The 57,671-nt window shown below is 71.8% G+C and carries 50 protein-coding genes and 1 rRNA gene (1 of these 51 running past the window's edge); 32 read left to right on the forward strand and 19 right to left on the reverse strand.

The annotated features are described in order from the left end of the window. Window positions 1–88 (forward strand): 5S ribosomal RNA (rrf, locus tag AB0M95_RS29835); the annotation flags it as partial. Between the two features lie 448 nt (window positions 89–536). Here rrf and AB0M95_RS29840 read toward each other — a convergent pair. Further along, window positions 537–1,163, reverse strand: coding sequence for a hypothetical protein (locus AB0M95_RS29840; protein ID WP_363771545.1), 627 nt, complete (start codon window positions 1,161–1,163; stop codon window positions 537–539). A 696-nt stretch (window positions 1,164–1,859) separates the two neighbouring features. Then, window positions 1,860–2,120 carry a hypothetical protein gene (locus tag AB0M95_RS29845; RefSeq protein ID WP_363771548.1) on the reverse strand — a complete coding sequence of 87 codons (261 nt, stop codon included), beginning with the start codon at window positions 2,118–2,120 and terminating at the stop codon, window positions 1,860–1,862. 21 nt (window positions 2,121–2,141) lie between these two features. Here AB0M95_RS29845 and AB0M95_RS29850 point away from each other — a divergent pair, with 21 nt between their 5' ends. Next, complete coding sequence (locus tag AB0M95_RS29850) at window positions 2,142–3,200, forward strand: hypothetical protein (RefSeq protein WP_363771551.1); 1,059 nt, start codon at window positions 2,142–2,144, stop codon at window positions 3,198–3,200. Between the two features lie 148 nt (window positions 3,201–3,348). Here AB0M95_RS29850 and AB0M95_RS29855 read toward each other — a convergent pair whose 3' ends face one another. Further along, window positions 3,349–4,287, reverse strand: coding sequence for an MBL fold metallo-hydrolase (locus AB0M95_RS29855; protein ID WP_363771553.1), 939 nt, complete (start codon window positions 4,285–4,287; stop codon window positions 3,349–3,351). Between the two features lie 360 nt (window positions 4,288–4,647). Between AB0M95_RS29855 and AB0M95_RS29860 the strand changes: the two genes are divergently transcribed. Further along, the gene (locus AB0M95_RS29860) at window positions 4,648–4,992 is read left to right on the forward strand and encodes a single-stranded DNA-binding protein (protein WP_358522001.1); all 345 of its coding nucleotides are present in this window, start codon (window positions 4,648–4,650) and stop codon (window positions 4,990–4,992) included. Between the two features lie 330 nt (window positions 4,993–5,322). Here the strand turns inward: AB0M95_RS29860 and AB0M95_RS29865 are convergent, their stop codons facing one another. Continuing rightward, the gene (locus tag AB0M95_RS29865; protein WP_363771556.1) at window positions 5,323–6,585 is read right to left on the reverse strand and encodes a DUF1015 domain-containing protein; all 1,263 of its coding nucleotides are present in this window, start codon (window positions 6,583–6,585) and stop codon (window positions 5,323–5,325) included. A gap of 115 nt (window positions 6,586–6,700) precedes the next feature. Between AB0M95_RS29865 and AB0M95_RS29870 the strand changes: the two genes are divergently transcribed. Both AB0M95_RS29870 and AB0M95_RS29875 read left to right on the forward strand, forming a co-directional pair. After that, a complete protein-coding gene (locus AB0M95_RS29870) occupies window positions 6,701–7,129 on the forward strand; it encodes a tetratricopeptide repeat protein (protein ID WP_358521995.1) in 429 nt (142 codons plus the stop codon). Window positions 7,130–7,241: 112 nt separating this feature from the next. Continuing rightward, window positions 7,242–8,237, forward strand: coding sequence for an HAD-IIA family hydrolase (locus AB0M95_RS29875; protein WP_363771558.1), 996 nt, complete (start codon window positions 7,242–7,244; stop codon window positions 8,235–8,237). 49 nt (window positions 8,238–8,286) lie between these two features. Here AB0M95_RS29875 and AB0M95_RS29880 read toward each other — a convergent pair whose 3' ends face one another. Beyond that, complete coding sequence (locus tag AB0M95_RS29880; RefSeq protein WP_358521991.1) at window positions 8,287–8,634, reverse strand: SCP2 sterol-binding domain-containing protein; 348 nt, start codon at window positions 8,632–8,634, stop codon at window positions 8,287–8,289. 378 nt (window positions 8,635–9,012) lie between these two features. Here AB0M95_RS29880 and AB0M95_RS29885 point away from each other — a divergent pair, with 378 nt between their 5' ends. From AB0M95_RS29885 to pssA, 12 genes are all read left to right on the forward strand, one after another. After that, a complete protein-coding gene (locus AB0M95_RS29885) occupies window positions 9,013–9,213 on the forward strand; it encodes a hypothetical protein (RefSeq protein ID WP_363771560.1) in 201 nt (66 codons plus the stop codon). An 82-nt stretch (window positions 9,214–9,295) separates the two neighbouring features. After that, the gene (locus tag AB0M95_RS29890) at window positions 9,296–10,114 is read left to right on the forward strand and encodes a TlyA family RNA methyltransferase (protein WP_363771563.1); all 819 of its coding nucleotides are present in this window, start codon (window positions 9,296–9,298) and stop codon (window positions 10,112–10,114) included. 35 nt (window positions 10,115–10,149) lie between these two features. Continuing rightward, window positions 10,150–11,058, forward strand: coding sequence for an NAD kinase (locus AB0M95_RS29895; protein WP_358521983.1), 909 nt, complete (start codon window positions 10,150–10,152; stop codon window positions 11,056–11,058). Between the two features lie 222 nt (window positions 11,059–11,280). Further along, window positions 11,281–12,999: a DNA repair protein RecN gene (gene recN / locus AB0M95_RS29900; protein ID WP_363771566.1), complete on the forward strand. Its 1,719-nt coding sequence runs from the start codon at window positions 11,281–11,283 to the stop codon at window positions 12,997–12,999. A gap of 166 nt (window positions 13,000–13,165) precedes the next feature. Next, window positions 13,166–14,362 carry a putative cytokinetic ring protein SteA gene (steA, locus tag AB0M95_RS29905; protein WP_363771668.1) on the forward strand — a complete coding sequence of 399 codons (1,197 nt, stop codon included), beginning with the start codon at window positions 13,166–13,168 and terminating at the stop codon, window positions 14,360–14,362. Next, a complete protein-coding gene (locus tag AB0M95_RS29910; RefSeq protein ID WP_363771569.1) occupies window positions 14,359–15,339 on the forward strand; it encodes a copper transporter in 981 nt (326 codons plus the stop codon). The genes steA and AB0M95_RS29910 overlap by 4 nt, the downstream gene beginning before the upstream one ends. 62 nt (window positions 15,340–15,401) lie before the next feature. Beyond that, a complete protein-coding gene (locus AB0M95_RS29915) occupies window positions 15,402–16,268 on the forward strand; it encodes a hypothetical protein (protein ID WP_363771572.1) in 867 nt (288 codons plus the stop codon). Continuing rightward, a complete protein-coding gene (locus AB0M95_RS29920) occupies window positions 16,265–18,100 on the forward strand; it encodes a lipid II flippase MurJ (protein ID WP_363771575.1) in 1,836 nt (611 codons plus the stop codon). The genes AB0M95_RS29915 and AB0M95_RS29920 overlap by 4 nt, the downstream gene beginning before the upstream one ends. A gap of 41 nt (window positions 18,101–18,141) precedes the next feature. Further along, the gene (locus tag AB0M95_RS29925) at window positions 18,142–19,233 is read left to right on the forward strand and encodes a glycosyltransferase family 4 protein (protein WP_363771578.1); all 1,092 of its coding nucleotides are present in this window, start codon (window positions 18,142–18,144) and stop codon (window positions 19,231–19,233) included. A 400-nt stretch (window positions 19,234–19,633) separates the two neighbouring features. Beyond that, window positions 19,634–20,620, forward strand: a complete 987-nt coding sequence (locus tag AB0M95_RS29930) for a TerC family protein (protein ID WP_363771580.1) — start codon at window positions 19,634–19,636, stop codon at window positions 20,618–20,620. Window positions 20,621–20,741: 121 nt separating this feature from the next. Next, window positions 20,742–21,389 carry a phosphatidylserine decarboxylase gene (locus AB0M95_RS29935; protein ID WP_363771583.1) on the forward strand — a complete coding sequence of 216 codons (648 nt, stop codon included), beginning with the start codon at window positions 20,742–20,744 and terminating at the stop codon, window positions 21,387–21,389. Beyond that, entirely contained in the window at window positions 21,382–22,215 is an 834-nt protein-coding gene (gene pssA / locus AB0M95_RS29940) for a CDP-diacylglycerol--serine O-phosphatidyltransferase (protein WP_358522051.1), read from the forward strand. Before AB0M95_RS29935 ends, pssA begins: the two co-directional genes overlap by 8 nt. Window positions 22,216–22,305: 90 nt before the next feature. Here the strand turns inward: pssA and AB0M95_RS29945 are convergent, their stop codons facing one another. Beyond that, on the reverse strand, window positions 22,306–22,950 hold the full coding sequence (locus tag AB0M95_RS29945) for an MBL fold metallo-hydrolase (RefSeq protein ID WP_363771586.1): 645 nt from the start codon (window positions 22,948–22,950) through the stop codon (window positions 22,306–22,308). Further along, complete coding sequence (locus tag AB0M95_RS29950; protein WP_363771589.1) at window positions 22,947–23,720, reverse strand: maleylpyruvate isomerase family mycothiol-dependent enzyme; 774 nt, start codon at window positions 23,718–23,720, stop codon at window positions 22,947–22,949. The genes AB0M95_RS29945 and AB0M95_RS29950 overlap by 4 nt, the downstream gene beginning before the upstream one ends. A 179-nt stretch (window positions 23,721–23,899) precedes the next feature. Between AB0M95_RS29950 and uvrA the strand changes: the two genes are divergently transcribed. From uvrA to AB0M95_RS30010, 12 genes are all read left to right on the forward strand, one after another. Next, window positions 23,900–26,740, forward strand: a complete 2,841-nt coding sequence (gene uvrA, locus AB0M95_RS29955; RefSeq protein ID WP_363771592.1) for an excinuclease ABC subunit UvrA — start codon at window positions 23,900–23,902, stop codon at window positions 26,738–26,740. A gap of 114 nt (window positions 26,741–26,854) precedes the next feature. Then, window positions 26,855–27,259, forward strand: a complete 405-nt coding sequence (locus AB0M95_RS29960) for a glutathione S-transferase C-terminal domain-containing protein (RefSeq protein ID WP_363771671.1) — start codon at window positions 26,855–26,857, stop codon at window positions 27,257–27,259. Window positions 27,260–27,431: 172 nt separating this feature from the next. Further along, window positions 27,432–27,908, forward strand: a complete 477-nt coding sequence (locus tag AB0M95_RS29965) for a Rieske (2Fe-2S) protein (RefSeq protein WP_363771595.1) — start codon at window positions 27,432–27,434, stop codon at window positions 27,906–27,908. Between the two features lie 422 nt (window positions 27,909–28,330). Next, window positions 28,331–30,223, forward strand: a complete 1,893-nt coding sequence (gene uvrC, locus AB0M95_RS29970; protein ID WP_363771674.1) for an excinuclease ABC subunit UvrC — start codon at window positions 28,331–28,333, stop codon at window positions 30,221–30,223. Between the two features lie 260 nt (window positions 30,224–30,483). Next, window positions 30,484–31,326 carry an RNase adapter RapZ gene (rapZ, locus tag AB0M95_RS29975; protein WP_363771677.1) on the forward strand — a complete coding sequence of 281 codons (843 nt, stop codon included), beginning with the start codon at window positions 30,484–30,486 and terminating at the stop codon, window positions 31,324–31,326. A gap of 557 nt (window positions 31,327–31,883) precedes the next feature. Beyond that, the gene (yvcK, locus tag AB0M95_RS29980; protein ID WP_363771598.1) at window positions 31,884–32,819 is read left to right on the forward strand and encodes a uridine diphosphate-N-acetylglucosamine-binding protein YvcK; all 936 of its coding nucleotides are present in this window, start codon (window positions 31,884–31,886) and stop codon (window positions 32,817–32,819) included. A gap of 138 nt (window positions 32,820–32,957) precedes the next feature. After that, a complete protein-coding gene (gene whiA, locus AB0M95_RS29985) occupies window positions 32,958–33,938 on the forward strand; it encodes a DNA-binding protein WhiA (RefSeq protein ID WP_114030119.1) in 981 nt (326 codons plus the stop codon). A 390-nt stretch (window positions 33,939–34,328) separates the two neighbouring features. Beyond that, entirely contained in the window at window positions 34,329–35,333 is a 1,005-nt protein-coding gene (gene gap / locus AB0M95_RS29990) for a type I glyceraldehyde-3-phosphate dehydrogenase (protein WP_358521954.1), read from the forward strand. Continuing rightward, window positions 35,333–36,520, forward strand: a complete 1,188-nt coding sequence (locus tag AB0M95_RS29995; RefSeq protein ID WP_363771603.1) for a phosphoglycerate kinase — start codon at window positions 35,333–35,335, stop codon at window positions 36,518–36,520. Before gap ends, AB0M95_RS29995 begins: the two co-directional genes overlap by 1 nt. A gap of 7 nt (window positions 36,521–36,527) precedes the next feature. Beyond that, window positions 36,528–37,313, forward strand: coding sequence for a triose-phosphate isomerase (gene tpiA / locus AB0M95_RS30000; RefSeq protein WP_363771606.1), 786 nt, complete (start codon window positions 36,528–36,530; stop codon window positions 37,311–37,313). A gap of 129 nt (window positions 37,314–37,442) precedes the next feature. After that, entirely contained in the window at window positions 37,443–37,673 is a 231-nt protein-coding gene (gene secG, locus AB0M95_RS30005) for a preprotein translocase subunit SecG (RefSeq protein WP_363771609.1), read from the forward strand. Window positions 37,674–37,752: 79 nt separating this feature from the next. After that, window positions 37,753–38,100 carry an RNA polymerase-binding protein RbpA gene (locus AB0M95_RS30010; RefSeq protein WP_363771610.1) on the forward strand — a complete coding sequence of 116 codons (348 nt, stop codon included), beginning with the start codon at window positions 37,753–37,755 and terminating at the stop codon, window positions 38,098–38,100. A gap of 94 nt (window positions 38,101–38,194) precedes the next feature. On the opposite strand, the gene AB0M95_RS30015 is transcribed toward AB0M95_RS30010, so the two are convergent. Beyond that, entirely contained in the window at window positions 38,195–39,838 is a 1,644-nt protein-coding gene (locus AB0M95_RS30015; RefSeq protein ID WP_363771612.1) for an amidohydrolase, read from the reverse strand. Between the two features lie 266 nt (window positions 39,839–40,104). On the opposite strand from AB0M95_RS30015, the gene AB0M95_RS30020 reads away from it, so the two are divergent. Continuing rightward, window positions 40,105–41,151: a GNAT family N-acetyltransferase gene (locus tag AB0M95_RS30020; protein ID WP_363771614.1), complete on the forward strand. Its 1,047-nt coding sequence runs from the start codon at window positions 40,105–40,107 to the stop codon at window positions 41,149–41,151. Between the two features lie 13 nt (window positions 41,152–41,164). Here AB0M95_RS30020 and AB0M95_RS30025 read toward each other — a convergent pair whose 3' ends face one another. The 5 genes from AB0M95_RS30025 to AB0M95_RS30045 all read right to left on the reverse strand — a co-directional run bounded on the left by AB0M95_RS30025 (window position 41,165) and on the right by AB0M95_RS30045 (window position 50,171). Next, a complete protein-coding gene (locus tag AB0M95_RS30025; protein WP_363771617.1) occupies window positions 41,165–42,328 on the reverse strand; it encodes a hypothetical protein in 1,164 nt (387 codons plus the stop codon). Further along, complete coding sequence (locus tag AB0M95_RS30030; protein WP_363771620.1) at window positions 42,328–45,558, reverse strand: hypothetical protein; 3,231 nt, start codon at window positions 45,556–45,558, stop codon at window positions 42,328–42,330. The genes AB0M95_RS30025 and AB0M95_RS30030 overlap by 1 nt, the downstream gene beginning before the upstream one ends. Continuing rightward, window positions 45,551–47,998 carry a dynamin family protein gene (locus AB0M95_RS30035; protein WP_363771623.1) on the reverse strand — a complete coding sequence of 816 codons (2,448 nt, stop codon included), beginning with the start codon at window positions 47,996–47,998 and terminating at the stop codon, window positions 45,551–45,553. Before AB0M95_RS30035 ends, AB0M95_RS30030 begins: the two co-directional genes overlap by 8 nt. Before the next feature lie 351 nt (window positions 47,999–48,349). After that, a complete protein-coding gene (locus AB0M95_RS30040; RefSeq protein WP_363771626.1) occupies window positions 48,350–49,030 on the reverse strand; it encodes a hypothetical protein in 681 nt (226 codons plus the stop codon). Window positions 49,031–49,496: 466 nt separating this feature from the next. Next, window positions 49,497–50,171 (reverse strand): helix-turn-helix domain-containing protein, encoded by a 675-nt coding sequence (locus AB0M95_RS30045; protein WP_363771629.1) that lies wholly within the window; start codon window positions 50,169–50,171, stop codon window positions 49,497–49,499. 101 nt (window positions 50,172–50,272) lie between these two features. Here AB0M95_RS30045 and AB0M95_RS30050 point away from each other — a divergent pair, with 101 nt between their 5' ends. After that, entirely contained in the window at window positions 50,273–51,241 is a 969-nt protein-coding gene (locus AB0M95_RS30050) for an NAD(P)-dependent alcohol dehydrogenase (protein ID WP_363771632.1), read from the forward strand. A gap of 328 nt (window positions 51,242–51,569) precedes the next feature. On the opposite strand, the gene AB0M95_RS30055 is transcribed toward AB0M95_RS30050, so the two are convergent. Continuing rightward, window positions 51,570–52,229, reverse strand: coding sequence for a hypothetical protein (locus AB0M95_RS30055; RefSeq protein WP_363771635.1), 660 nt, complete (start codon window positions 52,227–52,229; stop codon window positions 51,570–51,572). Window positions 52,230–52,334: 105 nt separating this feature from the next. Beyond that, window positions 52,335–52,913 carry a CGNR zinc finger domain-containing protein gene (locus AB0M95_RS30060; RefSeq protein WP_363771638.1) on the reverse strand — a complete coding sequence of 193 codons (579 nt, stop codon included), beginning with the start codon at window positions 52,911–52,913 and terminating at the stop codon, window positions 52,335–52,337. A gap of 72 nt (window positions 52,914–52,985) precedes the next feature. Here AB0M95_RS30060 and AB0M95_RS30065 point away from each other — a divergent pair, with 72 nt between their 5' ends. Beyond that, window positions 52,986–53,765, forward strand: a complete 780-nt coding sequence (locus tag AB0M95_RS30065; RefSeq protein WP_363771641.1) for a class I SAM-dependent methyltransferase — start codon at window positions 52,986–52,988, stop codon at window positions 53,763–53,765. Window positions 53,766–53,834: 69 nt separating this feature from the next. On the opposite strand, the gene pgl is transcribed toward AB0M95_RS30065, so the two are convergent. From pgl to AB0M95_RS30085, 4 genes are all read right to left on the reverse strand, one after another. Beyond that, the gene (pgl, locus tag AB0M95_RS30070) at window positions 53,835–54,608 is read right to left on the reverse strand and encodes a 6-phosphogluconolactonase (RefSeq protein ID WP_358521914.1); all 774 of its coding nucleotides are present in this window, start codon (window positions 54,606–54,608) and stop codon (window positions 53,835–53,837) included. A gap of 134 nt (window positions 54,609–54,742) precedes the next feature. Continuing rightward, window positions 54,743–55,654 (reverse strand): glucose-6-phosphate dehydrogenase assembly protein OpcA, encoded by a 912-nt coding sequence (locus tag AB0M95_RS30075; RefSeq protein ID WP_363771644.1) that lies wholly within the window; start codon window positions 55,652–55,654, stop codon window positions 54,743–54,745. A 46-nt stretch (window positions 55,655–55,700) separates the two neighbouring features. Next, window positions 55,701–57,428, reverse strand: coding sequence for a glucose-6-phosphate dehydrogenase (gene zwf, locus AB0M95_RS30080; protein ID WP_363771647.1), 1,728 nt, complete (start codon window positions 57,426–57,428; stop codon window positions 55,701–55,703). Further along, window positions 57,428–57,671, reverse strand: the 3' end of a protein-coding gene (locus AB0M95_RS30085) for a glucose-6-phosphate isomerase (protein WP_363771649.1). Its footprint extends 1,391 nt past the window's final position; the window shows 244 of its 1,635 coding nt (coding positions 1,392–1,635); its start codon lies beyond the right edge, outside the window; its stop codon occupies window positions 57,428–57,430. Before AB0M95_RS30085 ends, zwf begins: the two co-directional genes overlap by 1 nt.

A 57,671-nucleotide genomic window follows, 5' to 3' on the forward strand; every position in this document is an offset into this window, starting at 1 on the left:
CGGTTACATTCCGAACCCGGAAGTTAAGCTTTCCAGCGCCGATGGTACTGCACCGGGGACGGTGTGGGAGAGTAGGACACCGCCGGACAATTTTTGATTGATGTAGGAGGGCCACCCGAGGCTTCGGGTGGCCCTCCTGCGTTATAGGCGCCTTTCGTATGCGGGTCTTTCGTCTCCTGTACCGAGTCGTGGGCTGCGTTTTCAGGGTGTCGTCGGCCGCCTGGAGCAGCCCGGGTTTCTGTGTGGCACGAACCTTCAGCGGCGGACGGGGTTCTCGGGGACGTGGCGGGCCGCAGGGAAAGGACAGGCGCGTAGAGAGAACTTTGCGCGGCGGACCGGTGGGCTTGGGTGGCTTGCTAGGCTGGTGGTGCTGGCCACCCCATGGGCGGGTGGCCATCGTCGCGTAAGGCGCCGAGGGCGAGCAGCGACAGAGCGCGAACGGGCCTGTGGCTCGCGGCCGGACGGACCGTCCCCTCTCCACACGGTCGGCGGCGCGATGGACGAACGCGATCATGATGCACGTGGTCTGCGAATGACTAAGGACAGAAGTGAACAGAGACAACGGACGTGAGGACTCGGGCCGTCCCGACGACGGCGGATCCCGCTCGGGCGAGCGCTCTGGCGGGTTCCGTGGCGACCGCTCCGAGCGAGGCAGGGACGGCCGCTCGTTCGAGCGTGACCGCGGTGGACCGCGCCGGGAAGGACGTCCAGGGGACGGTCCGCGCTACGGTGAGCGCCGCGAGGGGCGTCCGGCCGGCTCCTACGGGTCCCGCGACCGTGACTCTCGGGGAGGTCGCCCGTTCCAGCGCGAGGGGGGCGGCGATCGGCCGTTCGACCGTGAGGGCCGCGGAGGCCGGGGGTTCGGCCGAGACAGCGGTGGGGACCGTCCCGGCCGTTTCTCTGATCGCGACGGCCGTCCCTCCGAGCGCGGCGAGCGCGGTGGTTACGGCGGCGAACGTCCCTATAACCGTGATGACCGTGATCGCGGCTCCGGCCGTGGTTCGTACGGCTCGCGGGAGGACCGTCCCTATCGTGAAGGAGGCCGTCCCGAGTCGCGTTACGGGGACCGGCGTGAAGGCGGCCAGGGGGACGGCTACGGGCGGCCCCAACGTGACGACCGTGGCGGGCGGCCCAACCGCTCCGATGACCGCGGTGGTTACCACCGTTCTGATGATCGCGGCGGCAGGCCCTACCAGTCCGACCGGGGTGAGCGCGGCGGCAGGCCCTTCCAGAGAGACGACCGCAGAGGCGCCTCGGGCCCGCGCCCGTTCAGCCGTGAAGGACGCGGCGAGGGCGAGGGTCGGCGTCCGTACAACCGCGATGAACGTGGTGACCGTGACAGCCGTCCGTCGTACCGCGATGACCGCGGGGCTTCCGGTGAGCGCCGCTACGGCCGCGACGACCGTGGTTTCGCCGGTGGCGGCCGCCCGTCGGGCAGAGACGATCGGTACGGCCGTGAGAGCCGTTCGTTCGACCGAGGGAGCCAGGGCGGTGGAGGAGATCGCTTCTCCGGCCGTGGCGACCGGGGTCCTCGTTCGTTCGACCGCGATGATCGTCCGGGACGCGGCGGCCGCTCTTTCGAGCGCGACGATCGCCGGGGCGGGGAATCGCGTCCCCCCTTCAACCGTGAAGGCCGTGAAGGCCGGCCGGATCGTGACGACCGGGGCGGCTTCGGCGAGCGTCCCCCGTACCGGCGTGACGATCGGCCGTACGGCCGGGACGATCGCGATGGGCGTTCGTTCGGGCGGGACGATCGGCGTGGCGCGGGACCGCGTCCGTTCAGCCGTGAGGGCCGTGAGGCTCGGGACGACCGTGGGCCGCGCGGCGGGCGGACGTTCGAGGGAGATCGCGGGCGGTCGTCAGGGTACCGGGACAGGGATGAGCGGGGCTCCGGTGAGTTCCGTGCCGGGCCCGGGCAGGCCGAGGGTGGCGGCACCCGTGCGCGGTACGGCCGTGAGCGTGGCCGGCCCTTCGATCGTGAGACCCCGCGTGCGGCGCGGGAGGAGCAGGCCCCCATTCCCGAGCTCGCGCCCGACATCACGCCTGACGAGCTGGACAAGGAGATCCGGGACGAGCTGCGCGCTCTCCCGAACGACCTCGCGGACAAGATCGCCAGTCACCTGGTGGCCGCGGAGCGCGCGTTGGGTGACGATGATCCGGAACTGGCCTACGAGCACGCGAAGGTCGCGCGCAGATTCGCGGCCCGCATCGGGGTCGTGCGTGAGGCGGTCGGCCTGGCGGCATACCGCGCCGGCCAGTACGCGGAGGCCCTCAGCGATCTACGGGCGGCGCGTCGGCTGACCGGCTCAGACGAGTTCCTGCCCATCATGGCCGACTGCGAGCGCGGCCTCGGCCGTCCGGAGCGTGCCCTCGACCTGGTGCGTTCTCCCGAGGCTGAGCGTCTCGACCGGGCCGGGCGCATCGAGCTCGCGATCGTCGAGTCCGGGGCCCGGCGTGACCTCGGGCAGCACGACGCCGCCGTGATCACGCTGCAGCGCCTGCCGGAGCTGCGTGTCCAGGAGCCTCGCCCGTGGTCGGCGCGCCTGACGTTCGCCTACGCGGACGCGCTCGCGCAGGCGGGTCACGTGGAGGCCGCCACCGACTGGTTCGAGCGCGCGATGGCGTTCGACGAGGACGGTGAGACGGACGCCGCCGAGCGCTACGCGGAGCTGACCGGCGCGGTGATCGAGGACGTCGAGGAACTCGAGGACGACGAGTCGTTCGATGACTTCGACGACGCGGAAGGCGATGTCGACGACGAGGCCGGGGAGGACCTGGACGACGTCATCGACGCCGATGACGACCTCGATGACGATGAGGACGACCGTGCCGGCGGGGCGATCCTGGTCGAAGACGCCGCCGATGACGACGCCGAGGACATCGACGAGAACGCGAACGCCACCGCCGCGGCGACGCGGGAGCCTGTCGCCGAGCGCGGAGCGCCCGGGGAAGAACCCGCTGCCGCCGGAGCCTCGTCCGAGGGCGCGGCCGTCGCCGAGGACGTCGATGACGAGGACGACGACATCGAGGGTGACATCTTGGGGCCCACCGGCGGGCGCGTGCGGCTGGAGCCGGGGATGGCTCCGGCGTTCATCGAGCCCGACTTCGGCGACGTGAACGCCGCACACTCGGGCGACGACCTCGATGACCATGACGAACCCATGGAGAAGCCGGACAAGTCCGACAAGCGCAAGGCCTAGGCGCGCGAGGGGGAGTTGGTGGGCGCCGCCTAGCGTGAAGGCGCGCGGCGCCCGCCAGACATGGTTCCCACCCCGCATCGTTCCTATGCATGCTCATGGAAATTCGAGCCCGGCCTCCGCGTTTAAGCGGTGGCCGGGCTGGACGGGCTCAGGTGGACTCCGGCTTGGCGAGATCGAGCCAGTGCATGATGCCCGCCACATTCGAGGGCGCGCCGCTGAGCAACTCGAAATGCTCCGCCGTCTCCTCATCGCCTGAGGTCAGGGCGGCATAGCGTTCGCGCGTCCTGTCCCAGACCATCGCGACCGCGTGATCGAGGTCCATGCCCGCCGTGTGCGCCTGCTTGGTCAGATCCACCCATATGTGCAGTTCCTCGGCCGACCGCTCCAACGTGGCGGCGACGTCGGTCACCGGTCCGTAATGGCTGAACAGCAGCCGCTGGGGGCGCAGATCGCCGAACAGCGCGACGGAGCGGAGCGCGGTCTCGAGGTCGAAGTCGGGCGGCGGGGTGGCGGGGCGCAGGTCGCCGGTCTCGGGAAGGTAGACGCCCGCCGCGTCGCCGACGTAGAGGTCGCCGGTGGCGGAGTCGAGCAGGCCCACATGGTGCTTGGCGTGGCCCGGGGAGTAGTGGCCCCCCAGGACGCGGCCGCCGCCGAGGTCGATGGAGCCGGTGTCGCCGAGGGTCCTGATGCGTGTGGCGTCGGTCGGGGCGAGCGAGCCGAAGAGCCTGTCCACCTGGTCGCCCCACACCATGCGGGCGCTGGCCATGAGACGTGACGGGTCCGTCAGGTGCCGCGCTCCCTTCTCGTGGACGACGATCTCGGCGGACGGGTAGTACCCGGCGATGTCGCCGACGCCTCCGGCGTGGTCCAGGTGGATGTGGGTGACCACGACCGTGGCGAGATCGTCCGGGCCCACACCGAGAGAAGTGAGGGCGTCGCGGACCACCGGCGCCGATGTGGAGGTTCCCGTCTCCACCAGGCAGGGGCGGTCGCCGAGGATCAGGTAGCCGGCCGTGATCCCGGCGTATCCCGCCATCCGCGTGTCGATCTCGTAGACGTCACCGCCGAGCGGTGTCACGTTGTCCACAGATCACTCCCTTGCAGGCCGGCGGGTCGGTGCGGGTTCGCTGACGAGCGTAGGGCACATCCGGGACGCGATGTGACCCTGGTTCGCCCCGCTTGCCCGCCGCCTGGGGGAAATAACGGGCCTTTTCGTAGCCGCCTATCCGCGTCATACCCGAGAGCGCTAATCGGTATATCCGTCATGGCAGTGCCCGGATCGGTGCGCTGCCGGTCTCGCCGCCGCTTCCTTCGACCTCGGCCGGCGCGGGGGCCGTGTCTGGCGCGCGCGAAGTTATCCACAGAATGACGCTCGGCCCTCATTCCGCCGTCCCCGACCCCAAGAATGGGCCCCGATCGAGCGATTCGAGTGATCGAGGGGGATCCGATGGAAGAGCACGTGGTGCACCGCAACGAGGTCATGCTGGTCGGGCGCGTGTCCAGGGCGCCCGTCTGCAAGGAACTGCCCAGCGGCGACCGGGTGACGAGCTGGGGTCTCGCCGTCCGGCGTCCGCCCGGTCATCCCAGCAACAAGAAGTCCGACGGCATCGCCTGCGTGGCCTTCGGATCCGAGGTGGCGGCCGTCGTGACGCAGTTCGGCGTGGACGACGTGGTCAGCGTCGAGGGAGCCCTCCACCACCGGTTCTGGAACCAGCCCGAGGGTGGGTCGAGCACCTACGAGGTCGAGGTGCACCGAGTACGAAGGCTTTCTGATTCGATTAGCGAATCGTAGTCATGTCGTGGCATGCCGTTACCGGCACGCCGGCGCCCAGGCGACGTCGGGCACCCTCCCCGGTCGGGCTGTGCACGCCTGGCCGGTCGGCGTCCGGAGGGGCGTGCTCGACGGGCCGGCGGCTTCGGTTGCCGGCACCAGGGCGCGAAGACGATCGGTGAATACCGGGCAGCTCGTTGTGCCTTGATTCTGTGTAACGCACAGGATCGCTAAGCCAATCAGAGACGCTCACGCTTCAGAGGCCGTCTTCCCACACGCCGCCACGGCTGCTCCGTAGAGGAAGCCCGTGGCGGCATGGGAGAGCGTGCGGGCCGGTCGCCGAACCGGCCGTCAGCCGGTGGCGAAGGTGCGGAGGATCAACCCGGTGCGGGGCTTGGGGCCGAACGAGGTGGACTTCCGCGGTACGCGTTCGCCCCCCGCCGCGATGGCGTACACGTCCTCCACGGACAGGGACGGCACGATCACGGCGGTGCCCGACTCGCGGCGAGCCATCCGGACGGCGAGCAGGGGGTCGTGGTGGACGATGCGCACGGTCCGCTCGTCGTCGCGCAGTCCCCAGACCTTCGGCAGGAGGAACTCCGACAAGATCGAGGTGGTGAGCGACTTCCATCGGGCCGTCCGCGACCCCGGCATCGCGTGGTCGATCTGGACCGGGTCCGGGTCGGTGAGCAGATGGCTCGGACCGTTGCCCGCCAGGACGAAGGCCGGTCCCTGGGCCGCGGCGAGTGCGGCGAGGGCGTCCTCCACGTGGGCGTGCTCGTGCACCTGCCAGGCCCCCTTGGCGCGCGCCGCCGCCTCGGCCAGGGGAAGCCCGGGGATGACGCGGTGGATGGCCTTGAGGTGCGGGGGGTAGGCCGTCGAGTCGACCAGAAGCGCGAGGCCGTAGTCCCAGGGCCCGGGACCGCGCCCTTCGGCGTGGTACTCGCGCTGGAGCGCCAGGTATGTGGCGTACCGATGGTGGCCGTCGGCGATCAGAGCCTGGTGGTCGTGCAGCCCGGCCGCCACGGTGTCCAGTTCGGCCGGGTCGGTCAGGGCCCACAGGCGATGGACGATGTCGTCGTCGGTGCGGACGTCGACCAGAGGCGGCCGGGTGGAGGCCACGTCGTCGATGAGCGGCGCGAGGGCGCCCTTGCCGTCGTAGAGGAGGAAGATGGGTTCGAGATTGCTCTCGGTCGTCCGCATGAGCGCGAGCCGGTCCGCGACCGTGCCGGGCATGACGTTCTCGTGCGGGAGGACGATGCCGTCCTCCGGGGCCGAGAGGGCGAGGTCGCCGATGAGGCCCCGCACCACGAGACCGGGGGCGCTCTGTTCGTACACGTAGAGGGCGGGGAGGTCGTCCGCGGCCAGGACGCCGGATTCCAGCCACGCGTGCAAGGTGTCGCGGGCCTCGCCGTAACGCCGCTGGTCGGTGCCGGGAAGGATCAGCCGCACGACATTGTTGGAGTGGACGTCAAGAAGGGGCTGCACGTCTTCCCGCGGGATGAGGTCGTACGGTGGGGAGGTGACTGCGGCCAAATCGTCGACGGCGAATCGCACGCCGCGAAATGGGCGTAGTACCAGTCCGTCCGGTGACGGCAGTTCAGGAATCGCCATACCGGGCATGGTGCCATAAGGCCCTCGGCCACTCAGAGACAGCCCCGACATCGTTGCGTTGACCGGCTCGTCGGAAAGCCGGAATCACAGGTCACCTGAAGGAGGCTTCGAGGAAATGACGCAGGGACGAGGCCAGCCTGAATCCCCCGACTACGAGCCGAGTGCTCCTGCGGGTGATGTCTACGAGTGGTTTCAGCGCGGAGTAAAGCTGTTGAAGGACGGCAGCCCGGCCGCGGCGGCGGCCATCCTGGCCCGGGCGGCCGATGCCGAGCCCGATTCCCGCAGCATCAGGGAGGCGCTCGCCCGGGCGCAATTCAATTCGCGGCGCTACGAAGACGCCGCCGACAGTTTCCGCTGGATCGTCTCGGCCAACCCCACCGAGGACTACGCGTACTTCGGCCTGGGCATGGCTTTGTGGCGCACCGGCGACATGGAGGCGGCACAGGAACCCCTGGCCATCGCGGTGGCCATGCGCCCTGATTCCCGCGACTACGTGTCGGCCCTCAAACAGGTAAGGGCCACCCTCCGAGCGAGAGAGACCTGACACGTCTGCGGCGCGGTGCCGTAGCCGGAGGGGGGCGGTGGGGGGCGGAGGCCGGGGATCGGTTCAGTGGGGAGTGGGTCTTGGGGATTCTTGGATCGGACATAGTAGGGGCATGGACTCCGTGTTGATCGACTCTTACGACACCCTGTTGCTCGATCTCGACGGGGTCGTGTATCTGGGACGACAGGCTGTGCCGGGTGCGCCGGAGGCGCTCGTCCAGGCTCGTGACGCCGGGGTGCGGTTGGCCTATGTCACCAACAACGCCTCGCGCACTCCGGCCGCCATCGCCGAACACCTGGCTCATCTGGGCGCGCCCGCCACCCCCGACGACGTGGTGACCTCGGCGCAGGCGGCCGCGCGGCTGATCGCGGAGCGGGTGCCCCCGGGCTCGCCGGTGCTGGTGGTCGGGGGGATGGGGCTGCGCTCGGCCGTACGGGCGCGGGGGCTTCGCCCGGTGACGACGGCCGCCGAGGAGCCGGTGGCGGTCGCCCAGGGCATCTCACCCGATCTTTCCTATGGTCTGCTCTGTGAGGGCACGCTGGCCGTACGGCAGGGGGCGTGGTTCGTCGCGGCCAACGCGGACACGACCATGCCCACCAACCGGGGGGTGCTGCCGGGCAACGGGGCGATGACCCGTGTGATCGCCACCGCGACCGGCGTCGCGCCCGTGGTGGCGGGCAAGCCCGAGCCGCCCCTGCATCGGGAGTCGATGCTGCGTACCGGCGCGGAGCGCCCGTTGATCGTGGGGGACCGGCTGGACACCGACATCGAGGCCGCCACGCGCGCGGGCGTCGACAGCCTGCTCGTGCTGACGGGCGTGACCGGTCCGATGGACCTGCTGACGGCACCGCCCGAGCACCGCCCCACGCACATCGCGGCCGACCTGTCCGCCCTCCACCTACCGCCCGCGCCGGTCGCCCAGGAGGGGGACGCGTGGACCCGCGCGGGCTGGACGGCCGGTTGGGAGGGAGATCGCCTGCGGCTGACAGGGGTGGGTGATCCGGTGGACGGCCTTCGTGCGGCGTGTGCCGCCGCCTGGGCCCGCGCGACCGGCGGGCCAGTGGAGGAGGACGGTCTCAAACAGGTTGTCGAGGCCCTGGACCTCTAGCCGGCCGACAAGAGGGCCCGGGGCGTCAACGGGGTTCAGTCCCCGGGGGTTAGAGGAGTTTTCGGAGGCGGAGGAGGTCGCCGAGGCTGGCGTCGATCTTCACGCGTCCCCCGAACAGGGCCCGCCCCATGTCGAGCTCGCCGTTCACCAGCGAGAGCAGGTCGTCGCTGGAGATGCGGATGCGCACCTCGGCGGGCCGCCCGTCCGGCGGGGGCACGTCGGTGAACGGTTCGAGCCCGTCCTGGTGGATCCTGCCGTAGAAGGTCACGTCCAGGTCGGTGATGCGGCAGCTCAGACTCCTGTTGACGACGTGCTTGGTACGGGTCTCGTCGTCCAGCTCGCCGAACTGCTCGGTGAGCTTGTCCAGCGCCGCCCGGCACTCATCGACGGTCGCCATGCGTCCTACCCCTTCTCATGCGCCGAAGCTCCTGACCTACGGAAGGTAGCGTTTCACTTGAGTACTACGCGAAATTCGGCTCGCGGGAGCGGCCTGGGAAGAGAAGTGCATCGCACGAGTCGTGGCTTCCGATACGGTCAGGGTCTGACGGCGGTGACACAGGCGGTCGTCCGCCTGCGAGTTGAGCACACCATCATGGACCGGAATCCGCGCCGCGACCAAGAGCGACACCGGGAATGGAGGGTGTCCGGCAGTGGGATTTGCCCGGGGTTCGCGTGACAGGGCGCGGGCGCGGCGCCCGCGCCCGCGGGCCGCGAGGACGGCGGCAGGGCGCGGTGCCGGGCGGTGGGACGATGATGCGGGTGGGTGGAAAGACGGATGACGGAGACCGGCGAGTCCCGGACGGGCAGCGGCGAGGCGCGGGTGGCGGCCGCCCTGACCAGGCTGGGCGCCCTCGGCGATCTTCCCGTGGGGGAGCACGTCGCGGTGTTCGAGGAAGTGCTCGGGGGGCTGGAGGCGATCCTGGCCTCGGTGGACGAGGCGTCCGCCGTACCTGGGAACGGGAACGGGCATCAGTGAGGGCGGCGGCACCGGCCGGTCCCACCATGTACGACATGAACCACATGAACCACAGGGCCGCGTGGCGGCACGGGCGTGCGCGGTGAGCCGTCGCACCCGGCTGGACAGCGAGCTCGTACGCCGGGGCCTGGCCCGTTCCCGCGAGCACGCCGCCGATCTGATCACCGGGGGCCGGGTGACCGTGGGCGGCCGTACGGCGGCCAAGCCCGCCACACAGGTCGACACCGCCTCGGCGATCGTGGTGGCCGAGGCGGCGCAGGGCGCCGACTACGTTTCGCGGGGCGCCCACAAGCTGCTCGGCGCCCTGGAGGTGTTCGGCCCGGCGGGGCTGGCCGTTGTCGGCCGCCGCTGCCTGGACGCGGGCGCCTCGACCGGTGGTTTCACGGACGTGCTGCTCCGTTCGGGCGTGGCGCACGTGCTGGCGGTCGACGTCGGGTACGGTCAGCTCGCATGGTCGCTGCGCACGGACGATCGCGTCACGGTGATGGAGCGGGTCAACGTCCGCGATCTCACGCCCGAGATGGTGGGCGAGGCGCCGTCCCTGGTGGTAGGCGATTTGTCGTTCATCTCGCTGCGCCTGGTGCTGCCGGCCCTGGCCGCCTGCGCGGCGCCCGAGGCCGACTTCGTCATGCTGGTGAAGCCGCAGTTCGAGGTGGGCAAAGAACGTGTGGGGGCGGGTGGTGTCGTGCGCGATCCGGTGCTGCGGGCGGGCGCCGTGCGCGATGTCGCGGCGGCGGCGTCCACGCTGTCCCTTGAGGTGCGCGGCGTGACGGCCAGCCCGCTGCCCGGTCCGTCGGGCAACGTCGAGTACCTCATCTGGCTCGGGAGAGGTCCCGGGCCCGCGCCGGTGGCCGATCTCGACGCCGAGATCGAGCGCGCCGTCGCGGAAGGTCCCCAGTAGTGCGCGGAGTGCCCGCCGGACGAGCGGAGTCGAGCATGGATGCCGTCAAGCGTACGGTGCTGATCACGGCCCACACCGGGCGCGAGCCGGCGGTCGAGAGCGCGCGGCGGGTGATCCAGCGCTTCCTGGAGGCGGGCTTCACGGTCCGCGTCATGGAGCCGGAGGCCGAGGAGATCGCCGCCCCCGGGGTGGACGTCGTGCCCGCGCGTCCCACGGCGGCCGAGGACGCCGAGGTGCTGATGGTGCTGGGCGGGGACGGAACCCTGCTGCGTGCGGCCGAGCTGGCCCGCCCCGCCGGTACGCCTCTGCTGGGCGTCAACCTCGGCCACGTCGGATTCCTGGCCGAAGCCGAGATGGCCGACCTCGCCGAGGCGGTGGACCGCGTCGTGGCGCGCCGCTACACGGTCGAGGAGCGGATGACCGTCGAGGTCAACGTCCGGGCCAACGGCGAGGTGCTGGCCTCGACGTGGGCGCTGAACGAGGCGAGCGTCGAGAAGCGCGACCGCATGCTGGAGGTGGTGGCCGAGATCGACGGACACCCGTTGTCGCGCTGGGGCTGCGACGGGGTGATATGCGCCACTCCCACGGGTTCGACGGCCTATGCCTTCTCGGCCGGAGGCCCGGTGGTCTGGCCGGAGGTCGAGGCCCTGCTGCTGGTGCCCAACAGCGCCCATGCCCTGTTCGCCCGCCCGCTGGTGGTCTCGCCCAATTCGGTCATCGCGCTGGAGATCCTTCCGGGGACGACGGGCGCGGTGTTGTGGTGCGACGGCCGCCGCCGGTTCGACCTGCCGCCGGGCGTGCGGGTGGAGGTGCGGCGGGCCGGGCTGCCCGTCCGGCTGGCGCGGCTGCACGACGTGGACACCACCGGGGCGCCGTTCACCGACAGGCTGGTGGCCAAGTTCGACCTGCCCGTACAGGGCTGGCGGGGCCGGGTCCGCCCGTAGTACCCGGGCGGCGCCGCGACACTCCAGGACGCGCGAGCCCGGCTCCCGGTCCGTGTGGGGTTTACGCCCTGGTCGCGCCCATGTGCGGGGGTAGTCATCGAAAACCTTGGCGATTTCCGCGTAGGATCGGCTCCGCACGGAGAGGTGACCGAGCCATGCCCGACACGGTCCGGCGAGGTGCCCGATCGGGAGGCGGCGCGGCGATACGGCGGGAGGGACCCAGTGCGGCCACGGGTCGATGAGGTCCGGATCAAAGGGCTCGGCGTGATCGATGAGGCTGTCCTGAAGCTCTCGTCGGGTCTCACCGTCGTCACGGGCGAGACGGGCGCGGGAAAGACGATGGTCGTGACCGGGCTCGGGCTGCTGTTCGGCGGCAGGGCCGATCCGGCGCGCGTCCGGCCGGGCGCCGACCGCGCGTCGGTGGAGGGCACGCTGGTCGTCGAGTCCGGCGGCCGGGTGGCCCAGCAGGTCGAGGACCTGGGCGGCACGGTCGAGGACGGCGAGCTGATCATCGCGCGTACGGTCTCGACGGAGGGCCGTTCGCGGGCGTGGCTGGGCGGCCGTTCGGTGCCGGTCGGCACGCTGACCTACCTCGCCGAGGATCTCGTGGCCGTCCACGGCCAGATGGACCAGCAGCGGCTGCTCCAGCCGGGCCGCCAGCGCGCGGCCCTGGACCGCTACGCGGGCGAGGAGCTGGTCAAGCCGCTGCGTGCCTACACCCAGGCGTACAAACGGCACAAAGACGTCACTGGGGTCCTCGACGAGCTGACCACCCGCGCCCGCGAGCGCGAGCAGGAGGCCGACCGGCTGCGCTTCGGCCTGGAGGAGATCGAGAAGGTCGATCCCAAGGCCGGCGAGGAGGTCGAGTTCAAGCAGGAGGAAGAGCGGCTGGCGCACGCCGACTCGCTGAAGAGCGCGGCCGTCACCGCCCACACCGCCCTGCTCGGCGACCCCATGGCGAGCACCCAGGGCGCCCAGGACGCCATCTCGCTGCTCGGGCACGCCCGCGCGGCGGTGGAGGCCGTGCGCGGGTTCGACACCGCGCTGGCGGGTATCGGCGACCGGCTGGCCGAGGCCGGCTATCTGGTCTCGGACGTCGCCACCGAGCTCGCCGCCTACGCCGAATCGGTCGACGCCGACCCGGCCAGGCTGGCGGCCGTGCAGGAGCGCCGCGCGCTGCTGACGGGCCTGCTGCGGAAGTACGGCGAGGACACCGCCGCCGTCCTGGCGTGGGCCGCGAACGCCGCCGCCCGGGTCTCCGAGCTGGAGGGCGACGACGACCGCATCGCCGAGCTCACCCGCGAGCGCGAGGAGCTCACCGCCCGCCTTACTGAGCTGGCGGGCGACCTGACCCGCATCCGCACCGCGGCGGCCGAGCGCTTCGGCGCGGCCGTCACCGCCGAGCTGGCCGCGCTCGCCATGCCGCACGCCCGTGTGGTCGTGGTGGTCACGCCGAGCGGCCAGTTCGGCACCGAGGGCGCCGACGAGATCGAGCTGCGCATGATGTCCCATCCGGGGGCTCCTGCGCTGCCGCTCAACAAGGGGGCCTCCGGCGGTGAGCTCAGCCGGGTGATGCTGGCCATCGAGGTCGTGTTCGCCGGCGCCGATCCGGTGCCGACCTTCGTGTTCGACGAGGTCGACGCCGGGGTGGGCGGCAAGGCGGCCGTAGAGATCGGCCGCCGCCTGGCCCGCCTGGCCCGCACGGCTCAGGTGATCGTGGTGACCCACCTTCCGCAGGTCGCGGCGTTCGCCGACCAGCATCTGGTCGTCGAGAAGGCCGGGGACGGCCGTGTCGTGCGCAGCGGCGTGACGGCGCTGGACCACGAGGCCCGCGCGCGCGAGCTGTCGCGCATGCTGGCCGGCCTGGAGGACTCCGAGCTGGGTCGCGCGCACGCCGAGGAACTGCTGTCGATCGCCGCCGCCGACAAGGTGGCGGACTGACGAAGACGGCCGGACCCGCCCGTTTCGCCGGGTATGCGATGACTCACCGCGGGCAGGGAGATCGGGTGATCGCGGGGCGGATGTCCGCGATTCGGGGGCAGTGACAAATCTGACACGCCGTGAAGCGAGCCCATCTTGGTCTCAAGCTCTGGCAGGATGGTTCGTGATGAAGGTGCCGACCTTGAGGGTTCAGGGCCTCCGCCGCAGGAAGGCGTCAGACCTTCCCGGGGTGACGGCAGTGGCGAGGATCGATCGGCGGACCAAGACACTGACCAAGCGTCTGCGGCCCGGGGAGATCGCGATTGTCGATCACGTCGACGTCGACCGGGTGAGCGCGGAGGCTCTTGTCGCGTGCGGAGCTTCGGTGGTGGTGAACGTCGCCGCCAGCATCAGCGGGCGCTATCCGAACCTCGGACCGCAGATCCTGCTCAACGCCGGGGTCGCGCTGATCGACAACGCCACGCCCGACCTGTTCGACCGGGTGCGCGACGGCGACGTCGTGCGTGTCCATGAGGGCGAGGTCTACCTGGAGGACGAGCTCGTCGGCAAGGGCGAGCCGGTCACCGCCGAGAGCGTGAGCGCGGCGATGACCGAGGCGCGGGCGGGCCTGTCGATCCAGATCGAAGACTTCGCCATGAACACCATGGAGTACATCCGCCGCGAGCGGGACCTTCTCATCGACGGCGTGGGCGTCCCCGACATCCGCACCACCATGGAGGGCCGTCACGTCCTGGTCGTGGTGCGCGGGTACCACTACAAGGAGGACATCGCCACCCTCCGCCCCTACATCCGCGAGTACCGCCCCGTCCTGATCGGTGTGGACGGCGGGGCCGACGCCCTGATCGAGGCCGGCTACCTGCCCGACCTCATCGTGGGCGACTTCGACTCGGTGTCCGAGCGCGCGCTGTGCTGCGGCGCCGAGCTGGTCGTGCACGCCTACCGCGACGGGCGCGCGCCCGGGCTGGAGCGGGTGCAGCAGCTCGGCCAGCAGGCCGTCGTCTTCCCCGCGACCGGCACGAGCGAGGACATCGCGATGCTCCTCGCCGACGACAAGGGCGCCAGCCTGATCGTCGCGGTCGGCACGCACGGTACCCTGATCGAGTTCCTGGACAAGGGCCGGTCCGGCATGGCCAGCACTTTTCTCACCCGGTTGCGCGTCGGGGGCAAGCTGGTGGAGGCCAAGGGCGTCAGCAGGCTCTACCGCAGCCGCATCTCGATCGGCTCGCTGCTGCTGCTGGTGGCCACCGCCGTCGTCACCATGAGCGTGGTGCTGTGGTTCTCTCCGATGGGCAAGGTCTGGCTGAACGGGCTTCGTGACGCCTGGAACGGTTTCGTCTTCTGGTTGGTCGGGCTCTTCTCGTGATCGATTTCCGCTATCACATCGTCTCCATCGTCGCGATCTTCCTCGCGCTGGCCATCGGCATCGTGCTGGGCAGCACCGTGCTGAACGCGCCGCTCGTCGCCTCGACGGAGAAGGTCACCGCGCAGCTCCGCGGCACCAACGCCGAGCTGTACGACCAGATCGCCCAGGCGCAGACGCGCGGCGGCGCCAGCGACGCCTTCATCGCCGAGCGGCTGCCCCAGCTCGTGCAGGGCACGCTCGCCGGCGAGCGCGTCGTGATCGTCGAGGCCCCGGGCGCCGACTCCAAGCTGCGCGAGCCGGTCCAGCAGGTGCTCACCGCGGCCGGCGCCGTGGTCAGCGGCCGGGTCACGATCACCGAGAAGTACCTCACCGCCGACCCGTCGCCCGCCGTCGACCAGCTCGTCACGGCCAGTCCCACCCCGCTGACGTTCTCCGCCGACGCCACCCCCTACGACAAGGCCGCGGCGGTGCTGGCGAGCGCCGTCGTGACGTCGGACAAGACGCTGGCGGGCAAGGACGACCCCACGGCCACGAGCGTGCTCGACGGCTTCGAGAAGGGCGGCATGCTTGCGCTGGACGGCGACCCGGGCAAGCGGGCCACGCTCGCGCTGGTCATGGCGCCCGCCGCCCCGTACGAGGGCAAGGACGCCGAAGCGCAGACCGCCGCCATCGTCGCCCTGGCCACCGGGCTGGACCAGGCGAGCGAGGGCGTGGTCGTGGCCGGGGTGGTCCCGGTCTCCACGGCCGCCGGCGTCGTGGCCGCCGTGCGCGCGGACGGGGACGCCTCCGGGAAGGTCTCCACGGTCGACAACGCCGATATGGCCTTCGGCCGGGCCGCGGTGGTCTACGCTCTGCGGGAGCAGGTGGCCGGGGACGCCGGGCAGTACGGCCTGGGTTCGGACGCCGTGGCGGCCGACCCGTCCCCAGCGGCCCCCCTGACCCCCACGCCCACCTCCTCGGAGGGCGCGGGCGGCTGATCTGCCCTGACGACCACGCGTCCCGGCGCGCGCCGGGTGCTCCTGACGAAGAGGGATCCGCTGTGGCCCAACGCTCCTGGCTCGGTGCCCTGGCCGGTGCCGCCCTCGGCGCCGTCGCCGCCCGCGCCGCCTACACCGCGTTCACCCGCCGCCCGCCGATCGGCGACGAGAAGACCTGGACGCGCACCAACCACCGCGGCGAGCCGATCACGCTGCTCGAAGGCCCGGCGTTCGTGGCGGGCGCGGGGGCCGCGGCCGCCCTGGTCCCGGGCCTGCCCGGGCGGGTCCGCGCCGCCGCCGTCCTCGCCGGGGCGGGCGCCGGGGGGCTCGGCGCCTACGACGACCTGCGCGGGTCGGGCGCGTCCAAGGGCTTCAAGGGGCACCTGACCGCGCTGGCCCGGGGGGAGGTGACCAGCGGGGCGGTGAAGATCCTCGGCATCGGCGCCGCCGGCCTCGCCGCCGCCGCCCTGCTGCCGCGTGCTCCCAAGGGGGCGGGGGCGCGGCTCGCCGACACGCTGATCGACGGCGCGCTCATCGCCGGGGCCGCCAACCTCGCCAACCTGTTCGACCTGCGCCCCGGCCGCGCCATCAAGGTGGGGCTGCTGGCCGGAGGCCCGCTGGTCGCGGCGTCGCTGGCCAAGGACGCCCCGGCGGGTGCCGCGCTGGCCGCCGTGCCGCTCGGCGCGGGCATCGCCCTGCTTCCCGAGGACCTCGGCGAGCGCGCCATGCTCGGCGACGCGGGCGCGAACGCCCTCGGCGCGCTGCTCGGCGTCGCCGCCGCCTCCTCGCTCGGCCGTCCCGCTCGGCTGGCGGCGCTCGGCGTGGTGGCCGGGCTGACCGCGGCCTCCGAGAAGGTCAGCTTCACCAAGGTGATCGCCGGGAACCCCGTGCTGAACCGCCTCGACATGCTGGGCCGCCGTCCCAGATGATCAAACGGGCAGGCCAGGGGGTCGTGGCGGCCGCGGTGGTGATCGGGGTCGTCACGATCCTGGCGCGCGTGGTCGGCTTCGGCAAGCAGCTCGTCCTGGCCCGCACCGTCGGCACCAACTGCCTGAGCACGGCCTACTTCACGGCCAACCAGGTGCCGAACATCGTCTTCGAGATCGTCGTGGGCGGCGCGCTCGCCGGCATGGTCGTCCCCGTGATCGCCGGCACGTCGTCCGGCGGCGGCCACGGCGCGGAGCGGACGCCCGAGGCGCGTGCCGAGGCGGGGCGGATCACCTCCGCCCTGCTGACGTGGGTGCTGCTGCTCCTGGTGCCGCTGGCCGTGCTCACGGCGCTGACCGCGGGTCCACTCATGGGGCTTTTAGCCGGAAATGTCCCCGACTGTGACGACCCAGCCGCCCTCACGGCCGTCGCCACCCGCATGCTCGTGGTGTTCGCGCCGCAGATCCCGCTGTACGGCATCGCGGTCGTTCTGTACGGGGTACTCCAGGCCCACCGCCGCTTCGTCGGGCCGGCCGTGGCGCCGCTGGTGTCCAGCCTGGTGGTCGTCGCCGCCTACCTCGCGTACATTCCGTTGGCCGGGACCGTCGACGACCCGTTGGACGTGCCCCTGCCCGCCGAGCTGGCCCTGTCCGCCGGCACGACCCTCGGCGTCCTGGCCCTGGTGGTCGCCGTGATCGGGCCGGTGTCCCAGCTCGGCCTGCCGCTGCGGCCCACGCTGCGCTTCCCCGAGGGCGTCGCGGCCCAGGTGCGCCGCCTGGCCCTCGCGGGACTCAGCGCCCTGGTCGCCCAGCAGGTCGCCATGGCGATGGTGGTCTGGCTGGCCAACCGCCAGGTCGGCGGCGGAGGGCTTCCGGGCTACAACTACGCCTGGGCCATCTACCAGGTGCCGTACGCCGTGCTGGCCGTGCCCATCGCCACCAGCGCGTTCCCCGCCCTGTCCGCGCGCGCCGCGGATCCGGAGGGCTTCGCCGCGCTGTCCGCGCGCACCACGCGTGCCGTGCTCCTGGTGTCGGGGCTCGCGGCGGGCGCGCTGGCGGCGGTGGCCGCGCCGGTGGCCTCGGTGTTCGTGGAGGGCATGGGCGGCAAGATCGCCCCCGTCGAGCTCGCCAGGGCCATCGCGCTGTTCGCCCCCGGCCTCGTCGGGTACGGACTGCTCGCCCATCTCAGCCGCGTGCTGTACGCGTCCGGCAGGGGCAGGGCCGCCGCCGGGGGGACGGTGGCCGGATGGGTGGTCGTCATGGCGGCGCAGACCGTCTTCGTGTTCGCGTTCCCCCGTGAGTGGAAGCTCGGCGGGCTGGCGCTCGGCAGCGCGGTCGGGATGACGGCCGGGGGCGCTCTGCTGCTCGCGGCCGTCGCCCGCGCCCGGGGCGGCGGGGCGCTGGCGGGTGTGCCGCGCGCGGCGCTGGCGGCCGTGCTGGGCGGGGGAGCCGGTTTCGTCGCGGGTCAGCGGGTCGCCGCGGGCGTCGCCGTTCACGGGCCGGCCGCGAACGCGGGCGTGGCCGTGCTGGCCGGTGCCGTCGCGGTGGCGGTGGCCCTGGCGGTCGCGGCCGTGATCGACCGGCGCGACCTCGCCTCGCTGCTCGCGCGACGCCGGGGTCCTGGGGACGGAGCGCCGCCGGCGGCGCCGGACGGGCCGCCGCGAGACCCGGGCCCGGCACGGGCGGTGGACGAGGTCGTGGACACCGGCACGAGCGCGGACACGGGCGTCGACACGGATGGGGGCTCGCCGTCGCGGGCCGTCCGGCAAGGTGCGGACGCGGACGCGGGCGCGGCCGGTGGCCGTGGGCATGAGAGGGGCGATGGGCATGGCTGACGGGCGTGGTGTCGCGCGTGGTGTCGAGCAGGGTGTCGGGCATGGGTGAGGCGGCGCCGCGCGTGCTGCTGGTGCTCGGGACGAGCGCGGGCGGGGTCGGGCGGCACGTGCGCATGCTCGCCGAAGGGCTGCGCGCCGAGGGGGACCAGGTCGTCGTGGCCGGTCCCGCGAGCACCGACCGGGCGTTCGGTTTCTCCGGACTCGCCCGGTTCGCCGAGGTGCCGATCTCCGATCGGCCGCGTCCCGCGAGTGACCTGCGCGCCGTCTGGCGGCTGCGGGCGCTGGTGGCGGGGGCGGACGTCGTGCACGCCCACGGGCTGCGCGCCGGAGCCCTGGCGGCGCTGGCGCCGGCCGGGCGGCGTGCGGGGCTGGTGGTCACCCTGCACAACGCGCTGACCGCTTCGGGAATGATCGGCGCGATGTACGGCGTGCTGGAGCGCGTCGTCGCCAGACGGGCGGATGAGGTGCTGGTCGTCTCGCCCGACCTGGGGGAGCGCATGGCCGCCCTCGGCGCGAGGAGCGTCGCGCCCGCCGTGGTCCCGGCGCCGCCCCTCGGCCCGCCGGTCCGGACGCCCGCCGAGGTCCGCGCCGAGCTCGGCGCGGGGGAGCACCCGATCCTGCTCACCATCGCCCGCCTGGCCCAGCAGAAGGGGCTGGAGACCCTGCTGGACGCCGCCCGCGGTCCGTACGCCGGGCCGGTCCCGCTGTTCGCGGTCGCCGGGGAGGGGCCTCTGCGGGGGGTGCTCCAGGCGCGGATCGACGCCGAAGGTCTGCCGGTACGGCTGCTCGGCGACCGCGCCGACGTCGCCGACCTGCTGCGGGCGGCGGACGCGCTGGTCCTGCCGAGCAGATGGGAGGGGCAGCCGCTGAATGTGCAGGAGGCCCTGCGGGCCGGGCGGCCGATCATCGCGACGGCGGTCGGGGGGGTGCCCGGCATGGTCGGGGACGCCGCCCTGCTGGTGCCGTCGGGTGACGCGGCCGCGCTGCGGCGGGCCGCCGAGGCGTTGCTCGCCGATCCGGGGCTGGCCGCGCGCCTGTCGGCCGCCGCGGCGGCGCGTCCGCTGCCTGACCGGGACGCCGCCGTCCGCGCCGTCCGGGAGAGGTACGGGGCGCTGCGGGGCGGGCGGGGATGATCGGGGCCGCACGGGCGGTTCCCGGCGACTTCACTCAATACGGGTGAAGTACTGATTCTGTGAGATCCATCTCCGGGGGCGCCGCGGAGGGCGTAGGGGCGCGTTCTCGGGGCGCGAGCCTGTGACCTGCGTCATCACGGCCGCGGGAGTGGCCCTGTGCGTGATCAGGCGCCGTCGGGGCGCCGACGCCGTGCCCATGATCGCGCGGCGCGCTCATGGGCTGATTAGGTAGGGCTTATGTGCTCGCCTATACTCCTCGGCGAGGGGGGGAGTATCCCTTCGCGACAGCCTCGTCATCACGGTGTGCCCCCATGGGCCGACCCGGGGCTGCCGGTCCGAGGCGTCGGCGCCACGGGCGGGAGAGACCTCCGGCACTTTGACGCGGGCCGGAGGTTTTGTGTTGGACGTTTCCGTGTGGGCGTGGGCCGCCGTCATCGGCGGGCTCTTGGTGGTTCTCGCCATCGACCTCTGGATCGTGGACCGCGGCGAGCCGCGGGAATTCTCCCTGCGCCAGGCGGGTTTCTGGGTCGGTTTCTATGTCGGCCTGGCGGTGTTGTTCGGCATCGGGCTGTTCGTCGTGGAAGGCGCGGACAAGGCCGGTGAATTCTTCGCCGGCTACATCACCGAGTACAGCCTGAGCGTGGACAATCTGTTCGTCTTCTACATCATCATGGGCCGTTTCGCCGTGCCGCGGATCTACCAGCACAAGGTGCTGCTGGTCGGCGTGCTGCTGGCCCTGGTGATGCGCGGGTTCTTCATCCTCATCGGCGCCGCCGCGCTCGAGCGCTTCAGCTGGCTCTTCTACGTGTTCGGCGCCTTCCTCATCTACACGGCGGTCAACCTGCTGCGCGGCCACGACGAGGAGGAGTTCAAGGAGAACCTCCTGCTGCGCTGGGTGCGCCGTATCTTCCCGACCACCGACGGCTTCGTGGGGTCCAAGGCCATCACCAAGGTGGACGGCCGCCGCATGGTGACGCCCATGCTGATCGTCATGGTGGCCATCGGCACCACCGACCTGCTCTTCGCGCTGGACTCGATTCCGGCCATCTTCGGCCTCACCACGGACGCCTTCATCGTCTTCACCGCCAACGCGTTCGCGCTGATGGGACTGCGTCAGCTCTACTTCCTGCTGGGCGGTCTTCTCCAGCGGTTGGTGTACATCAGCTACGGTCTGTCGTTCATTCTGGGCTTCATCGGGGTTAAGCTCATCCTCGAGGCATTGCACGCCGGTGGCGTCGACTGGGCGCCCGAGGTCCCGATCTGGGTCTCCCTCTCGGTGATCGGCGGCACGATGGTCATCACCACCGTGGCAAGCCTGATCAAGGCCCGGCGGGACAGGAAGCGGTCCGGCGAGTCGACGGCGCCCGCGAAGGTGTCTCAAGGGTAGCGAAACGGTGCATGACCCGATTTGCTTGTCCCATATCGCTATGCGGGAGCCGCGAGCTGGGTAGCATTCGGCGATAAAGTCACAATCCGGTCTCTGGCCGCAATCATCACAAAGGTTCCCTGTGTCCAACGATTCGCCCAACCACGGCCGTCGCCGCGTGCGGCTGGCCCGTGGCGTTTCCCCCTGGCTGGCCCCCACCGCCACGGCCGCCGTCGTGTCGGCGGCGCTGGCCCGGCGGTCCCGCCCGTGGGTGCTCGCGGCGGCTCTGCTGGCCGCCCTGACGGGCGCCATGCTGTGGTTCTTCCGCGATCCCGAGCGCGACCTCGGTCCCGGACTGGTGCTGAGCCCCGCCGACGGTGTGGTGCAGAGCGTCGACCCTCAGCCGGACGGCCGTACCCGCGTGGCGATCTTCATGAGCCCGCTGAACGTCCACGTGAACCGCGCGCCGCTCGACGGCACGGTGACCTCCGTCCAGCACGTGGCGGGCGGGTTCCGCCCGGCCTTCAACAAGGACAGCGACCAGAACGAGCGGGTCGTCTGGCACTTCGCCACGGCCCTCGGTGACATCGAGCTGTGGCAGATCGCCGGAGCCGTGGCCCGCCGCATCGTGCCGTACGTCGGCATGGGCGCCAAGGTCTCGCGCGGCGAGCGGATCGGCCTGATCCGCTTCGGGTCGCGGGTGGACATCTACCTTCCTGAAGGGATTGCCCCCGCGGTCAGCGTGGGGCAGCGGACGACGGCGGGAGTGACTCGCATTGACCATGGCTGACGCCGGATGGTCCATGGACGACCTGGGCGAGGACGAAGAGCCGCGAGGGCCGGTCGGGAAGGCGTTCCGGCTGTCCGCCGCCGACTCGCTGTCCATCGGCAACGCGGTCTGCGGGTTCCTGGCGGTCTGCGTGCTGGCGTGGTCGGCGATCACCCAGCTCCAGCAGTCGAAGGGCGAGTTCCACCCCGATCCGCGCTATTTCGCCACGGCGGTGGTGCTGCTGCTGATCGGCGCCACCTGTGACCTGTTCGACGGGCTCGTCGCACGGCGGTTCCGCGCCTCGGCCATGGGCGCCGAGCTGGACAACCTCGCCGACGTGATCAGCTTCGGGTTCGCCCCCGCCTTCATGGTGGTGGCCTGGGCGGGTTTCTCCCACAAGCTTCCGCTGTGGCTGGTGCTGTGCGCCGCGGTGTCCGTGCTGGTCGCGGGCGTCGTCCGGCTGGCGCGGTTCGCCTGCGTGAAGACCAAGAGCGGCGACTTCATGGGCCTGCCCATCCCGATGGGGGCCATGACCGTGGTATCCATCGTGCTGCTCTTCCAGCCGTCCTACCCGACGGTTATCGGCGTCTTCGCCGTGGCCTGGCTCATGGTCAGCCGCATCGAGTACCCCAAGCCCAAGGGCAACCTGGCGGCGGTCGTGCTGGCGTGGATCATGGTCAACGTCACCTGCCTGATCATCTGGGCGGCCGACCTCGCCGGCGGTGACATCTTGATCCAGATCGGCGCCTGCATGCAGATAGCGCTGGTGTCGGCGATCCCGCTGCGCGTCTTGATGTTCAAGCGCGAGCAGCGCAAGGAGCGCAAGGTCGCCGCGGGCGTGCGCTAGTCCCTCCGTACTCTGGCCGATCAAGGCCTCGAACGGCCCGGCGCCTTCCTTCACGGGTGCCGGGCCGTTCGCGTCTCAGGGGCGGGAGGGCTACCAGCCCCGGGCGCGCCACTCGGGCAGCGCGGGCCGCTCGGTCCCGAGCGTGGTGTCCTTGCCGTGACCCGGGTACACCCAGGTCGCATCGGGCAACCGGTCGAAGACGCGCTCCACCACGTCGGTGTAAAGCTGGTCGAACCGGGTGGGGTCCCCCTGGGTGTTGCCGACCCCGCCGGGGAACAACGAGTCGCCCGTGAACAGATGCCCGTCCTGGTAGAGCAGGGCGATCGAGCCGGGCGTGTGCCCGCGCAGGTGGATCACCTCGATGGTCACCACGCCCACGCTGACGCGGGCGCCGTGCTCCACCGGGCGGGTCACCGGCACCGGCAGCTCGGGGGCGTCCAGCGGGTGGGCGACGATCTCGGCGCCGGTCTCCTTGGCGACCTCGGCCAGGGCCATCCAGTGGTCCTGGTGCCGATGGGTGGTGATGATCTTGCTGATCGGACGGTCGCCGATGAGCTCGAGCAGGCGGGGCGCGTCGTTGGCGGCGTCGATCAGCACGCCGTCGCCGGTCTCGCGGCACCGCAGCAGGTACGCGTTGTTACCGAAGTCCCCGACCTCGATCTTGCTGATCGTCAGGCCGGGGAGGTCACGCACGTCGGCGGGGCCGCCGGCCGTCACGTCACCGGTGTACGTCATGGATACTCCTCAGGAGGCGTCGGCGGGAGGCCGGGCGGCGCGGACTTCGTCAGCCACTTCGGCGCCGCCGGCGGGCTCTCCGCCAGCCTAAGCCCCGTGAAATCCAGGCCCGCCGCCCGAGGGCCGCCGTCCAGGCGTCCCGTCGCCCAGGCCAGGACGATCGGGGCGTCCCCGCGCAGCTCCGGACCCTCGCCGAGGCCGGTCCAGCTGCGCCCGCCCGCGTGGATCGCGCTGATCGGGCTCTCGGCGCGCGGCCACGTCGCCACCGTGTCGTGCAGCTCCCGCAGGACGAACGCGGGCGGCAGATCGGCCCAGGTGTAGCCGGCGCCGAGGTCGACGTGGTGGAGCTCAACCTCCCGGAGCCTGCGGACCAGCGCGTACCAGGCGGGGTGGCCGTCGCCGGTCATGCCGGTCACGGTCGCGCGCCAGGCCTGCGGGGGCGTGTCCCGGACGGCCACGTCCAGCCGGGCCGCGCTCGCGGCCAGGTCGGCGTGCTGCTCGGCGGCGGCCCTTCCGGCGCCTTCGGCGATCTGGGCCTCCCGGGCCTCCAGCGTTGGGTACTGTGGGGTGAACACGCCCGTCTTGGCCCAGGTCAGCAAGTTGACATGGCTGTCCGCGTTGCGCGCGACGTGGGTGAGCACGTGGCCGCGCGTCCAGCCCGGAAGCAGGGAGGGGGCCGTGACGTCCCGATCGGGCATCGCGGCCGCGGTCGCGAGCAACCACTTCGTGGCGGCGTCGAGTTCGGTCGCAAGGTCGTCCAGAACGGTCATGAACACCATCATCGCGTCAGACCCTCACGGCCGCGCGTACGCCGGGGTCACGCCTCCTCGCGGGGGCGTTTCCGGACCGGAAGAAAACTGTCGGACCCCGTCGTTAGAGTGGCGGCGACTAGTCAGAGGTGGCCCTAGCTCGGCTGCCGTGGATCATGAACGGACATGAGAGATCTGCTGTGGCCGACCGCTTGATCGTTCGTGGCGCCCGCGAACACAACCTTAAAGACGTCTCGCTCGACCTTCCGCGAGACGCTCTGATCGTCTTCACCGGGCTGTCCGGCTCGGGTAAGTCCAGCCTGGCCTTCGACACCATCTTCGCCGAGGGCCAGCGCCGGTACGTCGAGTCGCTCTCGGCGTACGCCAGGCAGTTCCTCGGGCAGATGGACAAGCCCGACGTCGACTTCATCGAGGGCCTGTCGCCGGCCGTCTCGATCGACCAGAAGTCCACCTCGCGCAACCCGCGGTCCACCGTCGGCACGATCACCGAGGTCTACGACTACCTGCGCCTTCTGTGGGCGCGCATCGGCAAGCCCCACTGCCCGGCGTGCGGCCGTCCCATCGCCCGGCAGACCCCGCAGCAGATCGTCGACCGCGTCCTTGAGCTGCCCGAGGGCACCCGCTTCCAGGTCATGGCCCCGGTGATCCGCGGACGCAAGGGCGAGTACGCCGAGCTGTTCCGCGAGCTCCAGACCAAGGGCTTCGCGCGGGCCAGGGTCGACGGCACCGTCGTCAGGCTCGAAGAGCCGCCCACTCTGAAAAAGTACGAAAAGCACGACATCGAGGTCATCGTCGACCGTCTCTCGGTGAAAGAGAGCGCTCGCCGCCGGCTCACCGACTCGGTCGAGACCGCGCTCCAGCTCTCCGGCGGCACGATCACCCTCGACTTCGTCGACCTCGCCGAGGACGACCCCGGCCGCGAGCGCTTCTACTCCGAGCACCTCTACTGCCCCTACGACGACCTGTCGTTCGAGGAGCTCGAGCCCCGGTCCTTCTCCTTCAACTCGCCGTTCGGCGCCTGCCCCGACTGCACGGGCCTCGGCACCCGCATGGAGGTCGATCCCGAGCTCGTCGTCCCCGACCCCGAGAAGTCCCTCGGCGACGGCGCCATCTCCCCGTGGGCCGGCGGCCACACCAGCGACTACTTCATCCGCCTGGTCGAGGCGCTCGGGCACGCACTGGGCTTCGACCTCGACACGCCGTGGGAGCGGCTGTCCAAGCAGGCACAGAAGGCGCTGCTGCGTGGCCACGACGAGCAGGTCCACGTCCGCTACAGCAACCGGTACGGTCGGCAGCGCTCCTACTACACGACGTTCGAGGGCGTCATCCCGTGGGTGCAGCGGCGGCACGCCGAGGCCGAGAGCGACTCCAGCCGTGAGCGCTTCGAGGGCTTCATGCGGGAGATCCCCTGTCCCACCTGCAGGGGAGCCCGACTCAAGCCGGTCTCGCTGGCGGTGACGGTCAGCGACCGCTCGATCGCCGAGGTGTCGTCCCTGTCGATCGGCGAGTGCGCGAAGTTCCTCGGCGACCTCACGCTGTCCGAGCGCGACATGCACATCGCCGAGCGGGTCGTCAAAGAGATCAACGCCCGGCTCGGCTTCCTGCTCGACGTCGGCCTCGACTACCTCACCCTCAACCGCGCGGCCGGGACGCTCGCCGGTGGCGAGGCCCAGCGCATCCGCCTGGCCACGCAGATCGGCTCGGGCCTCGTCGGCGTCCTGTACGTCCTGGACGAGCCGTCCATCGGCCTGCACCAGCGCGACAACCAGAGGCTGCTCGACACGCTGATCCGCCTGCGCGACATGGGCAACACCCTCATCGTCGTCGAGCACGACGAGGACACCATCGCCGCCGCCGACTGGGTGGTCGACATCGGCCCCGGCGCCGGCGAGCACGGCGGCCAGGTCGTCGTCTCCGGCACCGTCCAGGACCTGCTCGCCAGTGAGGACTCGCTTACCGGCGCCTACCTTGCCGGGCGCAGGAGCATCCGGGTGCCCGTGGCGCGGCGCAAGCGCGACCTCAAGCGCAAGCTCACCGTCAAGGGCGCGCGCGAGCACAACCTCAAGGGCGTCGACGTCGACTTCCCGCTCGGCGTGTTCACCGCGGTCACGGGCGTGTCGGGCTCGGGCAAGTCGACGCTGGTCAACGACATCCTCTACAGCGCCCTGGCCAAGGAGCTCAACGGCGCCAAGACCGTCCCCGGCCGGCACTCCCGCGTGACCGGCACCGACCTGGTCGACAAGGTGGTCCACGTCGACCAGAGCCCGATCGGCCGTACGCCGAGGTCCAACCCGGCGACCTACACCGGGGTGTTCGACCACGTCCGCAAGCTGTTCGCGCAGACCACCGAGGCGAAGGTCCGCGGCTACCTTCCCGGCCGGTTCAGCTTCAACGTCAAGGGCGGCCGCTGCGAGGCCTGCGCGGGTGACGGCACCATCAAGATCGAGATGAACTTCCTCCCGGACGTCTACGTCCCCTGCGAGGTCTGCCACGGCGCCCGGTACAACCGGGAGACGCTGGAGGTCCACTACAAGGGCAAGACGATCTCCGAGGTCCTCGACATGCCGATCGAGGAGGCCCTGGAGTTCTTCGACGCGATCCCGGCGATCAAGCGCCACCTGCAGACGCTCAACGAGGTCGGCCTCGGGTACGTCCGGCTCGGGCAGCCCGCCACCACGCTGTCGGGCGGCGAGGCCCAGCGGGTCAAGCTCTCCTCCGAGCTCCAGCGCCGCTCCACCGGCCGCACGGTGTACGTCCTGGATGAGCCCACCACCGGCCTTCACTTCGAGGACATCCGCAAGCTCCTCGGCGTGCTCGGCCGCCTGGTCGACGGCGGGAACACGGTGATCGTCATCGAGCACAACCTCGACGTCATCAAGACCGCCGACTGGCTGATCGACATGGGCCCCGAGGGCGGGTCGCGGGGCGGCCAGGTGCTCGCCACCGGCACCCCCGAGCAGGTCGCGCGCGTCGAAGAGAGCCACACCGGCCGCTTCCTCAGCAAGATCCTCGGGGGCTGACCGCGCGCCCGGGTGCCGGGGGCGCGGGCCCGGTGCCGGCCTGCGTCCGTGCCCGGCCGCCCACCCGCCCCCGGAGCCGCCCGACCTGACGGAGTCGCTCGCCGTGACGCCGTGGTGCCGGGCGGCCGGGTCAGGCGCCGTCTCCGTCCAGATCGCGAGAGGCTTCGCGGCGAGACCGTGGCCGCCCTTGAACGCCTCGACGAGCGCCTCGCCGGCCGCCGTTTCCTCTTCGGCGACGCCATCACCGAGGCCGACGTCCGGCTCTGGGTCACCCTGGCCCGTTTCGACCTCGCCGACAACCCCGGCGCCCGTTTCAGCGAGCGCCGGCTCACCGACTTCACGCACCTGTGGTCCTACGCCCGGGATCTCTACCAGCGCCCCGCCTTCCGTGACACCACCGACTTCTCCACGTACCGGCATACCGCCTTCACGCCCGCGGAGGGCGTCAAGCGCTTCGACCTGGCGCCGCTCCAGGGGGGCTTGGACTCCCCTCACGGCCGCGAGCGCCTCACCGGTTGACAGGGGGAAGCCGTGCCTCATAGGCCCTTGCGGTGCCTGGTGGGGGCATGAGGGACGTTTGACTCGCGTGTTACGCGTAATTGTTCATACTTCCTGAGTTACTTCTGGCCCATGCTGAACCAACCCGCGGCGGGAGCCGTAGCAGGGGTAAGAGATCTCTAGGAAGGCGATCATGACGGATACTGAAACCACACGGCGTGCGATGATCCTCGGTGCGGGCGGCGCGGGCCTCGGCGTGGTGCTCACCGCGTGCAGCGGCTACGACTCCTCGGCCACGGTGGGCGGCGGCTCGTCGTCGGACCCGGCTCCCGCCTCCTCGTCGGCGGGCGACGCCCCGGCCGGCGCAGACTCCGCCGGGGGAGCGGGCGGCCTGGCGAAGACCGGTGACATCCCCAAGGGCGGCGGCAAGGTCTTCAAGGACCAGAACGTTGTGATCACCCAGCCCAACGACGGCGAGTTCAAGGCGTTCAGTGCCATCTGCACCCACCAGGGCTGCCCGGTCAACGCCGTGTCCGGCGGCACCATCAACTGTCCTTGCCATGGCAGCAAGTTCAGCATCTCGGACGGTTCGGTGACCGCCGGCCCGGCGAAGAAGCCGCTCGAAGAGAAGCAGCTCAAGGTCGACGGCGACTCGATCAGTCTCGCGTGACGTCGTGGCCGTGAACTAGCCGCCAGTGGCTCGGTCGCCGCGCGGGGGTGAAGGGGGCGATGCCCTTCACCCTCGCCCGTAGTCATGTCCGGGACCGAATTTCACCGGATATGTGCTGCCATATACCTTGATATCCGTATTGCGAGGTCTAACGGCGGTGTTCACCGCCTCCGGGATCGCTCCTTCCAAGGCCCCGGTCACGCGGCCTATCCGGCCGGCTTCGGAGGAAGCGGGCGGCCGTGCACAGGGCGTGTTCCGGCCGGAGGCGGTGGCCTTGATGGTGGTGCCGTCTCCTCCGTGGACGTGGCGGCGCCGGTGATCCTCCCGTCCGGCCTCCGGACCCCCGGGTGGCGTCCGATCGCCTTATTCTGTCGGCGGGTCCGGATAGGCTTTGAGGTGTGGTGAGACCCGCGAACAGCCCCTTGAGTTTCCGGCCCGAGCCCGGGTCGATCCCCGACTGCCCGGGGGTCTACCGGTACAGGGACGCCAATGGCCGGGTCATCTATGTCGGCAAGGCCAAAAGCCTGCGCCAGCGGCTCAACTCCTACTTCGCCGACTTCGCGAGCCTGCATCCGCGCACCCAGACGATGCTCACCACCGCCGCCGGCGTCGACTGGACGGTCGTCGGCACGGAGGTCGAGGCCCTCCAGCTCGAATACTCCTGGATCAAGGAGTTCGACCCCCGATTCAACGTCAAATACCGCGACGACAAGTCCTATCCCTTCCTCGCCGTCACCATGGGGGAGGACTATCCGCGGGTTCAGGTGATGCGCGGCGCCAAGCGCAAGGGCACCCGCTATTTCGGTCCCTATTCCCACGCCTGGGCGATCCGCGAGACCGTCGACCTGCTGCTGCGCGTGTTCCCGGTGCGCACCTGCTCGGCCGGGGTGTTCAAACGCGCCGGCCAGATCGGCCGCCCCTGCCTTCTCGGCTACATCGACAAGTGCTCGGCCCCGTGCGTCGGTCGCGTCAGCGAGGAGGAACACCGCCGCCTCGCCGAGGACTTCTGCGACTTCATGGCGGGCAACACCGGCCGGTTCATCAAGCGGCTGGAGCGCGAGATGCGCGAGGCCGCCTCCGCCGAGGAGTTCGAGCGGGCCGCCCGGATGCGCGACGACATCCAGGCGCTGCAGCGGGCGCTGGAGAAGCAGGCCGTGGTGCTCGGCGAGGGCACCGACTGCGACGTCGTCGCGCTCGCCGAAGACCCGCTGGAGGCCGCCGTCCAGGTCTTCTACGTGCGCGGCGGCCGCATCCGGGGCCAGCGCGGCTGGGTGGTCGACAAGGTAGAGGAGGCCGCGCCCGGTGAGCTCGTCGAGCACTTCCTGCTCCAGATGTACGGCGAGGCCGCGCCCGAGGCGGTGCCGCGGGAGGTCCTCGTGCCCGCCCTCCCGCCGGAGGCCGACGCGGTGGCCGAGCTCCTCGGCGAGCAGCGCGGCTCCCGGGTCGAGGTGCGGGTTCCCCGGCGCGGCGACAAGAAGACGCTCATGGAGACCGTCGAGCGCAACGCCAAGGAGTCCCTGGCCCAGCACAAACTGCGCAGGGCGAGCGACCTCACCACCCGCAGCCGCGCCCTCCAGGAGATCGCCGACGCGCTCGACCTCGACCAGGCGCCCCTGCGCATCGAGTGCTACGACGTGTCCCACCTGCAGGGTGACGACGTCGTCGCCTCGATGGTCGTGTTCGAGGACGGCCTCGCGCGCAAGAGCGAGTACCGCCGCTTCGCGATCCGCGGCACGGCCGGCCAGGGCGACGTCGCCTCGATCTACGAGGTCATCTCCCGGCGGTTCAAGCGCCACCTGGAGGAGCGCTCCTCCGTCGGCGAGCTCGACCCCGAGCCGATCGACCCCGAGACCGGCAGGCCGCGCAAGTTCGCCTATCCGCCCAACCTGGTCGTGGTCGACGGCGGCCCGGCTCAGGTGGCGGCGGCCCAGCGGGCGCTCGACGAGCTCGGCGTCGACGACGTCGCCGTCAGCGGGCTCGCCAAGCGGCTGGAGGAGGTCTGGCTTCCCGGCGATGACCAGCCGGTCATCCTGCCCCGCAGCAGCGAAGGCCTTTATCTTCTCCAGAGGGTGCGCGATGAGGCCCACCGATTCGCCATCACCTACCATCGATCCAAACGCGCGAAGTCGCTCAAAGAGAGTGCTCTGGACGAGATTCGCGGGCTCGGCGCGGCGCGCAAGCAGGCTCTGCTGAAGCGCTTCGGATCCGTCAAGCGGTTACGCGGGGCCACGGTCGACGAGATCCGCGAGGTTCCCGGCATCGGCCTGTCCACGGCCGAGGCGATCGTTGCGGCGCTGAAGGGGGAGGGCACGTGAACGAGCACACGAACCGGCACGACGACGACCACGGCACCGGGCCGTCGGCGCCGGGCGCGCCGCCCGCGCCGCCGCCGCACGGCGCCCGGGGCGTTCCGGCGTCGCCGAAGGGCGGCCAGGACGTCGTCCCGCTGCCGGGCGACCGGCCGGACGCCGGCGTGCCGCCGGCCTCCGCGGAGGGCTCCGGAACGGCGTACGGCGGTCATGGCGCGGTCCACCCGCCAGGGGAGCGGCGCGCGGCGGGGGACACCGCGTTCGTCATCGTGACCGGAATGTCCGGAGCCGGGCGCAGTACGGCGGCCAAGGCCCTGGAGGACCTCGGCTGGTTCGTCATCGACAACCTGCCGCCGGGCATGCTGTTCGCCATGGCCGAGGAGGCCGGGCGGGTCAAGCTCGCCACCGACAAGGTCGCCGCCGTCGTGGACGTGCGCAGCCTGGCGTTCACCACCGACCTCAACTCCGCCATCGAGGAACTCGAGGCGCGCGGCGTCGCCGTCCGGGTGGTGTTCCTGGAGGCCGGCGACGAAGGGCTCGTCCGCCGCTTCGAGAACGTCCGGCGTCCCCACCCGCTCCAGGGGGAGGGGCGGCTGGTCGACGGCATCGCCCGCGAGCGCGGCATCCTGCGGGAGGTCCGCGCCAACGCCGACCTGGTCATCGACACGTCCTCGCTCAACGTGCACGAGCTGCGCGGGAAGATCGTCTCGTTCTTCGGCGGCGAGGACCGCCCCGGCCTGCGGGTCAACGTGGTGTCCTTCGGCTTCAAGTACGGCCTGCCGGTCGACGCCGACCTGGTGGTCGACTGCCGTTTCCTGCCCAACCCCCACTGGGTGCCCGAGCTGCGCGCGATGAACGGCCTCGACACCCCCGTGCGCGACTACGTTCTCAGCCAGGCGGGCGCCAAGGAGTTCCTGGACGCCTACGAGGAGGTGCTGGGTGTCGTGGCCGCCGGATACGTCCGCGAGGGCAAGGGGTATGCCACCCTCGCCGTGGGCTGCACGGGCGGCAAGCACCGCAGCGTGGCCATGTCCGAGCAGATCGGCGCCCGGTTGCGCGAGCGCGGCATGGAAGTGCAGGTGAGCCATCGGGATGTGGGCCGCGAGTGAGCGACGAGAGCGGGGCGTCGCCGGGCACGTCCCGAGGTGAGGCCCCGGGCGGGCGCCCCGTCGATGACGCCGGGGAAGAGGGCGGCGAAGGTCCCCGCTGTCCGCCGTTCCCGCGCGCCCGCGCCCGTTGGCACGCTCTACTGCCCGCCGGGTCGATCCCCGTCGGGGCGCCCAGGCCGAGCGGGCTCTCCCCTGGTGCGGCGGTTTCCTCCGATGCGGCCGTTTCCCGCGGCCGTGCCGTCGCGTGGGGGCCCGCCGTTTCTGCCGCCGTCGCCTGGGGGCGCGGCGTTGGCCGTGGCACGGCCTTTCCTGCTTCTCGCGGCGCTGCCGTCGCCTGGGGGCCTGCCGTCGCCGGTGGCGCGGGTTTTTCCGCCGGCGACGCGCGTGACGCCGGGCAGGGCGTCGCCGGTGCGGGGGCCTCACGGGGGTGGCCGTCGGGTCCCGATGAGGGCGGGACGGCGGGCGCTGGGGGCGCCGGAGGGTCGGGCCCGGTGGCGGGCGGTGAGGGTGAGGGGCGGCCTCGGCGGGGCTGTCGCTCGGAACCGAGAGGAGATCGCGTGGGCCAGGGCGCCAAGGTGGTCGCGTTCGGCGGTGGCCACGGCCTGTACGCCTCTCTGTCGGCCCTGCGCAGGGTGACGAGCGAGCTGACGGCCGTGGTGACGGTCGCCGACGACGGGGGCTCCAGCGGCCGTCTGAGGCGCGAACTCGGCGTGCTCCCGCCCGGCGACCTGCGCATGGCGCTCGCGGCGCTGTGCGGGGACGACGACTGGGGCCAGACCTGGAGCAAGGTCGTCCAGCACCGCTTCCGCAGCGAGGGCGAGTTACACGGGCACGCGGTCGGTAATCTGCTGATCGTGGCGCTGTGGGAGCTGCTCGACGATCCCGTGGCGGGCCTCGACTGGGTGGGGCGCCTGCTCGGGGCGCACGGCCGGGTGCTGCCGATGGCGTCGGTGCCGATCGACATCGAGGCCGAGGTCGAGCTGGACGGCCGGGTGACGGTCGTCCGCGGCCAGGTGGCCTGCGCGCTGACCCCGGGCAACGTCCAGGCGATCTCCCTGGTGCCCGCGGACCCGCCCGCCTGCCCCGAGGCCGTCGAGGCGGTGGCGGAGGCCGACTGGGTGGTGTTCGGCCCCGGCTCGTGGTTCACCAGCGTGATGCCGCACTTCAAGGTGCCCCGGCTCGCCGAGGCGCTGCACGGCACCTCCGCCCGCAGGGTGGTCGCGCTCAACCTCGCCCCGCAGCCCGGCGAGACCGACGGCTTCTCGGCGGGCAAACACCTGCAGGTGTTGCGCGAGCACGCCCCCGACCTGACCGTCGACGTCGTGCTGGCCGACCACCGGGCCGCCGGGGACCGCGACGAGCTGGAGAAGGCCGCCGACGCCCTCGGCGCGCGGCTGGTGCTGGCCGACGTCGCAGCCTCCGACGGCTCGCCGAGACATGATGCACGACGGCTTGCCTTGGTCCTGGACGAGATTTTCCGTGGGAAGCGTTGATCCTGGTCAGCGCGCCCACGGGGTGCGAGAGACTTGCCGGGGGCCGATGGAGCCGCGTCGCCTGCCCGCCACCCACGCGTGGCGCGACGAGGCGGCTCCGACCAGGAGACGGGTCTGTATGGGGGAGGACACACGCACATGGCCATGACGGGTGTGGTGAAGGACGAGCTGAGCCGGCTCGCGGTGCTCAAGCCTTGCTGCCGCAAGGCCGAGGTGTCGACGCTGCTGCGGTTCGCGAGCGGGCTTCACCTGGTGGGCGGGCGCATCGTCATCGAGGCCGAGCTCGACACCAATGTCACCGCCCGGCGTCTGATCAAGGACATCGGCGAGGTTTTCGGGCACAAGGCCGAGGTCCTGGTGCTGGCGCCCGCCGGGCTGCGCAAGGGCTCGCGGTACGTCGTGCGGGTGTACCGCGACGGTGAGGCGCTGGCCCGCCAGACCGGCTTGATCGACAACCATGGCCGGCCGGTTCGCGGCCTGCCGCGGCAGGTGGTGTCGGGGGCGACGTGCGACGCAGAGGCGGCCTGGCGCGGCGCGTTCCTGGCCCACGGCTCCCTGACCGAGCCCGGCCGCTCGATGTCACTGGAGGTCACCTGCCCGGGCCCGGAGGCAGCGCTCGCGCTCGTCGGCTCCGCCCGGCGGCTCAAGATCCACGCCAAGGCGCGGGAGGTGCGCGGCGTCGACCGGGTGGTGGTGAGGGACGGCGACGCGATCAGCGCGCTGCTGACCCGCCTCGGCGCCCACGACAGCGTGCTGGCCTGGGAGGAACGCCGCATGCGCCGCGAGGTGCGCGCCACCGCCCACCGCCTGGCCAACTTCGACGACGCCAACCTGCGCAGGTCGGCCCGCGCCGCGGTGGCCGCAGGCGCGCGGGTGCAGCGCGCGCTGGAGATCCTCGGCGACGACGCCCCCGAGCACCTGGTGGTCGCCGGCCGGCTGCGCGTCGAGCACAAGCAGGCGTCCCTGGAGGAGCTCGGCCAGATCGCCGACCCCCCGCTGACCAAGGACGCCATCGCCGGCCGCATCCGCCGCCTGCTGGCGATGGCCGACAAACGGGCCTCCGACCTGGGCATCGCCAGCACGGACGCCAACCTGACCGCCGACATGCTCGCCCCCTGATCCGGACCGCCGCGACGGGGTCGGCCGCCGGCCGGACCGCGGACGGTGTGGCGCGACCCGCCGCCGGGACCTGAGGGACGGCAGGGACCTGGGGGAATCCGGCAGCGGCACGAGTCGGCGCGCCGGGACCGCTCCCACGGGAGGTTTCGGGCGCGGGCGTTCGGGTGGGGATCACGGCCTTCGGGTGGCCTCGACGTGAGGCGCGGCGGCGTGGCGGAGAATTTTGATCAGGGCTTTGACCAGGGGAGACGCTATCCTTACCAAGGCCGGTGCGCGAAGGGTGGAGCCCGGTGGTCTACACCAATTGGCACCCGGTAGGGTTATCTGAGGTTTCAGCCCGCCACGACGCCGGCATGAGCCGGCGTACGACGTTCGAGGAGATCTGTTTCCGTGAGCATCCGCGTAGGCATCAACGGCTTCGGCCGTATCGGCCGCAACTTCTGGCGTGCCGTGGCGGCCAGCGGCAAGGACATCGAGGTCGTCGCCGTCAACGACCTGACCGACAACGCCACCCTCGCCCACCTGCTGAAGTACGACAGCATCCTGGGCCGCCTGCCGTACGAGGTCAAGAGCTCTGCCGATGACCTCACGGTCGACGGCAAGGCCATCAAGGTGTTCGCCGAGCGCGACCCCGCCAAGCTGCCGTGGGGCGACCTGGGTGTCGACGTCGTCCTTGAGTCCACGGGCCTGTTCACCGATGCCGCCAAGGCCAGGGTGCACGCCGAGAACGGCGCCAAGAAGGTCATCATCTCCGCGCCCGCCAAGGGTGAGGACATCACCATCGTGATGGGCGTCAACCACGACAAGTACGACGCGGCGTCGCACACGATCATCTCCAACGCCTCCTGCACCACCAACTGCCTGGCCCCCATGGCGAAGGTCATCAACGACACCTTCGGCATCGAGAAGGGCCTGATGACGACCATCCACGCCTACACCCAGGACCAGAACCTCCAGGACGGCCCGCACAAGGACCTGCGCCGCGCCCGTGCCGCCGCGCTGAACATCGTGCCGACCTCCACCGGCGCCGCCAAGGCCATCGGCCTGGTCCTGCCGGAGCTCAAGGGCAAGCTGGACGGTTTCGCGCTGCGCGTGCCGATCCCGACCGGCTCGGCCACCGACCTGACCGTCGAGGTCGCCCGCGAGACCACCGTCGAGGAGGTCAACGCGGCGCTGAAGGCCGCCGCCGAGGGCCCGCTGCGCGGCATCCTCAGCTACACCGCCGACGAGATCGTCTCCAGCGACATCGTCACCGACCCGGCGTCCTGCATCTTCGACTCCGGCCTGACCAAGGTCATCGGCAACCAGGTCAAGGTCGTCGGCTGGTACGACAACGAGTGGGGCTACTCCAACCGCCTCGGCGACCTCATCGAGCTGGTGGGTTCCCAGCTCTGATGCGGACCATCGACTCGCTTGACGTGAAGGGCCGGCGCGTCCTGGTGCGCGCCGACCTCAACGTCCCCCTCGACGGGGACACCATCACCGACGACGGCCGCATCCGCGCCTCGGTCCCGACGATCTCGTCGCTGGCCGGGCGCGGGGCGCGCGTCATCGTCTGCGCCCACCTCGGCCGTCCCAAGGGCAAGGTGGCGCCGGAGTTCTCCCTGGCGCCGGTGGCCGCCCGCCTGGGCGAGTTGCTCGGCGCCCCGGTGAAGTTCGCCTCCGACGTCGTCGGGGAATCGGCGCGTGAGATCGCCGAGGGCCTGGCCGACGGCGAGGTCGCGCTGCTGGAGAACCTGCGCTTCGAGCCGGGCGAGGAGTCCAAGGACGACGAGGCGCGCGGCGCGTTCGCCGGCAGGCTGGCCGCCCTCGCCGAGCTGTACGTCGGCGACGGGTTCGGCGCGGTCCACCGCAAGCACGCCAGCGTCTACGACGTGCCGAAGCTGCTCCCGCACGCCGCGGGCGGCCTGATCGTGGCCGAGGTCGAGGTCCTCAAGAAGCTCACCGAGGACCCCGCGCGGCCGTACGCCGTGGTGCTCGGCGGCGCGAAGGTCTCCGACAAGCTCGGCGTGATCGCCAACCTGCTCGCCAAGGTCGACCGCCTGATCATCGGCGGCGGCATGGCGTACACCTTCCTCAAGGCCCAGGGCCACGAGGTCGGCAAGTCCCTGCTGCAGGAGGACCAGCTCGACAAGGTCCGGGGCTTCATCGCCGAGGCCGAGAAGCGCGGCGTCGAGCTCGTCCTGCCGGTGGACGTCCTCGCGGCGACCGAGTTCGCCCCGGACGCCGAGCACGAGGCGGTCGCGTCGACGGCGATCCCGTCCGACCGCGAGGGGCTCGACATCGGCCCGAAGACGCGCGAGCTGTTCGCCTCCAAGCTGTCCGACGCCGCGACGGTGTTCTGGAACGGCCCGATGGGCGTGTTCGAGTTCGACGCGTTCTCCGGCGGCACGCGCGCCGTGGCCGAGGCGCTGATCGCCGCGGGCGCGTTCACCGTCGTCGGTGGTGGCGACTCCGCCGCCGCCGTGCGTAAGCTCGGTCTCCCCGAGGACGGCTTCTCCCACATCTCCACCGGTGGCGGGGCCAGCCTGGAATACCTCGAGGGCAAGACCCTGCCCGGACTCGCCGCGCTGGAGGACTGAGCGACATATGAGCACCGCCCGCAAGCCGCTCATGGCCGGCAACTGGAAGATGAACCTCAACCACCTCGAGGCCATCGCGCACGTCCAGAAGCTGGCGTTCTCGCTGACCGACAAGGACTTCGACCGCACCGAGGTGGCGGTGTTGCCGCCGTTCATCGATCTGCGCAGCGTGCAGACCCTGGTGGACGGCGACAAGCTCCGCATCGTCTACGGGGCGCAGGACCTGTCGGTCCATGACAGCGGGGCCTACACCGGGGAGATCTCCGGTTCGATGCTCGCCAAGCTCGGCTGCACGTTCGTGCTGGCCGGCCACTCCGAGCGGCGCGAGTACCACGGCGAGGACGACCACGTCGTCAACACCAAGGTGCAGGCGGCCTACCGTCACTCGCTCACGCCCATCCTGTGCGTGGGCGAGGGCCTGGCCATCCGCCAGGCCGGCGGTCACGTCGCCTACTGCCTGTCCCAGCTCGACATCGCGCTGAACGGTGTCAAGACCGACCAGGCCAAGTCGCTCGTCATCGCCTACGAGCCGGTCTGGGCGATCGGCACCGGCGAGGTCGCCACGCCTGAAGACGCTCAGGAGGTCTGCGCGGCGATCCGCGTGCGACTCGCCGAGCTGTACGACGGTGAGGTGGCCGCCGCCATCCGTATCCTTTACGGTGGGTCGGTCAAGTCCGGCAACATCGCCGGCATCATGGCGCAGGCCGATGTCGACGGGGCCCTGGTCGGTGGCGCGAGCCTCGACCCGGCCGAGTTCGCCAAGATATGCCGATTTGGCGAATTGTCGGGCTAAGCTGAGCTGTTTCGGAGGTGCGAGTTGACATTACGACGTACCCTCGAAGAGATACTTTGAATCGTCACCCGGCGAAGGTCGGGCAGGTCAGGTCGCGCTACGGCGCACGTAACAGGGAACAGGTCACCGGTGACTATTGGCATCTCGATCGCCCTCATCCTGTCGAGCGCTCTCATGGTGCTGCTCGTACTGCTCCACAAGGGCAAGGGCGGAGGCCTCTCGGACCTCTTCGGAGGCGGGTTCACGTCGTCGTTCGGCGGGTCTTCGGTGGTGGAGCGGAACCTCGACCGCCTCACGATCATCACCGGCGCGGTCTGGTTCGTGTGCATCATCGCGCTGGGCCTGATCCTCAAACCGTAAGCCGCCCGCCCGGGTCCGGGCCTGACAGTGATTCTTTCCCCCGCTTCAGGGCGGGGGCGATCTAGCGAGGAGTTCTTCCGTGGGTAGTGGCAACGCGATCCGTGGTAGCCGTGTCGGCGCGGGCCCAATGGGCGAGGCCGAGCGTGGCGAGGCGGCCCCTCGAGTGCGGGTCTCGTTCTGGTGCGCCAACATGCACGAGACGCGTCCGAGTTTCGCCAGCGACGCCGCCGTCCCTGAGTACTGGGACTGCCCGCGGTGCGGTCTCCCGGCCGGTCAGGACGAGTCTGCCCCGCCCGCGCCTCCGCGAAACGAGCCGTACAAGACTCACCTGGCCTACGTGAAGGAGCGGCGCAGCGACACAGACGGCGCCGCGATCCTCGCCGAGGCCCTGGAGCGGCTGCGCAACAACAACCGCACCCTCTGGTAGACCTCGCGCCCGGCGAGCCGGGCAAGGTGTGAACGGAAGGCCCCCGCGGACGTCGCGGGGGCCTTCCGCGCCCTTGGGAGACGCGGGGAGCCGGTCAGGCGGGACGCTCGTAGACCGCCTCGCCGTCCACGAATGTCATGGCGACCCGGGTGGTCCAGATGTCCTCGGGGTCCAGCGCATAGGGGTCGCGGTCGAGCACGACCAGGTCGGCGCGCATGCCCTCGGCGATGACACCCGCCTCGTCGTCGTGGTTGATCCGGGCCGAGCCCGCCGTGTACGCCGCCATGACCGTGGCGAGGTCGAGGCTCTGCCGGGGGAGGAACGGCGTCTGGGCGGTGGGGTAGTCCGCGTGCACCGATCCTCCGGGTTCGGTGCGGTTGACCGCCACGTGCATGGCCTGGATCGGATCGGCGGAGGAGACCGGCCAGTCGCTGCCCGCGCACAGCCGGGCGCCGGTGTTCACCAGGTCGGCGAACGGGTACTGCCAGCCGGAGCGCTCCTCGCCGAGGAACGGGATGCACAGCTCGTCCATCTGCATGTGGTGGGTGGCCCACAGGGGCTGCAGGTTGGCGGTGACCTCCTGCCGGGCGAAGCGCGGGATGTCGGACGGCTCGATGATCTGCACGTGCGCGATGTGGTGGCGGTTGGCCGGGTCCGTCCTCTCCAGCGCGTTCAGGGCCTCGCGCACGGCGCGTTCGCCGATGGCGTGGAAGTGCACCTGGAACCCGCGCCGGTCCAGCTCGGCGACGTAGCCCCTCAGCAGTTCCGGGTCGACGTACGACAGGCCGCGCTGGTCGGGGCCGCAGTTGCAGTACGGCTCGATCACGGCGGCGGTGAAGTTCTCCGGGATCCCGTCCTGCATGATCTTCACCGAGCGGGCGTGGAAGCGGCCCGTGGACGTGGCGCGGCGCTCGGCCATCTCCTCGATCTGCTCGGCGCCCCGGGTGCGGTCCCACCACAGCGCGCCGACGACGCGCGCCTTCAGCCGCCCGGACGCGGCGGCGGAGATGTAGGCCGGGTACTGGTCGTCGGAGCCCGCGTACGAGCCGACGATCGCGTCCTGCCAGCCGGTGACGCCGAGCGAGAACAGGTGGGACTGGGCGTCCATCAGCGCCGCGTCGATGTCGCTCTCGGTGGGGCGCGGGGTGAGCAGGCCGACCAGGTCCATGGCGCCCTCGTGCAGGACGCCGCTCGGGGTGCCGTCGGCGTCGCGCTCGATGCGGCCGTCGGCGGGGTCGGGGGTCTCGGCGGTGATCCCGGCGATCTCCAGGGCGCGGGTGTTCACCCAGGCGGCGTGGTGGTCGCGCTGGATGAGGTAGACGGGCCTGTCCACGAAGTCGATCTGCGTGCGGTGGGGGAGCCCGCCGGGGAAGGCGGACATGTCCCAGCCTCCGCCGTCGATCCACTTGTGGTCCGGGTGCGCGTCCGCGTAGGCGGCGATCTTCTCCAGGTAGGCGGGTAGGCCGTAGACATCGGAGATGTCGCACTTGGCCCGTTCGAGCCCGGCCTGCACCGGGTGGATGTGGGCGTCGACGAACCCGGGGGTGAGCAGCCTGCCGCCGAGGTCCACCGTCTCGTGCCCGGGACGCGCCTGCCGCCGGACCTCGTTCTCGTCGCCGACGGCGGCGATCCGCCCGTCGCGGACGAGCGCCGCCTCGGCGAAGCTCGGGGTGGAGTGGCCGGCGGAGCGTGTGGCCCGGGTGAACGCGGGGCCGCCGCGGAAGAGCAGATCGGTCATCGAAGAATCCGGGGCCACCGCGGGGCGGGTACCCCTCCTCCTGCCTGTGGTCGGGATGGTCGGGTGATGCGACTACGCCGCCTTATCCTGCTATATCCGTCGCAAGACCGCAGCATGGCCACGGAGAACCTCGGCGATTCGCGGCGTATCCCACGGAAACGCCTGTTCGGCAACAAACTACGTAAACGAAACGGCGGGCTCATCCATGTGTAGCAGTCTTGTAACAGTCCGGCGGCACTCTGGTATCCGGACACCAGGGGGTTTGAATGGGCTTTTTGCGGATCCGCACCACCGTGGACGAGCGGCCGGGCCGGCTGGCCTCCCTCACCGCCGCGCTCGCGGCCAAGGGCGGCAACATCCTCGGGCTGAGCGTGCAGCCCGACACCGACGGCACCGTCGACGAGTTCATCGCCGACATCCCCGCCTCCGCCGAGACCGTGCGGGAGGCGCTGGAGGCGGCCGGCGGGCGTCGTGTGCAGGTCGTCCCCGCGACGGCCCACGAGCTCACCGACGAGCCCACGCGCGTGCTGCTGCTCGCCTCCCGTCTGCGCGCCGCGCCGTGGCGGCTGCCGGAGGTGCTGGCCGACCTGCTGCGGGCCGACGACGCGCGCTGGGTGTACGGCGCGGACCTGTCCGACCTGCCGGACCCGACGCTGCTGACCGTCCCCGTGGCGCCGCGCCGGGCGATCCGCCTGCGCCGCATCGGCCTGCCGTTCACGCTCACCGAGTCCGCCCGCGCGGCGGCCCTCGTCCGCCTGGCGCAGCCGCCCGCCGAGGCGATGCCCGCCGAGCGCCCCGTGACGCTCAGCGACGGCATCGAGGTGCGGGTGCGCCCGCTGACCCACCTGTACCGCGAGGCCGTCCGCGACCTGCACGACCGCTGCTCGCCCGACTCACGCCGTTTCCGGTACTTCACCTCCATGCCGTCGCTGCCGCCGCGCATGTTCGACCGGCTCTGCGACCGCGACCGCGGCCACTCGCTGGTCGCCGGGTACGACGGCCAGGTCGTCGCCATGGCCAACCTGATGTTCAGCCCCGACCCGGGCATCGCCGAGGTGGCCTTCCTGGTCGAGGACCGCTGGCAGGGGCGCGGCCTCGGCTCCACGCTGGCCCGCATGCTGCTGCAGGAGGCCCGCGACCTCGGGTTCGCGGAGGTCAAGGCCACCCTGCTCTCGGACAACGCGCGCATGCGCCGCCTGCTGCTCTCCCTCGGCGCCACTCTGGCCTACACCGAGGACCCGGGCGTGCTGGAGGCGCGGATCGCCGCGGGCGCGACGGTGCCGCTACCCGGGCCCCTTCCCCGCCCGTCCTGAGCCTCCGGTCGCGTCAGTCGCGGCCGTAGATCACGCGGCCGGGTAGCCGGTCGCCGGCGACGCGCAGCCACGTGCGCAGGCACGCGAGGATCTCGCCGCTGCGCGCGTCCCCGGCGCGGTAGGCGATGTCCCGGTTGCCCGTGTAGTCGCGCAGGTCCGCGTACGGCCGGATCTCCAGCACCTTGACCTCGGTGTCCACCCCGGCGTCCCGCGCCCGCCGGACGTGATCCTCCAGCAGGCGCCGGGAGCGGTCGGCCACGCCTCCCCACCAGCTCCGCGGATGGGCGGGCGGGCGGTGGACGAGCGAGCAGATCGCCTCGTCCACCAGCCGGTGCGCCCGCAGCGCGGCGGGGGACGCCTCCCCGGTGGCGGCCACGGTGGTGGCCATGGTGGCCAGCCGCCGCGTCAGCTCGGTCCGGTAGGCGCTCCACGTCCGCGGGTCGTCCAGCGGGTGCAGCCCCGACGTGCGCAGCCCCTCCAGCGCGTGGCACGTGGCCGGGTCGACCTGGGCGATCCGCACGACCCGCGTGGCCAGCACGGCGAGCCCGTCCCCGACGCCGCCGCCCGGCGCCCGGGCGATGGACGGGTCCGCCGGGCACTCCGGCGTCTCCCTGATGCCCGGCGTGGCCAGGGCGGGCGCCGGCTCGACCAGCACGCGGTGCTCGGGCCCGGGCAGCTCCAGCCACGTCGCGGCCCCCGCGCCGGACAGGTGCTCGTCGCGGACCGCGCACGCCCGGCCACGCCAGTCGCCGGCGACCGCCGGGTCCAGCCGCAGGCACGCCGTCCACAGCGCCCGCCAGGTGTCGACGTCCGCCTGCTTGGCCACCGTCGACCGGCCGAGGTGGTCCGCCACCCGGGGGTCGGCCATGAACGCGTGGGCCAGCTCACCGAGGGGAGTGATGCCCGGGTCCGCCATGTGCCGCCGGGCGGGCGCCGGGAGCGGCGAGGGGGACGGGGACCGCGCCACCGGCGGGCCGGACAGCAGCGTGGTGAGCTCCTCCGCGAGGGTGGCGCAGGCCGCGCGGGCCGGGTCCTCGGGGGAGGCGGACCGCACGCCCGACACCAGCGCGGCGTGCGTCCCGGTCAGCACCGCCCGGGCCAGCGTCGCCAGGGCCGAGTCCGGGGTGTCGAGCACCGCGCGCAGGTGCTCCTCCAGCCGGCCGCCGGCGTCCGCCATCAGTGCACTCCGGCGAACGGGTCGTAGGCCTCGCGGTAGTCCAGGTCGCCGGAGAACATGTGCGCGCGGTACACCGTGCCCGGTACGTTCTCGACCTCCCGCAGGCCGGAGGCGGTCCGGAACGGCGGGTCGCCCCGGTGCACGCGCAGGTGACCGCGTTCGTCCAGGCTCACGGTGAACCGGGGGGACACACCGGGGACGTCCCGGCCCGTGACCTGGTCCAGCGACACGGTCGCGATCAGCGTGTCCCCGGACGGATCTGGCGCGCCGTCCATCGGGGCCGCCGCGTGCGGGCGCAGGTAGAACCGCCAGCCGTACGGCGCGGGCGGGGGCAGCTCGGTGAACACGCCGCGGAAGACCGTCGCGTCCGGCCCGGACTCGGTGACGAACGAGCTGGTGAACAGCCCGTCGGCGTCGCCCAGGTCGAACAGGGGCCTGCCCACGCCGTCCGTCATGCTGCCCGGGATGCCGGGATTGACGACGATCGAGGCGGGCGTGCCCAGGAACCCGTGCTCGGAGGGCATGTCGAGGGAGGCGTGCCGCCCGGACCCGACGGCGTAGTGCGGCGCGTCGCCCCGGCACAGCAGGACGTGCATGTCCATGTCGGTGTCGGCCTCGATCATCGCGCGGATCTCGGTGCGCCAGACCTCCTCGGAGTAGGAGAAGCCCGGCTCGGGGTTGGCCTGCAGGTAGTCGGCGACGCGGAAGAACGTCCAGTACACCGGCTCGCTCGTGCTCTTCTGCCGGTACACCTGGAAGCTCTCGGTCAGGCCGATCCACCGGTCGTTGCGGATGATGAGCTGCCCGTCGCCGCCCAGCAGGGGCAGGCGGTCGCCGGAGGCGAACAGGTGGGTGGTGCCCGCGCTGCCGCTTCCGGTCTGGCCGCCCGCGGTGAAGGTGCCGCGCAGGAAGAAGAACAGGTTCTCCACGTCGATCTGCAGCCACACCGCGCCGCGCCGCAGGTGGTCCTCCACCTCGCGAGGGTCGGGGTGGATCTCCTGCCGCAGGCTCTCGGCCCAGCACGAGCCGATGGACGCGGCGTGCTTGGCGTACTCGTCCTCGATCCAGACGCTGCTCGGATCCCACTTGATCTGCCGCCGCTCGTCGGGCTGCCGTTCCGAGAAGGCGGTGATCAGCTCCTCCCTGACCAGGTTCATCCGCGAGCTGCGCCCGGTGAAGATGACCCGGTCCAGCGCGGCGTCGTGCCGTTCGGTGAGCTGGCCGCGCACCAGGTCGGCGGCCAGGCGCATGATGTCGGCGAGCACCGGGCGGATCAGCGCGGCGAAGTCCTCGTGCTGGAGTTCCTCCTCGGGGTCGCCGGTCGCGACGTACCCGAGCGCGCTCATGATCTGGTCGACGTCCTCGAGGGGAAGCGGGTACGGCCGCTCGCCGCCGAGGGCGATCTTCGCGGTCTCGGCCAGGTCCCACAGCAGGTCGAACACCTGCCGCGCCTGCTCGGCCTCGGCGCCGTCCTTGTCCTTCCACTGCGTCGGCACCAGGAGCTGGACGTTCTCGCGGGCCGTCTCGCGCGTGCCGGGCTTGGGGCTCAGCATGGCCTTCAGCAGCGACCCGGGGACGTACCGGCCGGAGGAGTCCTTGAAGCGGTCGTCGAAGACGCCGATCACCTTGCGTGGATCCGGCCCGTGCCCCGCGGGCCCGTTCCCGCCGGAGATCCTGATGATGCGCTCGGCGATCACCGCCTTCAGCCAGTTGAAGACGAGGAGCGTGAGGTAGTCGCCGCCGCGCTGCGTCTCTCCCGTGGTGCCGAGCAGCCAGGGCGTGAGCCGGTAGTAGCGGCCGTAGTGCGGGTCGCCGTCCGCCCCCGCCGCCGGGGTGCGGTCGGCGAGCTCCAGCCTCAGCAGCGCGATGTCGGTCGTCCCGCCGCCGATGTCGACGATCAGGACGTGCTGCTCCCACTCGGCCCGGTTCGCGTTCTCGCGCGGCGGCAGCACCGGCCGGCTGCGCGCGGCGAACGCCTCGACGCTCAGGTCGAAGACGCCGCCGAACTCGCGCATCAGGAAGAACATGGCCGCGCCGACGGCCTCGTCGAAGCGGGTGATGACCCGGCCGACGCCGCCCGCCTCCACCATCTTGTGCAGCGCCTGCCGCACCCGCGGCGGCGACATCGTCGGATAGGTGACCAGGACGTTGTTCACCTCGCCCGGCGCGAAGCCCTCGCTGTTGCGGCGCCGGGCGAGGTAGCCGTCGGTGCGCCTGAGCATGTCGCCGAGGACGCCCGCGATGAGGTCCTCGACGGCGAACTCGTCGCCGGGCCCGGTGCGCGCGTCCGGCCGGCCCAGCCGCTGCTTGAGCCCGCGGTGCTCGCGCCTGGCGTCCTGGTCGGCGTCGTCCCCCTCGGACGGCGGCAGCATGGAGACGGTCAGCGGACGCCTGCGGACGACGTAGGCGGCGCTTCTCAGCTCGTTGGCGCGCGTGGACGGGTCCAGCTCGACGCGGAACAGGCGCAGGCTGTCCAGGGGCGGCTCGCGGAAGGCCGCGTCGTAGGCGTCGCTGAGGCGGTTGGTGAGGACGCGGCGCAGGTGGGGCGAGCACAGCGGCCGCGAGCGTTCGAGCTCCAGGATGAGCCTGTCGCCGATCGTCACGTCAGTGTCCGAGCGCAGCAGGGCCACCAGGCGCTCGGCCGACGGCGTCGCGGCGCCGTCCATGCCGGGACGTAGCAGGCGTTCGGCGAGCTTCTGCACGAAGCCGCCCCATTCCGTGCTCAGGGCCGGGTTGCCGCCGCCCAGGTCGCTCTGCAGCAGCGACGCCAGCTCGCCCGCCAGCCGGCGCTGCTGCTGGGGGGAGAACAGCATCCAGTCCCTGCGGCCGATGTCGTACAGCGTCGCCGTCGAGCTGGAGGTGCCGAAGTCCAGCGCGACCAGGCCCGGGTGCGGCTGCCGGACGCGCCGGCGGGTCGCGTCCCGATCCTCCGGTTCGGGGCGGGGACCGGGGAACTCGTGCGCGCGCGTGTCCCCGTCCCGGGCCGGCGGAGGGGCGTCCTGGACGGGCGCCCGCGCCGCCTGGGTGTCCGAGGGCGGGGGCGGCGCCTCCCAGGTCCGAGGGCGGGTGAACGGCTGCGTCACCGGCTCCACGTCGTCCACCCACGCCTCCGGTTCCGGTCGCCCGTCCTGTCGCGGCCGGCGGTCGGAGGTGGTGTGGTCCCGGGAGAACTCGCTCCAGTCCGACCAACGGCCTGACCGGTCACCGGCGTCCGGACGTTCCTCACGCATGCGCGCCCTCCCTGCCCTCGCCCGACTCGCGTTCCGCAATGATCTCCGAGAGCTTGTCCGGCCAGACGAGGCGGGAGCCGATCTCTGCCAGCCGCCGGTCCAGCACGCGGCACGCGCGCGTCTGCAGCGCCGCCAGGTGCTGGCCCACGTGCCCGGACGCGGCCTCGCCCAGATCGCGCCGGAGCCGGAAGACCTGGATCATGTCGCAGTACTCCCGCTTGCCACGCCGCGGCGAGCCCGGATGCCAGGCCAGCGACCGCGCCGGGTCGAACGGGAACGAGGCGTCCAGGTCCCGCGCCGCGGGCGGGCTCACCGACGCCAGCCGTCCCTCCACGCGCGTGACCAGCGCCTTCTCGCCGAGCAGCCAGTCGAGGGACTGGAAGAGCGCGAGCACGTACTGCGCCGCCGGGTCGCGCCGCGCCTCCTCGGCGGCCAGCGCGCGCAGGGGCTCGTCCAGCACATCCTCCACGACCAGCCGTTCCTCGGCGAACACGCGCCGCCAGCCTCCGACCCAGTCGGTCACCGCCCGGGTCAGCCGCTCGCCGACGCTGCCGTACAGGGAACGGCAGGTGTCCTGGTACGGCTCCAGGAAGTCCCGCACGTTGACCGGCGCGGTGGGCAGAGGGATGAGCGGCTCGTCGTCCTCGTCGTCGAAGTCGTCGAAGTCGTCGAAATCGTCGTCGGGGCCGTCGCCCGGGACGTCGCGGACGACGATCATGCCATTGTCCACGGAGCCGAGCAGGACCAGCCAGAGCGGCCACTCGGCGACGCCGTTCGCCGCGTCCTGGCGGATGCGGTCGAACAGGGACGGCGCGCCGTCGGGGCGGTGGCGCGGGTCGCCAAGGGTTCCCCACAGCTCGGCGCGCATGTCGCTGACGTGGTTGGACAGGGACGACACCGCGGCGCGCAGCCGGGCGGCCGTCTCGCGCTCGGTGACCTCCAGCGGGCCGAGGCGCGCCTGGATCTTCTCCAGCTCACGCTCGTGCTCGGCGAGCGTCGCGACGTCCCGGCCGAGCCCGCGGACGTGCAGGTCCAGGCCGCGGCCCCGGGCGTGGGCGAACAGCTTGGCCTTGAGACGGGCGATCCCGCCGTCCTCGGTGAAGGCCCGCAGCGCCGCGCCGGCCTCGCCCGGAGGGAAGCCGACCCGCGCCCAGCCGGCGGCCTTCTCGCGGGCCTCATCCACCTCCTTGCGCAGGGCGAGCTTGGCGACGACGTCCTTGGCCCACTGCTCGGTCAGGCCGTCCTCGGCGGCCCGCGCGAGCGAGACCAGGGAGGAGATGACCAGGACGCGGTCGTCCCTGCCGGGCGGCAGCAGCTCTCTGGCGGCGGTGAAGACGCCCCGGATGTCGCCGGCGGCATCGAACAGCTGCTGTTCGGTCGGCGGCGAGGGCAGCAGGGACGTGCGCTCGTCGTCGGCGAGCAGGCGCCAGGGCAGCCCTTGCAGGCCGTCGAACTTGCCGGCCGCCGCGAACAGGCAGTCCTCGAAGTCCTCGGGCAGGCGGCCGGAATGGTAGATGAGGTTGTTGAGCGTGAGCCGCTCGGCGGTGCGGGCACGGTCGGCGCTGAACATCACCAGGGCCACCGTCACGGCGCCGATCTCCAGCGTCGTCAGGAACTCGTGCCGGGCCCAGTCCTCGCCGCCGCCCCGGCCGGGCACGTCGACGAACTCGATCTCGGCGCCGTGCAGCTCGGCGAGATTCCACGTGGCGACCGGGACCGCCACCTCCAGCACCAGGCGGCGCACCATGGCGCGGCGCACGCCGATCGCGGCCGTGGCCGTGCGGGGGCCGTCCCTGCCCTCCGCCTGGGTGAGCAGTTCCGTCAAGGCCGCCTGGTCGAGATCTTCGGCGGTGCCGGGGGAGACGGCCGCCAGGGCGTCCCGCAGCTTGCCGACCTCGGCGAGCAGGGCGGGCAGAGAGCTGTTCGGGCGGGCGGCCGACTGCTCGCTCAGGAACGTCTGGAGCGCGGGCAGCGACCGCGGCTCGTGCGGCAGCGTCCGGAGTAGGACGGACTCGTCCTTGGGCACATTGGCCTGGTCGGCCGCCTCGGCGGCGTGGTTGAGGAGCTGGGTGATGTAGGCGGACAGCTCCGCGTCGCTCAGGTACTCGGCCCGGGCGCCGGTGATCTCGGCGACGTCCCCGTCGCTCTGCGTCAGCCGGAGCACGGCCACGTTGGCGGTCGTCGCCTGATTGTGCACGGGGAGCAGGAGCGGGTTGCCGAGGACGGTGCCGAGGAGGAGGGATTTGCCGACGGAGAACCCGCCGAATAACCCTATTTTTACCCGTTTGTCCGAGTTTTCGATAATCTTGCCGGCCAGCTTCTCGGCCGCGAGCCGGAGCGCGTCCAGTTCCGGGTGGGCCGGGACCCGCCCCAGCCGCAGGAGCGCCTCCTCGGCGAAAAGTCGCAGCTCAGGAAGGTCTCCGCCGTGCGTCTCAGGCATGGGTCATCGGCGCCTTCCTGGTCTCCCGGCTATGTGTGACGGCACAGAGCACCCCAAATGGTTCGGCCCGTCGGGAACAGGCGCGACCGGTTCCCGTGCCGTGCGCACGGGGATTTCCAGCCCCACCCTTTCCCCTCCGATGATAGATCGCGTCATGACTTGGACCGTTTCATAACCTATGTGGTCGGAGGTGTACGCGCGCTTCCCGCACGAGCCGCTCTGTACGCCGGGCGGTGGGCGTTTTCAGGAGGAAATTCCTTTTCGGTTCATCGGGGGGCAGATGTGCGCACCGCCTGTCCAGGTCGGTTCGACGGTGCGCACGCCTGCGGGTTCGTAAGGAGCGGACGGGGATCAGGAAGTTCTGGTGAGGGGGAGGCCGGTGAGGAGGTGGTCACGCAGCGCGGGGCCACGGATGCCGATCTCGGGGAGGTCGTCCGGGCCCGGGGCTCCGGTGATCAGCAGTTCGGGGACCAGGAGGCTGCTGAGCGGGGCATCGGGCGCCGGGTCGACGAGACCGCCGATGGGGGCGGTGGGGAGGTCGAGGTAGGCGGGGGCGAGAGTCCTGCCGTGCAGGGTGCCGGCGACCAGGTCGGGGCAGAACTCGTTCCAGAAGATCGTCACGGTGGTGCGCAGGTCGCCGTGGAGCATCACCAGCTTCTCGGTCATGTCGCCGACGAAGGTCTCCGCCGTCACGTGACCGAGCACGATCAGCTTCGTGTCGCCCGCCAGGTAGATGTTCTTCGCCCGCAGGTTCCCCAGGACGATCAGCGCGGCGGCCCCGTCGTCCACGTCGGTGATGTTGCCGTCCACGGTCAGGTCGCCGTCCACGACGTACCCGGTGGCAGCGTCGGGCGTGTCCTCCCGCCACGGGGTCCGCTCGTGCTCGTCGAGGGGGAGCTCCCCGGTCACCGAGACGGGACCGGGCACCAGGATGTACTCCTCTTCGTACAGGTTCTCGTACGTCCCTTTCGGCAGCCCGCGCCGCTCGAACAGGTCCACCGCATCGCCCCAGGCGAGGTAACTGCTTCGCATGCGCGTGACCGTAACAGGTACCCACGACAAACCCCGCCCGGAGATCTCGACTCCGGGTGATCGAGCGGCCCGCGCCCGGAAACGACCGGCCCGCCCTCGGGGATCGACCGGCTCGGTTTCTCGAGAATGATCGCCCTTTTTCATGACCCGCGAATATCGGCGTGAAGAGCGCTGATCTTGTTTCGCCCGGCCCGTGGGCTTCTCCCCGGAGCTTCGCACCTCGCCGTTACCAGGGACGCACGTCCGGGCGGGGACAGGTCATCGGACACGGACCCGGGACTGCCCCGTCGTCGGCGACACCACCGACCCCCTCTCCAAGAGCGTCCACTCCACGCACGCGACCTCGTGTCGCACCTTCACCTGGGAAGTGCCTCTGGATTTCAGTGGAGACAAGGACCTAGACAATCCTCATTCTTGCTGGTCAGAGCGCTTTCTGCTTTCCTGGCCACCTACCGGACAGCCCGCCTCATGAAAGCGCGAGGCTAGGGCCCTCGGCCGCGAGCGGAAGACTGCGCAGTGACAGTGCGCTCGGCGCCGGCAATGGCTCGCGGGCCGCTTCGGCGCGGAACGACTGGAGCAGGTACGCCACCAGACGCTGGGACGCCGCACGATCGCCCGGCAGCGCGGTGACCAGGCCGCAGTGGGACAACAGGGCCACGGCGAGGTCGGAAGGGTGGAAGTCGGCTCGCAGCGAGCCCGCCGTCTTAGCCCTGCGGACCAGGGTCACGAAGTCCCGCTCGGCCCGTTCCCGTACCCGCGCGTGTTCTCGCGAGCTGTCCGGAAAGGCGGCGACGAACGCGGCCGGGAAGCCTCGTTCCTCCCGTTGCATTGCGCAGATCGTCTCGAACAGCCGCTGGAAGCCCCGCCAGGGATCGGGGTCGGCCAGCGCCTCGGTGAGCGCTCGGGCGCAGGTGTCCAGTTGGTGCGCGAACGCCGCCCGCACCAGGGCGTCCCGGGTCGGGAAACGCCGGTAGAGGGTCGCCACGCCGACGCCCGCCCGTCGGGCCACGGTCGCCATGGGCGCGTCGATGCCGTGCTCGGCGAAGACCGCGCGGGCGGCCGAGAGGATGCGCCGCCGATTGCGCTCGGCGTCCGCCCGCAGCCCGTTCCGACCCGCGATCCGAGAGGATTCCCCCACCACTGTCTCTCACCTCCGGCTCAATTGGACGATCTCGTCCGGTTGGCAGCCTACGCTCGGTGGCCAGATCCCCCCGCACGACCGCTGCTGTCGAGGTGAGAACGATGGACGCTCCCGAAATGAAAGCTGTACTGTTCGACCGCTTCGGCGGCCCCGAGGTGCTGTACGTGGGTCGGGTGCCACGTCCCGGACCGGCCCCCGGAGAGGTGCTCGTGCGGGTGCGCGCGTTCAGCGTGAACAGCGGCGAACTGTTGGCCCGCTCCGGCCGGTCCCGCCTCCTCACCGGCCGGAAGTTCCCGCAGCGCATCGGACAGGACTTCACCGGTGAGGTCGCCGCACTAGGCACCGGCGCGACCGGCGTCGCGGTCGGCGACCAGGTGTGGGGCATCGTGGGCCGCGTCTCGGGATTTCGCAGCGCCGCCGAGTACGTGACGGTGCGGCCCGAGCGGCTCGGCCGGGTGCCGGACGGGCTGGACCTCGTGGCCGCTGCCGCGCTGCCGGTGACGGGCACCACGGCCGTCACGGCCCTGCGCGACAAGGCCGCGCTGCGCCCAGGCGAACGGCTGCTGGTGCGGGGCGCGGCGGGCGGTGTCGGCAACGCCGCCGTCCAGTTGGGACAGGCGTACGGCGCCGAGGTCACGGCGCTGACCCGGGCCGCCAACCTCGATTTCGTCCGCACGCTCGGTGCTCACCACGCCGTCGACCACCGGACCGTGTCCCCGGCGGAACTGGGCCTGTTCGACGTGGTCCTCGACACGGTGGGCACCGACCTTAGTACCTTCCGGCGGCTGCTGAGGCCCGGCGGACGCATGGTCACCGTCGCCGTCGACCTGACGCGGCCCGCCGCCTGGCTGGGCTCCATCGCGGCGAGCGCCGTACACGGTCGTGGCAGGGTGCGCTTCTTCAGCGGCAACCCTCGACGTGCTCTCCTCGACGACCTCGCCCGCCAGGTGGGGAAGGGGAAGATGCGGCCGGCGGTGGACACGGTCTTCCCCCTGGAGGAGACAGCGGCGGCGCACCGCGCACTGGAGGCGGGCGGGGTGCGGGGCAAGTACCTGGTCAGGGTCGACTAGGGTCTGTCGTTCGGATCAGCCCGGCTGCGGCCGACGGGACTGTTCGGCCGACCCGAGCGGGGTCTGGTGCGTGCAGCTGCAAGGTTTACCTTCTTGCTGCACCCGGTTTGACTGCACACGGAGTAGCCGCCTGCATGGTCGGTCCACCAGCGGTCGGGTTCCCGGTCGGTGTGCCCGACACCTTAGCTCTTCGTCGCGTCGACCGGAGCCCCCTGGTGGGCCGGGAGCGAGCGCATCTTCTACTCCCGGCTCGGCTGACGCGAGAACGGCCGGAGGGGCCGGCGAGGCGCGAAGCCCCGCCGGACGCTGCGCGAAGCGCCGGGGCCGGTCAGCTCGCCCCCGGAATGGTGACGTTCTGCTCCTTGAAGTTGAAACCGGTCTTGCTCGCGTCCTTCTGCAGACCGTCCATGGACGTCTTGCTGGCGTCGAGGTCGTGTTCGCCGGCGGTCCCGCCCTTGAGCTTGTCGGTGAGGCTCTGGAACTTCCTGCTCACGCCCTCGACGGCCTTGCACAGCGTGGGGTTGGCCGCGGCGAAGCCCTTGGCGACCTTCAGTTCGTGCAGCGCGAACGCGCCCGCGATCGCGGCCTTGAGGAACGTGCGCTTGCGTTTCTCGGCGCCCTCCTTGAACCCGCCGGCGCGCAGGGGCTTGTAGATGTAGCGGTGGAACGCGCCGAGCGCGAGGCCCGCGTGCAGGGCGAAACGGGTCTTGGCGAACGGCCGCGCGTTGCCTTCGGTCGGGCACGCGCCGTTGTACTCGGAGTCCCCGCCGGTCGCCGTCGGTGCCGCCGCCGGGCTGCCGGCCACCGCCGCCGGGCTGCCGGCCACCGCCGCCGGGCCGGTGGCCACCGCCGGGCCGGTGTTCACCGCGGCGTCCGGAGTCATGGTCGCGGATTTGCCGCCGCAGCCGCCCGCCAGCGTCACCGTCAGGATCGCCGCGGTGGCGGGCACCGCGATGATCCGCGTACGTCTCGCACTCCGTATAGCCACTTCTTCCCCCTTGGAACCTCACGGCGCTGATCCGCACCCCTCCTCTCCCTTTCCCATCGTGCAAGATCCAACACTATGTGTGATCGAGGGAAGATTCCGCCGAGGTCAGGGGCGGCCCGCGCGGGCGCGGAAGGCCGCGGTCTTGACCCGGTTCTGGCAGGACGTCGAGCAGAAGCGGCGGGTGCCGTTGCGCGAGGTGTCGACGTAGACCCGGTCGCAGTGCGGGGCGGTGCAGACGCCGAGCCGGTCGTACAGCTCGCCGCCGAGCACGATGGCGAGGCCGGTCGCGCACGCCGCGGCCCAGTCCTCGCCGGGGGCCTCGCCCTTGCCGTGGAAGTGCAGGTGCCAGGGCTCGCCGTCGTGCCGCTCCAGGTGGGGGCGCGCCTGGGTGCGGTCGAGCAGCCGGTTGACCTGGAGGGCGGCGGTGTCGACGTCCCCGGCGTCGACGGCCTGGAAGACGACGCGCAGTTCGGCCGCGACCTCGGCGAGCGCCAGGGCTTCGGCATCGGTGACCTCCCGGGGGCGCCTGCCCCCGGCGCCCAGCGCCTCGCCCGCCGCCGCGCGCCGCGCCGGGCCCTCGCGGGGGAGCGCGTACGCCCGGCCGCGGGCCTCGCCCGGGGTCAGCGTGTTCACCAGGGATGCCGCCACCGCCACCACGGCATCGGAGTGACTGTTGAAGTTCACTTGACCGGTTACATCCTTCGGTTCTACGCTGTCACTATCTAAAGGATAGACGACAGTTACTTGGAGGCTTACGTGTCCATTCTCACGCGGACGACGGCACAGGACTGGATCGCTCGCTGGGACCGCCAGCAGGAGGGCTACCTGCCCGACCGCGAGGAGCGTTTCACCGCGCTGATCGACGCCGTCGAGGCGGGCGCAGGGCGGCCCGACCCGCTCGTGCTCGACCTCGGCTGCGGCCCCGGATCGCTCTCGGCCCGCCTGCTCGACCGGCTCCCCGAGGCCACCGTCGTGGCCGTCGACGCCGACCCGCTGCTGCTGGCCCTCGGCGGGGCCGCTCACGCCGGACGTCCCGGCCTGCGCTTCGCCGACGCCGACCTGCGCCGGCCGGGGTGGGCCGCGTCCCTAGGCCTGCCGCGCCCGGTGGACGTGGCGGTGAGCACGACGGCCCTGCACTGGCTGTCCGCGGAAGGGCTGCGCGCGATGTTCGCCGAGCTGACCACGGTGCTGCGTCCGGGCGGCCTGTTCCTCAACGGCGACCACCTCGCGGTCGGCGACGTCTCGCCGGGCCTGGCCAAGCTGGAGCGCGCGCTTCACGACCGGGCGACCCAGAGGCGCTTCGCCGGCGGCATGCCCGAGGACTGGCGCCAGTGGTGGGACGCGACCGCCGCCGACCCGGTGCTGAGCGGCCTGCGCGACGAGCGGGAGCGCAGGGTCGCGGCCGCGGACCACCACGGCTCGGAGTCCCTCGACCTGTCGATCCACGTCGACGCGCTGCGCGAGGCGGGTTTCGGGGAGATCGGCATCCTGTGGCAGAACGGCGACAATCGCCTGCTCTGCGCCATCTACGGCTGAGTCCCGGGAAATCTGCCATTGACATCCCCGGCGAGCACGGCGTCGAGGGCGCGCGGCCCAGATCCGGGGTCAGGGGGAGGCGGGACGGCCCAGGTCCGGCGGGATCTTGGACGCGGCGGCCCGGTCGAGCAGGAACATCGTCCGCACCCGGCCACGCGCGCCGGCGGCCGGCACCTGGAACGTCCCGGCCCCCTGCAGGGCCAGCCGGACGGCTCCCGCCTTCTCCTCGCCCGCCGCGACCACCCACACCTCACGCGCCGCCTGGATCGTCGGCAGCGTCATCGAGATGCGCGTCGGCGGCGGCTTGGGCGCGCCGTGCACCGCGACCACCGGGCGCTCGTCGTACAGGGCGGGCATCTCGGGGAACAGCGAGGCGACGTGCGAATCCGGGCCGAGGCCCAGCATCAGGATGTCGAACGACGGCACCGGCCCGTGGTCCTCGGGCCTGGACGCCTTGCGCAGCTCCTCGGCGTACAGATCGGCGGACTCCTCCGCGGTCAGGCCGGAGTCCGGCCCGGGGATGGGGTGCACGCGCTGCGGGTCGGCGTCGACGTGGTCGAGCAGCGCCCGGCGGGCCCCGGTCTCGTTGCGCTCGGCGTCGCCCGTGGGCAGGAAGCGCTCGTCACCCCACCAGATGTCCAGGCGCGGCCACTCCACCGCGTCGTGCGCCGGGTTGGCCGCGACCTCCGCCAGCGAGGCGATCCCGATGGTGCCGCCGGTCAGCACCAGGTGCGCCGACCCTTGGGCCGCCACGGCGTCGGCGAGGCCGGTGATCAGGCGCGCGGCGACGGCTTTGGCCAGCACGTCGGCGTCCCGATGGACCAGGACCGTGGGAACACTCACGAGAAGAACCGTCCTTACGAACCTTACGAATGTCGCCAACCTTATGAAGCCGAAGATGCCCCGGCGAGACGGGAGACGTCCCGGCGTCCGTCCCATGCTCGCGGGACGGACGCCGGGACGCGCCCACCATGAGCTCAGAAGCCGTCGTACCCGGCGACGCCCCTGATCGTCTCCTCGTACACCTCGTCGGGGTCGAGGCGCCGCAGTTCCTCGGCCAGGAGGTCGGCGGTCGGCCTGCGGGCCAGCGCCACCTGGCGGTCCGGCTGCCCGGGCCGCTTCAGGGTGGCGGTCCGCGAGTCGTGCCGCTCGACGGCGACCTCGCCGTCCCGCGTCCGCAGCCGCACCGCCGTGAGGCCCGGGCCCTTGGACTCGGTCACGTGGATCGGCGCGTCCAGCTTGCCCGACAGCCAAACCGCCAGCAGGCGGGCGCTCGGGTGGCCGGGCTCGGCCTCGACGTAGCCGTCCAGCACCTTGCCGACCGGCTGGTCGAACGCGGCGGCCAGCAGGCTGCGCCAGGGCGTGATGCGCGTCCACGCCAGGTCGGTGTCGCCGGGCGTGTAGCCGTGGATGCGCGACTTGATCGCCGACACGGCGTCGGGGGCGGAGCGGGCGTCGGTGACGCGGCGCTGGCCGTAGACGCCGACCGGGTCCTTGCCGGGGGCGTGCGGCGCGTCGCCGGGCCACCACACCACCACGGGGATGTCGGTGAGCAGCAGCGGGGCCAGTACGGAGTCCGCGTGCTCGGTGAGCTCGCCGTACAGGCGGAGCAGGACGACCTCGCCCGTCGTCAGCTCCCCGACCCGGATCTCCGCGTCCAGGCGGGTCGCCTCCTCGCGCTCTCTCGGGATGACCGCGAGGATACGGGACGGGTGCTCGCGCGAGGCCTCGGACACGGCGCGGACCGCGTCGTACTGGTTGCTCTCGTCGCACACCACGACGACGGTGAGCACCATGCCGACGGCGGGCGCGCCCACCTGGTGGCGCAGGCGGGTGAGCTGCGCGGCGATCTCGGAGGCCGTGGTGCTCCCCATCAGGAAACTGGTCACAGCGCCTCCCAAGAGCCGGCGGGACGGATCACAGCGGAAACAACGGTCACAGCCGCCTCCAGACGCGCCCGTCGCGGGCCATCATCTCGTCGGCCGAGGCCGGGCCGCCCGTGCCGGCCGAGTAGCCCTCCGGACGCCGGCCGCTCTCGGCCCAGAACCGCTCGATCGGGTCGAGGATCATCCACTGCAACTCGACCTCGCGCTGGTGCGGGAACAGCGGCGGGTCGCCGATGAGCACGTCCAGCAGCAGCCGCTCGTAGGCCTCGGGGGACGACTCCAGGAACGCCTCGCCGTAGGCGAAGTCCATGTTGACGTCCCGGACCTCCATGGCGGTGCCCGGCACCTTCGAGCCGAAGCGCACCGTGATGCCCTCGTCCGGCTGGATGCGGATCACCAGGGCGTTCTGCCCCAGGATCTCGGTGTCGGTCTTACTGAACGGCAGGTGCGGCGCCCGCTGGAACATCACGGCCACCTCGGTCATGCGCCTGCCGAGCCGCTTGCCGGTGCGCAGGTAGAACGGGACGCCCGCCCAGCGCCGGTTGGCGATCTCCAGCTTGACGGCGGCGTAGGTCTCGGTCCTGGAGTCCGGCGGGATGCCGTCCTCCTCCAGGAAGCCCTTGGCCGGGACGCCGCCCTGCCACCCGGCGGTGTACTGGCCGATGGCCGTGGCCAGGCTCATGTCCTCGGGGAGGGTGACGGCCTCCAGGACCTTCTCCTTCTCACGGCGCAGCGCCGCCGCGCCGAACGCGGTCGGGTCCTCCATGGCCACCAGCGCCATGAGCTGCAGCAGGTGGTTCTGGATGACGTCCCTGGCCGCGCCGATGCCGTCGTAGTACCCTGCCCGGCCGCCGACGCCGATGTCCTCGGCCATCGTGATCTGCACGTGGTCGACGTAGCCGCGGTTCCAGATCGGCTCCCACAGCGTGTTGGCGAACCGCAGCGCCAGGATGTTCTGGACGGTCTCCTTGCCCAGGTAGTGGTCGATGCGGAACACCGAGTCCGGCCTGAAGGCCGAGTCGACGACCGCGTTCAGCTCCTGGGCGGTCTTCAGGTCGTGGCCGAACGGCTTCTCGATCACGATGCGGCGCCACGCCCCGGGCGACGGCCTGTGCAGGCCGGTGCGCTTGAGCTGCTCGATGATCAACGGGAAGTACTTCGGCGGCGTCGAGGTGTAGAAGGCGTAGTTGCCGCCCGTGCCCCGGGTCTCGTCGATCTCCTTCAGCACCATCGACAGCGCGTCGAAGGCCCCGTCGTCGTCGAAGGCGCCGGGCACGAAGTGCAGGCCCTCACAGATCTGCTTCCAGACCTCCTCGCGGAAGGGCGTGCGCGCGTGCTCCTTGACCGCGTCGTGAGTGATCTTGGCGAAGTCCTGCGCGGCCCAGTCGCGCCGGGCGAACCCGACCAGGGAGAACCCCGGCGGGAGCAGCCCGCGGTTGCCCAGGTCGTAGATCGCCGGCAGTAGCTTGCGCCGCGCGAGGTCGCCCGTCACGCCGAAGATGACCAGCACGCACGGCCCGGCCACCCGCGGCAGCCGCTTGTCGCGCGGGTCGCGCAGCGGGTTGGCCTCGGCGACCTCCAGGGTGGTGGACGTGGTCACGGCGGTCACGGCCTCCTCGGCGGTCACGGCCTCGTCGGAGGCGGTCGAGGGTTCCTGCGCGCGCGCCGCCTCGTGCGCCGCGCGGGCGAGCACGTCCGCCGACGGGCCCCCGGCCGGTTCGGCGGGTCGCGCCGTGCCGTTCTCGGAGGCCGGGCCCGGCCGCTCGCTGGCGTTCATCAAACCTCCCGTGCGGCGTCGAGCAGGTGCCTGACGCCGGCCTTGCGATCGGTGAGGTGGAGGCGCAGGGCCGGACGTCCCCGCCCTCGCTGCGCGTCGAGGTCGCCGAGCGCCTGCGCGAGCTGCAGCCTTCCCAGGGTGTACGGCTTGCCGGGCACCTCGAGGTCCTCCTCGACGGCGCCGGTGATCTGCAGGAACACGCCGTTCTGCGGGCCGCCCTTGTGGTACTGCCCGGTCGAGTGC

Source organism: Sphaerisporangium sp. NPDC051017 (assembly GCF_040683095.1).
Classification (GTDB): Bacteria; Actinomycetota; Actinomycetes; order Streptosporangiales; family Streptosporangiaceae; genus Sphaerisporangium.

Excerpts from the sequence above, each read along its gene's own strand:
- AB0M95_RS29875 (WP_363771558.1), top strand. The coding sequence starts at position 7,242 with ATGGACTCCGTGTTGATCGACTCTTACGACACCCTGTTGCTCGATCTC.
- AB0M95_RS29925 (WP_363771578.1), top strand. The coding sequence starts at position 18,142 with ATGGGTGAGGCGGCGCCGCGCGTGCTGCTGGTGCTCGGGACGAGCGCG.
- AB0M95_RS29920 (WP_363771575.1), top strand. The coding sequence starts at position 16,265 with ATGATCAAACGGGCAGGCCAGGGGGTCGTGGCGGCCGCGGTGGTGATC.
- AB0M95_RS30025 (WP_363771617.1), bottom strand. The coding sequence starts at position 42,328 with ATGGCGGACGCCGGCGGCCGGCTGGAGGAGCACCTGCGCGCGGTGCTC.
- AB0M95_RS30015 (WP_363771612.1), bottom strand. The coding sequence starts at position 39,838 with ATGACCGATCTGCTCTTCCGCGGCGGCCCCGCGTTCACCCGGGCCACA.
- AB0M95_RS29995 (WP_363771603.1), top strand. The coding sequence starts at position 35,333 with ATGCGGACCATCGACTCGCTTGACGTGAAGGGCCGGCGCGTCCTGGTG.
- AB0M95_RS30050 (WP_363771632.1), top strand. The coding sequence starts at position 50,273 with ATGGACGCTCCCGAAATGAAAGCTGTACTGTTCGACCGCTTCGGCGGC.
- pssA (WP_358522051.1), top strand. The coding sequence starts at position 21,382 with ATGGCTGACGCCGGATGGTCCATGGACGACCTGGGCGAGGACGAAGAG.
- AB0M95_RS30035 (WP_363771623.1), bottom strand. The coding sequence starts at position 47,998 with ATGCCTGAGACGCACGGCGGAGACCTTCCTGAGCTGCGACTTTTCGCC.
- AB0M95_RS29885 (WP_363771560.1), top strand. The coding sequence starts at position 9,013 with ATGACGGAGACCGGCGAGTCCCGGACGGGCAGCGGCGAGGCGCGGGTG.
- AB0M95_RS29880 (WP_358521991.1), bottom strand. The coding sequence starts at position 8,634 with ATGGCGACCGTCGATGAGTGCCGGGCGGCGCTGGACAAGCTCACCGAG.
- AB0M95_RS30040 (WP_363771626.1), bottom strand. The coding sequence starts at position 49,030 with ATGCGAAGCAGTTACCTCGCCTGGGGCGATGCGGTGGACCTGTTCGAG.
- AB0M95_RS30030 (WP_363771620.1), bottom strand. The coding sequence starts at position 45,558 with ATGCGTGAGGAACGTCCGGACGCCGGTGACCGGTCAGGCCGTTGGTCG.
- AB0M95_RS29865 (WP_363771556.1), bottom strand. The coding sequence starts at position 6,585 with ATGGCGATTCCTGAACTGCCGTCACCGGACGGACTGGTACTACGCCCA.
- AB0M95_RS29965 (WP_363771595.1), top strand. The coding sequence starts at position 27,432 with ATGACGGATACTGAAACCACACGGCGTGCGATGATCCTCGGTGCGGGC.
- AB0M95_RS29895 (WP_358521983.1), top strand. The coding sequence starts at position 10,150 with ATGGATGCCGTCAAGCGTACGGTGCTGATCACGGCCCACACCGGGCGC.
- AB0M95_RS29950 (WP_363771589.1), bottom strand. The coding sequence starts at position 23,720 with ATGACCGTTCTGGACGACCTTGCGACCGAACTCGACGCCGCCACGAAG.
- AB0M95_RS29860 (WP_358522001.1), top strand. The coding sequence starts at position 4,648 with ATGGAAGAGCACGTGGTGCACCGCAACGAGGTCATGCTGGTCGGGCGC.
- AB0M95_RS29945 (WP_363771586.1), bottom strand. The coding sequence starts at position 22,950 with ATGACGTACACCGGTGACGTGACGGCCGGCGGCCCCGCCGACGTGCGT.
- whiA (WP_114030119.1), top strand. The coding sequence starts at position 32,958 with ATGGCCATGACGGGTGTGGTGAAGGACGAGCTGAGCCGGCTCGCGGTG.
- zwf (WP_363771647.1), bottom strand. The coding sequence starts at position 57,428 with ATGAACGCCAGCGAGCGGCCGGGCCCGGCCTCCGAGAACGGCACGGCG.
- AB0M95_RS29870 (WP_358521995.1), top strand. The coding sequence starts at position 6,701 with ATGACGCAGGGACGAGGCCAGCCTGAATCCCCCGACTACGAGCCGAGT.
- steA (WP_363771668.1), top strand. The coding sequence starts at position 13,166 with ATGAAGGTGCCGACCTTGAGGGTTCAGGGCCTCCGCCGCAGGAAGGCG.
- tpiA (WP_363771606.1), top strand. The coding sequence starts at position 36,528 with ATGAGCACCGCCCGCAAGCCGCTCATGGCCGGCAACTGGAAGATGAAC.
- AB0M95_RS30020 (WP_363771614.1), top strand. The coding sequence starts at position 40,105 with ATGGGCTTTTTGCGGATCCGCACCACCGTGGACGAGCGGCCGGGCCGG.